Source organism: Mycolicibacterium iranicum, from assembly GCF_002101705.1.
Lineage (GTDB): Bacteria > Actinomycetota > Actinomycetes > Mycobacteriales > Mycobacteriaceae > Mycobacterium > Mycobacterium iranicum.
Map to the genome: position 1 here is coordinate 1 of NZ_LQPC01000004.1, position 47361 is coordinate 47361.

Consider the following 47361-nt stretch of genomic DNA (forward strand, 5'->3'; position numbering starts at 1 on the left):
AGCTCGCACTCCACTCGGAGGTCTTCGTCTTGTCACCTCACCACGCCGTCACCAACGTCCGTGGTCAGTACAACTAGCTGAGACCGAGGGCGGCTGCGCCGTACAGCAGGGTGGACACGTTGAGCCGCGTGGGATTGAGTTTCAGCATCTGCTCGACGAATTCATCGGCGCCGGGGTTTTCGGCCAGCAGACGGTAAGCCTGTTCGAGGTAGGCGATCGTGTCGGACAGGACACGACCATCATCGGGTGCACCCTCGCGCCGATGCGCGGCCACGACGATCTTCGGGTGCCGCGTCCGGACTTCTTCGAGGGTGCCGATCCACTGTCGCCGCTTCTTCTGATCGCTGCCCATCAGTGCGCAGTGCACGTCGTTGTAGGCGATGTCGCCGACGATGACGGCGTCGAGCTCGGGGAGATGTAGATAGGACGAATCGACGTGGTCGGATTGACCGGTCGCGACGACGAGAAGGTCGTGGCCCTCGAGTTCGATACGGTCGGCGGCGAGGATCTCCGGCACGATGACGGTCGAAACGAGTTCGTCGACGAACATCGCTGCATACGTCGCGCGCTCGTCACCGGATCTCATCTCGTGCTCGATTTGTCGCACCGTGGCCTCGGTGGCCACGAACCGTGCACTGGGGAATCTCTCGAGAAGCGTTGCCGCCCCGAGATAGTGGTCGAGATGGGCATGGGTGACGAAGATCGTGGTGAGCACGGTGTCGGTGGTTTCGATCCAGTCGGCCAGCTCATGCGAATCCACAAGGGTCGGCAGCGTGTCGACCAAGACCGCCTCGCGCTCACCGGCGATCAGTGTCACCGAGGTCGGTGGCCACGTCCACCCCTCCTCCATGGCGGCGATGTCGAGGGGTGGCTCGAGACGGCGTTGCGGCGCGGTGAACGTCCTGAGAGTCAATGCATTACCCATACGGAAACCCCTCGATGGCGCGCGTCAATTCTTGACCTATAGGTCAAGAATAGCATCGCGTGCGGCGAACGCCCTTCGGTCTGAATCAGACAAGATCGAGAGTTGCGTCGACGACCCGATGTAACCGCTCGGGACCGGAGTCGACCCGCGCCAAGACATGCAAACCGGTGGCTGTGCTCAAAAGCATGCTGGCTGCATCTGAAGCGTTGAGGTCAGGCCTGATGTCACCGTCACGCTGGCCGCGCTCGATCAGCTCGCGAAATGCTTCTTCAGTCCGACCGAACAGGTCGATGACCCGGCGGGTGACGTCCTCATCTATACGTCCGAGCTCGACTGCGCTGTTGGTCGCAAAACAGCCCCGCCGGTCCGGTCGCTCGAAGTCGGTTTCCACCAGGTACAGGAAGACCTGCCGCAGAATGTCTTTGGCGGGTCCAGGACTGTTCAACATCGCGCCCACGGACTCCACCCGCATGTCGAGGTAGCGGCGCAGCGCGAGGTCATACAGTTGGCGCTTACCTCCGAACGTGTGGTACATGCTGCCCTTCGCGATCTGCAACCGTTCGGCAAGCTGTTGCGGAGTCGTGGCGCCGTAACCCTGACCCCAGAACACATCCATCGCTCGATCGACCGCTGCGTGCGGATCGAATTCCTTGGGCCGTCCCACGACCGCAGTCTAGAGCTGTTCTTGACCCGTTGGTCGAGAACAGCGGGCTGTCAGTTGATGACGGCTGTCACTCCACAACTGCGATGGCGAAGCCGTCCCACCCCTTCGTACCCACGGTCTGGATGGCGGCGGTGTCGAGGCGCGGGTGGGCGCCCATCATGTCGAACATCGCGCGGACCGCCTGCGCCTGTGCGTCACCGGGCGCAGGGTCGAGCACCCGGCCGTTGCGGGCGATGTTGTCGACGACCACGACCGTGCCCGGCCTGCCGAGCCTGATCGCCCACTCGACGTAGGCGACGTTGTTCTCCTTGTCGGCGTCGATGAACACCAGATCGAAGGGCGCGCGATCGGCCAGCCCGGGCAGCGAGTCCAGCGCCGCTCCGACGACGATCTCGACACGGTCCGCGACACCCGCGCGGTCCAGATTCTGCTGGGCGACTTTGGCGTGGGCGGGCTCGTATTCGAGCGTCACGACGGAGCCCTCCGGCCCGACGGCCCGCGCCAGCGAGATGGTGCTGTAGCCGGCGAGCGTGCCGATCTCCAACACACGGCGCGACCCGGACATCCGCACCAAAAGCGACAGCAGTTTGGCGTGTTGGGCCGAGACCTCGATGGCGGGCATGCCAGCGGCGTCACCGGCGTCTCGGGCCGCGCGCAGTGCGTCGTCCTCGCTGTGCAGGACGCGGGTGAACAGATCGTCGAGCGCGGTCCAGTCGGGCATCTGGTCGGGCATCCAAGCAGACGATGTCACGGCGTCGACGGTACTCCCGGGCACACCAGCTGCTGGGCGTCAGCCGACGATCTTGCGCAGCCGCGTACCGCGCTGGTAGGCGAGCACCATCGGATCCCGGCCGGCTTTCGTCGGCTCTGAGGTGAGCACCACCCTGGGCTCGTCGCCGTAGGCCATGGTGTGGATGTGCTCGACCCCGGCCACCCGGAACATCTGGGGGTTCGGATCGTCGTCGCTGGTCATCAGCAACTCGTCGCCGGCCATGATGTCCTCGACCGCCACCTGCGTCGTCTCCACTACCGCACCCCTTCTTTCGCATAGACGACCCGCAGCACGTGGGCCACCTCCGCACCCATCACAGCACCGACGAGCTCGGTGTACACGGCGACGAACTCCGGCCCGTGCGGTGGATCGGCATCCGACAGGTGATGTGCGAGCTCGTGCAGAATCACCAGTTCCCTGAGTGCCCAAACACTTCGGCCCTCGGGCACCGCGATCGTCGCCGCAGCCCCGGCGCGCTCGTAGTGCGCCGCGGTGACACCGCGGCGCGACCGGACCCGCAACGGCGTCGCGGCGGGCCAACGCTCGCGGACGGCGGGGTGGGCCAACACGTCGTCGACGTAGGCCGCGACAGAGTCCACAGAACCGAACCTCGCCTCCGGCGGCAGCGTCAGCTGGGTTCCGAAGAAGTCGACTACCGGATTGGCGCGCTCGGCGGCACGGTCGAACATCGTCCGCACGAATTCCTCTGCGGCATAGACCTTTGCGCGTTGCGCGTCCCGCGTCATCGCTCCAGTGCTGACCTCGCCCCGGCCAACTCGGTGCCACCGCCCAGCCGGGCCTGCCGGCCTGCCCGGTCACCGGCGCGGCGCGCCGCCGACGAATATCCGGCGGTGGCGCTCGTCGCGCGCCACGCACCGCGAGCCTTCGACGTCTGGCGGTAGTAGTCCTTGAGCTCGAGATCTTTGTTGCGCAACGCGATCGCTGTGCCCGGGATGCTGGCGGGCCCGCTCTTGGCCTCCTGCTGCGCCTGTTCACGGGCCTCGGCCAGCCGCTGGCCCACCCGCGCTCCGAACGCCAGCTGGAAGTTGATGCGCGCCGTGATGGTCGGGGTCGGCTTGTGCGCACCGGTGGCGAGGTAATCCTTGGACGCCCGCACCATCTGCATGACCAGGCTGGTGTAGAGCGTGTGGCTGGCGTCGATGTCCTCACTGAAGCCGTAGGCGTACACGAACGTCGAATTCGACGCGATGTCGCACTTGACGTCGTTGGCGGCGGCGATGACCACGAACAACTGCACGTAAGTGCGCAGCCCGCGCGAACCGGGTTCACCGATGGTGATGGTGCGCTGCACCGGCATCTGCGCCTTGGCTCGCTTGTCGCCGTGGCTGCGCGCGACGGCGAGATCTATCGACGTCACGGTGGCCAACCGCTGCGCCGCCGCCATGAAGGCCTCGGCTTCGTGCGGGTTGTCGGTGCCCTCGGCTTGGCGCAGCAGGGCGGCGATGCGGGACAGCATCTTCTCGTCGGTACTCATGACAGTGAGGCTAAGGAATCTCTACGACGTTTCACCGGCTGCCAGTATCCCTTATCCCCACAGCGGTTTTCATCCCCAGCTCGCCGGTTTACTTCTTGACGAAACCGTCCAGCGCGGTGACCAGCTGCTCGGAGAGTGGGTCCTGCTTGGCGTAGTTGGCGATGTTGTCGCTCGGGTCGTCGCGCAGCACATGGTTGACACCCTCGAGCTTCACGAGCGTCACGTCGGTGTGCGCCAGCGCGTCGACGAGCGGCTGCACTGCCTCGCAGCGCGCCTGGCTGTCGGAATCCGAGCACGTCACCAACACCGGGGTGCCCGCAGGAATCGCAGCGGCCAGCTTGAGCGGGTCGACCTTGTCCGCCTCGATGACGGCCTTGATGTTGCCCGCGTTGACGATCGAGTTCAGCCCGTCGGGCAGTTTGTCGGGAACGGTGCCTGTGGTGCGGATCTGCTCCACCGCCGCCTGCCACGTCGCGACCGTCTCCGGCGACCCGTCGGCCTTCACCCGGTTGGTGATGATGTCGAGATAGCGCCCCGGAAGTGGCTGAAAGAGACCGAGGGAATGCACTTTCGGCGCTTGCGCCGACGAGTCGCCGGCGAGTGCCATCGCGTGGATGGTGCCCTCCCCCAGCGCGTAGACCGAGATCTTCTCGGGATCGGTGGCCGGCCGTTCGGCCAGAAACCTCACCGCGGCCTTGGCGCCGGAGGTGTAGACGGAGCTGACGACGTCGGCGGGCTTGTCCCGGAACGGTCCCAGCCCGGTGCGTCCCGTCCCCACCTTGTCGTAGCGCAGGCTTGCGATCCCGCGGTCGGACAGCAGCTCGGCGAGCATGCGCATGTTGCCGATCGGACCGGCCACGACGTTGTCGCCGTTGCGGTCGGTGCCGCCGCTCTCGGAGATCAGCAGCGCGGCAGGCGCGGGCTGTCCCTCGGCGCGGTACCGGTAGGTGCCGTGCATCGTCAGCCCGTCGGCCTCGAACGTCACCTCTTCGTCGGTCCAGTTCGACGCTCCGCCGGAGCTCTTGTCCGAGGAGCACCCCGCGACCAGCATCAGAAGCGAGAGAACAACAGCGGCAAGCGTTTTCACAGCTTCGACTCGATCCATGCGGTGACGTCGTCGAGCACCACGGCCTGCTCGGGTTCGTTGAACACCTCGTGGTACAGACCTGGATACACCTTGAGGTGCACGTCGCTGGATCCGATGCACTCGACCAGTTTCCGACTGCCTTCGACGGGGATGAGCTTGTCCTGGTCGCCGTGCACCACCAACAGCGGCGCAGTGATCGCGGCGGCGCGCTGCGGCATCGTCTCGCCGACCCCGATCAGCGCGCGTCCGACCCCGGCGGGCAGCTTCCCGTGGTGAACCAGCGGATCGTTCTCATAGGCTGCGACCACTTTCGGGTCGCGCGACACCGCATCGGCGGGCAGGTCCTCCACCGGCAGGCCCGGCGCGATCCTGCCCACGACTTTCGCGAGAAGCATCTTCAGCGGCGGCACGTCCTGATGGGCGTTGACCGCGGGGCCGCTCAGCACCATCGCGTCGTAGTCGTCGGGATGCTCGACGCCGTAGGTGAAGACGACACCGCCGCCCATGCTGTGGCCGAGCACGATCAACTTCACCCCGGGATTTTCCGAGCGGGCGATACCGGCCAGGGTGTGGAAGTCACCCGTGTACTCGGTGATGTCGCGCAGGTAGACGCGCTTGCCGCCGGAGCGGCCGTGCCCGCGGTGGTCCAGCGCGTAGGTGACAAGGCCAGCCTCGGCGAACCGCGCGACGACGTGGTCGTAGCGTCGGGCGTGTTCGGCGTAACCGTGGGCGAGGACCACCACGCCGCGTGCCTGGGGCGAGCGAAGCGACGGGGAATCAGCCTGGGGCGAGCGAAGCGACGGGGAATCAGCCTGGGGCGAGCGAAGCGACGGGGAATCAGCCTGGGTCTGCGGCGTCCACACGTCGTAGACGATCCGGACGCCGCCGATGCCGTCGAAACTGCGTTCGGTATGGGTCGCGGCCATGTCAGGGAGACTATCGGGCGGTCCTGGATCACAGCGGTCCGCGCAGGACCGGGCTTGTCACACCCGGTGCGTAGGCTGCTCTTCGTGACCGTCTTGGCCCTTGACGATGCTGACCGGGAAGGCAGTGCCGAGGACGTATTTCTGTCCGATGCGCAGAAGTACCGGCGTGAACTGCTGGCGCACTGCTACCGGATGACCGGATCGCTGCACGATGCGGAGGACCTGGTTCAGGAAACGTATTTACGGGCCTGGAAGTCGTACAACAACTTCCAGGGCAAATCATCGGTGCGCACGTGGCTGTACCGGATCGCCACCAACACCTGTCTGACGTCGTTGGAGGGCCGCAAGCGTCGCCCGCTGCCGGCGGGTCTGGGCGGGCCCGCCTCGGACCCCACCGACGACATCACCCCACGCCACGAGGTCGCGTGGCTGGAGCCGCTTCCCGACGCGCCCCATGAGGATCCGTCCGATCCGTCGGTGATCGCGGAATCCCGCGAGTCCGTGCGGCTCGCGTTCATCGCAGCGCTGCAGCATCTGTCACCGCGGCAGCGGGCTGTCCTCGTGATGCGCGAAGTGCTTCAGTGGAAAGCGGCCGAGGTCGGCGAGGCCATCGGTGCCTCGACCGCCGCCGTCAACAGCCTGCTCCAGCGGGCCCGCGCGCAGCTCGACGAAGTTCAGCCCACCCGCGACGACGAGCCCGCACCGCCCGAGTCGCCGGAGGCTGCGGATCTGCTCGCCAAGTACACCGCGGCGTTCGAGAACTACGACATGGACAAGCTCGTCGAGCTGTTCACCGCCGACGCGGTGTGGGAGATGCCGCCTTTCGACGGCTGGTACTCGGGCCCTGCCGACATCATCACGCTGTCGAAGGTCCACTGCCCGGCTCAGGGGCCGGGCGACATGCGGTTCATGACGACGACGGCCAACGGCCAGCCGGTGGCCGCGCTCTACATGCGCAATCCCGAGACGGGCGTGCACGAGTCGTTTCAGCTGCAGGTGTTGGACACCCGATCGACGGGCATCGCCCACGTGGTCGCGTTCATGGAACGCGAGCTGTTCGCAAAGTTCGGCCTTCCCGCCACCCTGTGAGGGCTAACCGCCCGCGCGCAGTCGGCTGAGTACGGCGTCGATCGCGACACCGAATGCGCGTTGCTCGGCTTTGGACATGCCGTCGAAAACCACGGTGCGGACGAGGTCCACGTGACCCGGTGCCGCCGCCTGCAGAGCGGTCAGTCCTGCATCGGTGAGAGCGACGGTCGCGCCCCGGCGATCGTCCCCGTCGCCCTCCCGCTCGACGAGCCCGCGTCCGCGCATCCTGCGCAGCTGATGCGACAACCGGCTCTGTTCCCAGCCGATGAGCTGACCGAGTTCGTTGATGCGCATCGGCCCGCGCTCCGACAGCGCGACGAGCACGTCGTAGTCCGACAGTGACAGCTCGCAGTCCTGCTGGAGCTGACGGTGCATCGCGGTATACAGCTTGCTGGTCATCGCGAGGTAATCGCGCCAGATCCGCTGCTGCTCGTCGGTGAGCCATTCCATGGGGTCCAGCCTAGCGCCGGAATACATGACACATCATGCATGTTGTCGTGTGCACAGCAGCCGCCTAGGCTGACAAAGACTCCCGAGGAGGGATCGCTACATGACCACCGCACCCAGCATCGTCGACGTCCGGCGTGCCGAAGACCGCGCCAAGACCAAGATCGCGTGGTTGGATTCCAAGCATTCCTTCTCGTTCGGCGGCCATTACGAACCCGACAACACCCACCACGGTCTGCTGCTGGTCAACAACGACGACATCGTCAAGCCAGGCACCGGTTTTGACACTCACCCGCACCGCGACATGGAGATCGTGACGTGGGTGCTGCGCGGCTCTCTTGTGCATCAGGATTCGACAGGCCACTCGGGGGTCATCTATCCCGGCCTGGCACAGCGGATGTCGGCCGGACGCGGGATTCTGCACTCGGAGAAGAACGACTCCTGGACGTTGACCGGTCAGGAAACCCACAGTGAACCAGTGCATTTCGTACAGATGTGGGTGGTGCCCGACGAGTCCGGCATCACACCCGGCTACCAGCAGCTGGAGATCGACGACGAACTCTTGCGCGGCAACCTCGTGACGATCGCGTCAGGGATGCCCGAGCACACCGATGCGGCGGCGATCACCATCCGCAACAAGTACGCGGCGTTGCACGGTGCGCGCCTGGAGCCCGGGCAGAGTGTCCAACTCCCCGAGGCGCCCTACCTCCATCTGTTCGTCCCGAGAGGCGAGGTCGTCCTCGAGGACGCCGGAGCGCTGCACGAAGGGGACGCGGTGCGGTTCACCGCTTCCGGCGGGCAGCGCGTGACCGCGACCGAACCTGCCGAGATCCTCGTTTGGGAGATGCATGCGGGACTTGCTGCGGCATAATCGAATTCCTGTTCTCGTCCTGAGTGCGACGCTGCTCGCGGGATGTACCGGCGGCGAGTCCACGCAGCCCTCACCGGCCTCTTCGGAGTCGTCATCGTCACCGACGTCGTCGGTCGCCGCGCCGCCCACCGGCTCGGCGCCCGTGACCGTCGAGGTTCCCGAAGACCTCGCGGACGCACCGTTCGACCAGCCCCGTGAGGCCGTGGTGCCGCAAGGGTGGACGCTGTCGGTGTGGGCGCGGACCTCGCGTCCGCGCCTGATGGCGTGGACTCCCGACGGAAGCCTCCTGGTGTCGGTGCCCAGCGCCGGCCAGGTGCTCAAGTTCACGCCGCGCGGCGACGGGCCGCCCGAGGAGTCCGTCCTGCTCGACGATCTCGACGAGCCGCACGGGCTGGCCTTCGCGGGCGAGACGCTGTACGTGGCGCAGAGCGATCAGATCGACGCGTACGACTATGCGGCCGGGGCGGCCACCAACTCGCGGATCGTCGCCGGCGGCCTCCCCGACGACCGCAGCCCCGATCTTCGCGGCGCGTACTCCCATGTACTCAAGAGCGTCGCCGTCGGTCCGGACGGCGCTGTCTATTTCTCCATTGGTTCCACGGGAAACATCTCCGAACAGGACCGCTCCGCGACTCCGCCGCGCGCGACGATCATGCGGGTGCCGCCCGGTGGCGGCCCGGCGGAGCCGTTCGCGACCGGCGTGCGTAACGGGACCGGGTTGGCCGTTGCCCCCGACGGTGCGATCTGGATCGCGAACAACGGACGCGACAACGTGCCGTTCCCCGAACCTGGGCCGTCCTACGGTCAGGTCATTCCCGAGTATGTCGGAGAGAATCCACCGGAGCAGATCGCGAAGCTGACGCCCGGCCGAGAATTGGGGTGGCCGTACTGCAACAACGTGGGCGGGCCCGCCGATCTGCCGTTCATCCGCGACGTGCAGACCAACCCCGACGGCGAACGGATGGACTGCTCGGCACTACCTCCGGTCGAGCAGAGCATGGGCGCGCATTCGGCGCCGCTCGGCTTGAGCTTTGTCGACGGCGAACTGCCGGAGCCGTTCGCGCGCGGCGCCCTCGTCGGAGTCCACGGGTCGTGGAATCGGCAGCCGCCGCGGGAACCCGAAGTCTCGTTCTACCCGTGGCGAGACGGCGCACTGGGCGATCAGCAGACGCTGGTGGGCAACTTCCAGGCCGCCGACGGATCACGCTGGGGCCGTCCCGTGGCCGCCGTCGTAGGATCCGACGGCGCGGTCTACATCACCGACGACGCGGCGGACGCGATCTACCGGCTGGCACCTCCGAACTGAGGGTCGGGGCGGCGAGCCCGTTGAGCACCGACGACATCTGCCTCTCGGTGTCGACGGCCAGCTTCTCGAATACGAGCTTCATCACGGGGCTGAGGAGCTTTGCAGTACCTAGCATTTCGAGATCGGTGACATAAGTGATGACCGACCCGGAATCCTGCGGGTCCACTGTGATCGTGTCGACGGTGCGGGAAGATTGATTCTCCCCGACGAACACCACCCGGTGGTCGGACAGTTCTTCGAGCGTGTAGGTCAGCTCCGTTGTCACGCCGAAGAACTTCGACACGTTGTGCCAGTAGGAGCCCTCGGTAACCGGGCCTCGGTCGATGCGCTCGCAAGATTGCGTTCCGGCATCCCATTGCGTTGCGTGCGCGAAATCCTTGAGGTACTCGACCACTCGATCCGGCGGCGGACTGACGGTGAAGGTGCGAGAAACGGTGGGCATCTGTGGTGGTTACCCGATCTCCAGCAAACTCACCCCGCGATGCAGTGACGGACGCCGGGCCGACGGCGCGGTCCTGGGCGGCCGGGGCGCATTCCTGCTGAAGAGGCACCACCTTCCAGCTCAGCAAAGGCGGCAGCGACCGCCCCGGTACCTTCCCGTGATACCGCTGTGACGAAAGTTGACAGCGGGTCTACTGGGATTACTGTTATTACGCCTGATCCGATTTTCCGATGGGAGCCGCCGGTGACGACTCCGACCGCAAACTCACGGCGCCGCGCAACGGGTAAACGGTCCGTCTTCGCGATGGCACTGTGCACGGTGCTCGCGATGGCGGCCACGGCTCCGCCGGCTCACGCGGCCAGCGCGCGCGAACTTCTCGCTGCCGCGATCGCGAACACCCGGGGCTCCTATCTCGTCTACAACTTCGGCCCGGGATTCCCCGCGCCGATGCTCAACGCAGCGGGGAATTCCTACGAGCTCGACAACGGCGGGCGGTTGATGGTCATCAAGTCCGCATCGCAGCGGCTCGCTCCCCGGCTGCTGGCCGACTCCCACATCGGATACCAGGCGCGCTGCGAGCGAGACCCACGGGCGCGAACGTCCGAAGGGTTGCTCCAGGCGTCTGAGACCTTCTCCCCGCTGCAGGCGTGGCAGGCGCTCGGCCAGCCGACGATCGCGATCAACGCCAATTTCTTCGACGTGCGCGGCCAACAGGGCGGCTCGTGGAAGACGACCGGTTGCAGCTCACCGCTGGGCGCCTACGTCGACAACACCCGCAACCTCGGCCGGACCAATGCGGCCGTGACGAGCACTCTCGCCTACGCAGGCAAGCAGGGACTCTCGGGTGGAGACGAACGCTGGATGGCGCTGTCCACCATGATCATTCCGGTTCAGGGTGCGCCGTTTGTGGTACCGCCGAGCAGTGACGAGGACTATGACGCCGCCACCCCCGTCGTCACCCGGCTGATCAACGACGGCACCCGCTTCGTCGCCGTCGCCGGCCTCGGCCTGCTGGCGCCAGGCGAGACAGGACAGCTCAACGATCCGGGCCCGAGTGCCGCGCGCACGGCGATCGCCTACGTCAAGGATCGTGACGAGATGTACGTGTTCCAGGGCGGCAGCTATACGCCCGACCAGATCCAGGATCTGTTCCGCGGCTTGGGTAGTGACACCGCGGTGCTGCTCGACGGCGGCGGATCTTCGGCTATCGTGCTGCGTCGCGACACCGGCGGCATGTGGGCCGGGGCCGGCTCACCCCGCGGATCCTGCGACACGATGGCGGTGCTGTGCGATTCGCGCGAGCGCGCACAGCCGGCGTGGCTCGCGTTCAACTAGCCTCGCACCGCGAGAGCGCGTGTCTGCACAGCGGCGCGCCGCGATCAGCCGTGCAAATGCGCACGCTCGCCGCGCATCGACCGCACACTAAAGCCGGCACCCACTGACGGCGGCGGCGCGGGTCTGTGCCCGGTAGCCGGAGCCGAACAGCACCACATGCGCCAGCAGCGGGTACAGCTGGTGGAGCCCGATGCGGTCCCGCCAGCCGTCGCGCAGCCGATGCTCGGACTGGTAGCCGTCGAGCACCGCGTCCAGATGCGGGCACCCGAACAGCGCAAGCATCGCAAGGTCGGTTTCCCGGCAGCCACCGTGGGCAGCCGGGTCGATCAGCACCACGCCGTCGGGGGTCCACATGACATTGCCGCCCCACAGGTCTCCGTGTAACCGGGCCGGCACCTCAACGTCGTCGAAATCGCCTGCTCTGCAACGTCTTATCACGGCATCAACAGCAGCGCGCGTCTCCGTGTCGAGCGACGCGCGCGCAGCCATCGGAGCGAGTCGGCACTCGGCGTAGAACGCACCCCACGACGCCTCATTCGCATACGCCATCGGTAACGGTTGGTGCAGCGGACCGAAGAACCCTGGCCCGTCCCAGCCGGACGGCGCCGCCCCGAATCCGTCCGCGCCCGCGTCATGGGTGCGCGCCAGACGCGCGCCGAAGTCGCGTGCCACGGCTGCGGTGGGCGGCGACGGCGTGAGCCGCTCCAGTGTGAGAGAAGCCTCGTCCACCGCGACGACCCGCGCGCACGGCACCCCGCCTTGAGCGTGCGCCAGCCACCGCAGACCCGCGGCCTCACAGGCGAAGAAACCGTTGGGAGCGTTGGTGTTCCGCTTGACGTAGTCCATCAAGCCTTCTCCGCGCCAGGGGTGCCGAACCAGAAGAGCGCCGCGCTGACGGTGACCACCACCGCCCCGAATGCGAGGATCGGTGCGACGGTGAACCGTGTCAGCGTCGCACCGACGAGAGCGCCGAAGCACATGGTGGCGACGACGGCGATGCGCAGCCTCTGCCGGGCGCCGCTGCCGCCTGCCAGCTTGCTGTCGACCCCGATGCCGACAATGGTCGAGGTCAGCACCGTGGTCGTCAGCTCCTGAATGCCGAATTGCCGCGCCGTCGAGTGCTGGACGCCGAAAGCCGTTGCCAGCCCGGCGATCACCACCAGCTTCGTGTCGTCGTGATAGTGCAGCACACCTGCTCCGCACAGGATCGCCAGCACGACCAGCAGTACGATCTCGACACCGAGAGCCGTTGCGATCCATACCCGCACGTTTCCGCCGAGGTGACGCACCAATCGGCCACCGACGATGGCGCCCAAGAGGAAACAGGTGAACGCCACTACCGCAGCAGTGAGATCGACGACGGTGTGCGAGGCGAACCAGAAGCCGAGAAACACCACGTTCCCGGTCATGTTCGCGACGAACACGTGGCCGAGCACGAGCACGCTGACCGCGTCGATCAGCCCTGTCGTGAATGTCAGCAGCAGAAGCGCGGCCTCCGTCTGACGTTGCGACACCGGCGAGGCGATGGCCACGGCAGGCTAGAGCTGCGGCGTCAGATCGAACGATGTGATGGTGGACATCCTGGTGATGCGCCAGTCGCCGCCGTCTCGCTGCATTGTGAGGCGGTACGACAGGTAGCGCAGTGCCGGGATGTTCTTGGTGACCGGACTCGTCGCCACCGAATTGGTGTACACCAGCGCAGTGGCTTCGGTCGGCACCGACGGTGGCGACACGGATTCGACCGCTGCGCCCATCACCTGGGTCGTGTTGGTGACCTGGGCTTGCTTGTTGGCTTCGACGATGGCGTCGATGTAGCGGCGGTACTCATCGGCGAAATCGCCGACGAGGAACACCGTGGCGCGGTCGGCCAAGGTGTTCATGTCGTCGGGGGTGTACGTCCACAGCGTCGTGATTGCTTCGGTCGCCGCGCGCGCGATGTCCAACTTGGTTGCGACCAGAGCCCGCTCGGCCAGGTAGGGCTGGACCATGGCGCCGGCGAACGCACTCGCGCCGACGAACACCACCGAGGCGACGGCCGCCGCCGCGATCAGGCCCTTACCCGCGGGGCGGTGCGGCACCATGACGACCGGCTCCTGGGGAGCCTCCTCGACTGTCTCGTCGACAGTCTCTTCGGCGGGTTCCTCCGCAGATTCGTCGGGCGACTCCGCAGATTCCTCGACAGTTTCCTCGACGGGTCCCTCGGGAGCCTCGGCACCCGCTTCCGGTTGTGCCGGTTGAGCTTTCGCGCGGGCCGCTTTGCCCATCGGGGTCTTGGGAGCGTCGTCAGCAGACTTCGCGGTTTCGTCCACAGTCGCTTCGACCGCCTCGGTGGTGGGCGCCGACGCTTCCCGCTTCGAGCGTCGACCGAAGAACCGCCGACGCGGCCGCTCGGCAGCGGAGTGCTCCTCGGTGGTCAGATCACCTGAACCAGGTTGCTGATCTTCCACTGCTGTCCTTCCTTGATAGTCGTTGCCACCCAGCGACTTCCGCTCTCCATCGTCGACTTGCCGTCGGGTGTCTTCGAGGTGACCTTCGTGGCGATCAGCACCTCGGCACTGCCGTCGTCGTTCCATCGCTGCACACCGGCCGCGAGCACTTCGCCGGTGCTCGGTTCGGATCGGGCGACCTGGACCAGGATCTCGTTGAGGCGTGCGCTGAAGTTCTTCGCGAACTCACCGGTGGCCTGCGCGGCGACGCGGTCGGTGTAGGCGTTGGCGTTGAACGGATCCAGGCTGGTGTACATCACCATGAACTCGCTCGTGTAGCCGAGCGCCGCGGCGTCGGTGACCGCCGCGCGACGGTCCTCCTCGTGCCGGACGAGCATGAACGTGCTGGCCGCGATCGCCGCCGCAATCACCAGAGCGGCGATCACGGAGACCAGCGGAAGACCCCATCGCGGCGCACGTTTGGGTGTCGACTGGAAATACCCGGGGTCGACGGCCTCGCCGTCGGCATCGGTGAAGTTGCGGCGTGGACTCATGGGCCCGCCGGATTCATCTGCGGCTTCTTCAGCACCGTCAGGTTCGCCACACGCCACTGCCCGTCGGGCGACTTGTCGAAGTGGACCAGCACCGTGGCGGTGATGAACTTGACGTCGTCCGGGTTGTTGCCGCGCTGGCCCTGCATCGCCAGCAGCATCGCGGCGTGATCCGGCGTCACCGGCGGATTGGTCAGCACCGCGCTGTTGACGGACCAGTACTCGTTCGTCGTCGGGGATCCGGCCTTCACCGCTTCCTGCTGGGCGATCAGCTGGTCCCGGTAGCCGTCGGTGGTCAGCCCCTGCGCCCGGGCGAAATCGTCGGGCAGCGTGTCGGCGCCGTAGCTCAGCATCTGCTCGACGATGCGCGGGCCCTGCTCGGCGATCTGCTGGCGTGCCGCCTCCACGCCCCGCTCATACCGGTAGAGGACGGCGTAGCCGAGCCCGGCCGCCGCGACCGAAAGAACGGTCGCCGCAACGAGTACGGCCGAAACGAGCCGCCGCATGTTCCGCTGTGGCGGGTCGACGCGCAGCACCTCGGTGCGCGTCAGCATGTCGGCGAAGGTGCGGTTCCGCTTGTCCCACAGCGGCCACAGCCATCCGATGCCCAGCGCGAGCGTGTCGAGCAGGTGCGCGAGGTCGCGCACGGTCAAGCGCAGGATGCCGACCGGCTCGCCACCCCGCAGGACCGCGATGCCGAACAGCGCCCTCCCCAGCGTCCACCCGATGGCGTTCGGCAACACCAGCCGGTTCACCGCCATCGCGAACAGCGTCAGTCCGCCCAAGGCGGTGAACACCCATCGCTCCCAGCCGTCGGACGGCGAGGCCAGCGCCAACAGCGCCATCGTGGCGATCACGCCGAGGCCGGGCACCACGTCGACCGCCAGTGCGCCCGCGCGGGACGGCCATGACGCCGGCGCACGCCCCGCGTCGGGGTCGTCGGCAGAGGTCGCCGGGGTTGTGTCGAGAACAGCCGTCACGAGTTGACCTGGTCCAGCCTGGCGATCCGGTACTGCCCCTCGTCCCAGGCCATCGTCGCCCGCAGTCGGTAGCCGACCTGCTGGTCGGCGGCTTCGGAGTTGGAGATCCTGACGCGTACCGCCACGAGCACGTTGATCGATCCGTCCTCGTTGTGCCGTTCGACAGCCGCGCGCAGGTCATCGACCGCCACGGTGGCGTTGGCCGCGGAGTACGCCTCGGCGATGACGCTGCCGAACAGGCCGGCCTGGACGCCGAAATCTCCGGTCGAGCAGTCGAGGATCTTCGACTGCGCGGCGGTCATCGCCGCGGTATCGGGAGCCTGGGTCGCCGCGACGCAGTTCTTGGCGGCCTGCAGGGCCGCCTCGTCGGTGCGCGCCACCTCGGCGGCGCGCTCGTTGGCACGCAGTGCGAGGACACCGCCGACGACAGCACCCGCGGCCAGCAGGATCAACAGGGCGCAGATGCCTGCCGCCCAGCCGTTGCCCAGCCGTGCGGGCCTGCGTGTCTCGACCGGGGTTTCGTCCGCGGGCGCCGCGTCTGGGGCGGCCGCCGACGACTCTTCCTGGACGTCCTCGGTGTGGGGGGTCAGCCGGCTGGTGCCAGCATCTCCTTCCATCCGTCGTCTCCTGGGTTACTCGAATTACCAACGTTGTATCTGACGCCGTCAGGTCCCACGACCTCGCCGCTGCTCGGGCTGTAGGCGGCGGCGCTGCCCGGGGGTCCCTGCGTCGGGGTGTAGATGCAGGGGTTCGGCTGTTGACCGCTGCAGCTGACGGTACCCGAGCCCGGCGGGCTCAACGGATCACTGATCGGTGCCAGCGACGCCGGCGGGGGCAGCTCGTCGGCAGGCAACGGATTGCGGCCGTTGTTCACCGACGGTGCCGGTACCACCTGACCTGGTGCGACGCGCTGGTCGCAACGCGCGCCGGGGGCCGGGCAGGCGACAATCTGGTTCGGGTCGCCGTACCACGGGTTCGTGCCCAGCGGGACGTACGGCTCGTCGCTGCGACATTCCTTCGGCGTCGCCGCCCGCTTGCCCGGCACATCGGCGCACGGGTAGTTGCGCGCACCGCGAACAACGTTGCCCTGGAAGTCCTTCGGGATTTTGCAGTAGGTGCCCGACGGCAGCGGGGCCATGCTCGTGTCGGCCGGCGAACGCCACTCCGACGAAGGTAAGAAGCCGGTCAGGCACGGCGGCGGCTGATTGATCGACAGGCCGAAGTGCAGTAGCCCCTGGCCTTCGAAGATGGTGGCTGTCTGAGCAATTGACGCACCCTGGGGCAGTACTACCAGTGTTTGCTCAAGGCCCTTGTTGTAGCGCTTCAGCATGTCGATCACGACGGACAGATTGGCCAGCGTCTGCGGCAACGAGTCACGTACGTCGGCGAACACGGTGTTGACCTGGTCCAGCGTGGGTCCCGCCTGCTGCAGCCCGCTGCGCAACGCAGGATCCTGCTCGGCGGTCTGCGAGGCGATGACGTTCAGATTGCGGGACCACTGCTCGATCGCGTCGCCGGACTGCACCTGGCTGTCCAGGATCGGCGCCACGTTGGTGATGATGTCGTTGACCTGGGGCAGGTTGTCGCGAAAACCCTCCGCAAGGTTGGTCGTGGAGTCGACGAGCCGCTGCAGGGACGGACCCAGCCCGCCCACCGCGGTCGACGTCTCGGTCAGCAGCGCGTCGATCTTCTCCTTCGGCAGCACGGCGAGGCCCTCGTTCGCGGCGTCGATCGCCGGACCGACCTCTTCGGGCACCGTGCTCTCGGTGATCGTCGACCCCGGGCTGAAGAACTGGTCTGTTCCCGACGGCGAGACCAGGTCGAGGTACTGCTCGCCGATCGCCGACACCGAGTGCACGTTCGCGACCGCGTCCACCGGGATCTTGTACTTCTCGTCGATGCTCATCGTCGCCCGAGCGCCGGTGGCGGTGGGTTCGACCTCGGTGACCTTGCCGATTTGCGTGCCCCGGTAGGTCACGTTACCGGTGGCATACAGACCACCGGAGCGCTCCAGGTCGGCATACAGCGTGTACTGCCCGACACCGGCCAGGCTGGGCAGGCGCAGGTAGTACAGGCCCAGCACCCCGACCGCGAGAATGGTCAGGATCGAGAAGATGATCAGCTGAATCTTGACGAACCGCGTCAGCATCGCTCACTCAGCCCTTTCCACCAGCGGTCCGCCCGCCACGGAATGGGCGTTCGGCGTGAAGCGCACATCCGGGATCATCGTGTTCGGGTCACGACCCCATGCCTGCTCCAGCGCTCTGAGCATTCCGGAAACGCCTGTGCCCGAGAGGAATCCGTTGTCGATCGCCGACAGCGTCAGATCCACCATGAGGGAGACGTTGACGTAATCACCGCGGATTGCCTTCGGCACATTCTCGATGCTGAACGGTGCGGTCAGCATCAGCTTCAGTGCGCCCAAAACGTAAGGTGCGGCCTTGCCCAGCTCCCGCAGCGGACGCTGCAAATTGGCCAGGTTGGCATTCAGGTTGTCACTTGCGGGGGCGAGTGCGTACTCGGCGGCACCGCCGATCCGGCCCAGCGCTTCGACGGCGTCGGCGAACAGATCGCGGGTCTCCGCGAAATGCTGGATCAGCGGCGGGAATTCGGTCAGCACCGCATCGAGGGTCTCGTTGCGCTGCGCGACGATCGCCAGCAACCGGTTCGTCGAATCGATGGCCCGCGTGATGTCTGCGCGCTGCTGGTTGAGCTCCGCGGTGAACGTGTCGAGACGGCCGAGGAATTCCCTGATCTCCTCACCACGACCGTCGAGCACGTTGTAGATCTCGGTCTGGATCGTCTCCAGGTTCGACACCCCGCCACCGGTCAGGATCGACGCGATGCTCGCGAGAACCCGCTCGGTCGTCGGGAACGCCGACGCGTTCTTCAGCGGGATCGTGTCGCCCGACCTCAACTTGTCCGAGGACGGATCCGGCGGCAGGTCCAGCTGGACGTGCTGCGAACCCAACAGGCTGGTCTGGCCGATCTTGGCCAGCGTGTTCTTCGGCAGCTGCACGGACTGGTCGAGGTCCAGCGTCAGCGTCGCAACCCAGTTCCGCAGTTCGATCGAACGCACCCTACCTACGTAGACGTCGGCCACCCGGACGCGGCTGTTGACGTTGAGCGCCAGCGTATCCGGCATCTGGACATAGATGGTGGTGGCGCCCGAACCGGTGCCGGGACCGCCCGGCAGCGGCACGTTCGCGATGCCCTTCCACGACCCGCAAGACGTGAGCACCACCGCGGCAGCCCCGAGCGCGATGGCGCTCCTGGCCACCTTGGTCAGCCTGTTCATCGCGTACCTCCAGCTTCGGCCGGCAGCAGCGGACCCGACGGCGCCGCGGGTGCGGGGCCGGGTGCAGGAGCTGCGGCGGGTGCGCCGAGCGGACTTCCACCGCCAGGAATCACCCCGGGGGCGGGCACCGGCGGCGGACCCGGCTGCGGGTACCACGGCGGCGGCAACGGGTTGTTCTGGTCGAACGCGTTCGGCGGTCCGGGCAGGTTGCCGTTGCGCGTCGTCCCGAATGCCGGCGGAGCGGCGGGGGGCACGATGTCGGGCCCGCCCATCAGCTCGGCCAGTGATTCCGGTGTGAGCATGTTGGCCGTGAACGGCTGCACCTCGACGCCCTGCATGCCCGGCGCGACGATCCAGCCCGGCTCATGGTTGCCGTGCGAGAACAGCGTGTCGCGGGACCAGATGCCCGGCACGGTCGTGTCCTTGTATCCCGGGGGCGGCTGCAGCCGCGGCTCGGAGTAGGCGATCTGCTTGGGCAGCGTCATCGCGGCTTGCAGCTGGTTCGCACCGAACGGCAGGTAGTTGAACTTGATCGCGTCGAGGATCGGCCCCAGGTACTGAGCGCACAGTTCCGCCGACTCCTGGTAGCCGAGACGGCTACCGGCCTGGATGGAGCTGCAGATGAACTCCATCGGGTTGGCGAAGTTCGAGATAACCGGCATGTTGACGATGCCGCCGGCGTTTGGCGACGAGATGTTGACGATATTCGAACCCAGGTTCGGGAGCACATGCAGACCCGTTTCCAGGCCGTCGCGCGGCTCCGGCTGCAGGATCGCGTTGGTTACGTCAGCGAGGTTGTTCACATCGTGCGCCAGCACTTCACCGTTCTCCTCGATGAAGCTGCGCGTCGTCGAGAGCAGCTCGTTGAGATCTTCGAGCGCGTTCGCCACCTCGCGGTCGGTGTTGGTGAACGCGTTGGTGAACTGCGCGAGGTTGTTGTTCAGCGAGACGAACTGCTCGTCGCTCTCGTGTAGCGCGTTGACGAAGAGGGCCAGGCTCTTGATGACGCTGAACAGGTCGCCACGGCCCTGATTCAGCGCGAACAGCGCCTCGGAAAGTCCGTTGAGCGTCCTGTTGAGCTGTTCGCCCTTGCCGGCGAAACCGTCGGCCGCGGACTCGATGATGTCGCCGAACGGACCCTTCGGCTGCTCCGGTGTGGGACCGAGGTCCCGCAGCAGTCGGCTCACCGAATCCCGCAGATCGTCGTACTCGACCGGCACCTGGGTGCGGTCAACGTCGAGCACCGCGCCGTCGGGCAGCGTGTTGCCGCCGGTGTAGGCCGGCGACAACTGAATGGTGCGCGATGCGACCAGGCTCGGGTTCAGGATCGAGGCGCTGGCGTTCTCGGGAACCTTGTACTTGTTCTCGTAGTGGAAGGTGACCTTCATCTTGTCGCCCGCGGGTTCGATCTTGTCGATCGTGCCGACCCGGACGCCCATGATCTGCACCTTGTCGCCGGGGTAGAGCGCCAGCGTCTGGGTGAAGTACGCGACGACGGTGTTGGTCGTCGCCTTCTTGTAGAAGTGCCAGCCGAGGAACGCACCCGCGACGGCGACGATCAGCACGAGGGTGCCGATGACCAGGGCGGTGCGCGAGACACCCGGCAACTTCATGTTCCGGACATTGAAGATGGTCGACATGGTCTCCTACCCCCTATCCCTGTGATCCCGGCGGAAGAAACGGTGGGTTGCCCGGCAGGGGCGGCTGCCCGGCCGGAGCCAACTGCTGCCCCGGACCCGGCACCGCCGGCGCGGGAAGCGTGGGCGGCAACGGTGCGATACCCGGGGTGAAGTCCGGCGGCTGCGGCTGCGGGGCCAGCGGCACGGTGCGGGCACCGGGCGGCGCGGGCGGCAGCGGCGGGTTGGCGCCCGGAACGACAGGCGACAGCTGACCGGGGATGGCCGCGGCGGGGACACCCGGACGCGGTTGCGGCCCATGGACATTCGGCGCCGAGGTGACGACGTTCGGCGGCGGGTAGCCACCCGGGACGGGTCCGTACGGACCCTGCGTCAGATCTGCGCAGGGCAGCGGGTCGCCGGGGCTCGGGATGCCGTCGGCCGGCGGCGTGTACGAACACGGCGAGCCGGGCGGGACGGCGGGACCGGGGTTGGTCGGGGTGCCCTCGATCGGCGTCGGTGCCGGTGGAGGCGCGCCATTTTCGAAGCCGACGCCGTTCGGGTCGGGGAAACGGAACGACGGCAGGCCAGCGTTGCGCCAGAACTCCTCGGGGTCGATGCCGCGCTTCTTGAACGCGGCGTCGACGAACGGCTGCAGGATCCAGTACGGAGCGAGGTTGACGAGCATGACCTTGAAATAGGGGCCCGACGCGAGCGCTTCGCCGAGGGACCCAGTAAACTTCGACAGCGAAGCCAGCACGTCGACGAGGTCGAACTTGCGCTCCCGCAGCACATCGCTGACGACGCGGAGCTGCTCGAGAACCTTGTTCAGGTTCGGGTTGTCGTCGATGACGCCGCGGACCTGGGTCGAGAACTTGTCGACGCGTTCGAGCAGCTGACTGACGGCGTAGTTGCGCTCGTTGACCGCGGCCAGCAACGTCTGCGCGTTGACGAACAGCTGGTTGATCTGTTCGCTGCGGTTGCCCAGGACGCCCGCGACCTTGTTGGCGTTGGCGAGCAACTGCGTGATCTGGTCGTCGCGCTTACCGATCGTGTCCGAGAACCGAGCGACACCGTCGAGGGCGGCGCTCAGGTGCGGATAGGTCTGATCGATGGTCTCGGACAACACGTTCAGCGAATCGCGGACGGTCTTGGTGTCCCAGTTCGCGGCGGAATTGCTCACGTCGAAGAACGCGTCGTAGATCTGGTACGGGGTTGTGGTCTGCCCCAGCGGCAGCACTTCGTTGGCCTGCAGCGGCTCGTCGCCACGCGGTTCGATCTCGATGTTGCGCCGGCCCAGGATGGTGTCGGTGCGGATCGCGGCGCGGCTGTCGGTGCCGATCTCGGTGCCGTCCAGCGAGTAGCCGATGACGACACGGTCGCCGTCGATGTCCGTCGACTTGACCACGCCGACGTCGACGCCCGCGATGCGGACCTTGTCACCGACATTGATGCCGCCGGTGTCGGCGAACTGCGCGTAGTACGTCGGCTTCGCGAACAGCATGGGCACGCTGGCGAAGCTCTGGCCGACGCCGATCACCACGACCAGGATGATGATGCCCATCAGCCCGTTGCGGACGCGGTTGGATCCTTCGAGGACTCTCATTTCGGCGTGCACCTACCCGACGGCTGGCTCCAGACCTTCACGGTGCGGACTGGGCCACCCGGCTGTAAACCGTTGAGCATCAACGAGACGTCGCAGGCATAGAAGTTGAAGAAGTCACCGTAGACGCCACCGGAGCGACCGATGATCTTCAAGGCTTCGGGCAGCCTTATAAGCTGGTCATTGAGCTGGTCCCTCTGATCGACCAGCGGCTGCTGGATGGTCTCCAACCGGCCGATGGTGCTCTGCAGCAGCGGACGATTGTCAGCCAGCAGATCGGCGACCGTTCCGGCAGCATCGCTGATGTCGCCGACCGAGTCGGCGAGCGGATCGGCACGGTTCTTCAAGCCGGTGATCAGCACCTCGAAGTTCTTGACGGTGTCGTCGAACTGCTGCTGATGCTTGACCGTGGTGTCGAGCACCGTGTTCAAGTTGGTGATCACCTCGCCGATGGCCTGGTCCCGGTCGGCCAGCGCCGAGGTCAGCGACGCGGTCTGGTCGAGGATGTCGTTGATAGTGCCGCCCTGCCCCTGGAACACCGTGATGATCGACTGCGCGATGGTGTTGACCTTCTCGGGCTCCAGCGCCTGGAACACCGGACGGAAGCCGCCGATGAGTGCGTCGAGGTCCAGCGCCGGTTCGGTGCGCTCGATCGGGATCGTCGATCCCGCAGCCATTCTCGTGTTGCTCTCACCGCGCTTGAGTTCCAGGTAGCGATCGCCGATGAGGTTCAGGTACCGAACCGATGCGGTGCTCTCGTCGAAGAGTTCGAGCGAGCGGTCGACGTTGAAGTCGACCCTGACCTGTGAGCCGCCGTCGATCAGAGTGACGTTCTCGACCTTGCCGACCTCGACGCCGGAGGCGCGGACGAACTGTCCGGACCGCAGACCACTGGCATTGCTGAAGATCGCCGAGAAGTTGTTGGTGCGGTCGAATCGCATCTGACCGAACACCACGATGATGATGCCGGTGAACAGCAGCAGCACCAGGGAGAAGGCGCCGAGCTTGATGGCGGTTCCGGTGATTTTCATGGGTTGATCGTGTGCTCCCCGACTTGGCGGCCCCAGACGTACTCAGTGAGCAGCGGCTGGCCGAGTTCAAGGTGGTTGTACGGCGCGATCGAGGCTCCGGTGTCCAGGACCAGGTACGGCGCGGGCCACAGATCCCGGGTGATCGGCTGCCAGCAGCCGGGCCGCCCGCCCGGTCCGCCCTTGGCGTTCACGCGGGGCAGGTTGTCAGGATACACATAGGCGTTGCCGGCACCCAGTCCGAGGACCTCCGAGCGAGTCCGCAGCGAATAGCCATTACCGCCTAGCGCCGCCGCGAGTTTGGGCTGAACGTCGTGGTAGTTGCGGATCGTGCAGAACAGCGACGGGCTGTACTCGTCGAGAAGCTCCGACGTCGGGATCAGGTCTTCGGCGCCGCGGACGAGGTACGGACCGCTGCGCTCGAAGATCTCGCCGCCGGTGTTGCCGAAGCCGACGGCCGCCATGAGGGCCTGGTCGACGTTGCCCTGCTGTTCGTTGAGCGTGCGGGCGGTCGTCACGGCGTTCTGGAGGCCGTCGAACAGATCCGGGGCCGCATCGGCGTAGACCTCACCGAGGTCGGCGAGGAGCTGGTTGTCCCTGCGTAACTGGGGCAGCTGCGGGTTGATCTCGGTGAGGATCTGATTGCCGTTCTCGATCGACTCACCGAACCGGTCGCCGAGTCCGTCGAGCGCCTGCGCGGTCGCGGTCAGCGTCTGGTTCAGCTTGATCGGATCGACCTGGGCGGCGATGTCGACGACCGTCTCGAACAGCGTGTTGAACTCCGTCGTGACCGAGGTGACGTCGATGACGTCAGAGGCCGAGATGCGCTGCTGCGACGGATCCGACGGGGAGCGGAACGACACGTACTTGTTGCCGAACACCGTGGTGGCGCTGATGTCGGCCTCGACGTTGCGCGGGATCAGGTCGAGGTACTTGGGGTCGACCTCGAGAATGATCTTGGCCCGCGGCTCCCCGTCGACGTTGGTCTCTTCGACCTCGCCGACTCGGCCGATCTCGACGCCGTTGTAGGTGACCTTCGCGCCGGGGTCCATCGACAGGCCCGACCGCGCCGAGATCATTGTGAGCTCGGTGCGGGGCAGGAAGTCGCCGCGGAACTGCAGGTACACCAGGACCAGCGCGACGATCGTGACCAGGGCGAGGAACAGGCCCGCGATCTTGTACGGGGGCTGCCGCTTGGAATTGATGGGTGCTGTCATCGCCGCTACACCGTCAGGTTGAAGTTCGGGTCGACGCCGTAGAGCGCCAACGAAGCGAAGAGCACCACGCACACGATCGCCACCAGCGAGGCGCGCATCGAGCGGCCCACCGCCTCGCCGACGCCGACTGGGCCGCCGCTGGCGTAGAAGCCGTAGTAGCAGTGGTTGAGCATGACGATCACCGAGATGAGGACGGCTTGGACGAAGGACCAGAACACGTCGTCGGGACGCAGGAATGTCCGGAAGTAGTGCTCATAGGTGCCGGTCGACTGGCCGTAGAAGATCGTCGTGGTCGCCTGCGCCGACAGGAACGACATGATGATCGCCATCGCGTAGAGCGGGATGATCACGACGAAGCCGGCCATGATGCGGGTCGACACCAGGTAAGAGATCGACTTGATGCCCATCACTTCGAGGGCGTCGATCTCCTCGCTGATGCGCATGGCGCCGAGCTCGGCCGTCGCGCCCGCGCCGACGGTGGCTGCCAGCGCCTGCCCCGCGACCACGGGTGCGGCGATGCGCACGTTGATCAGCGCGGCGAAGAATCCGGTGAACGCCTCCACACCGATGTTGCCCAGCGAGGCGAAGCCCTGGATCGCGACGAGCGACGAGCCTGAGAGCGTGACGAAGCCGACGATGGCGACGGTGCCGCCGATCACGGCCATGGCGCCGGTGCCCATGCCGATCTCGGCGATGAGCCGCAGCGTCTCCTTGCGGTAGTAGCGGAGTGCGTGCCCGATCGAACCGACCGCGGTGACGACGAACCACGCGACGTGGCCGACGCTGTCGAGGCCGCGCGACGGTGCGCCGACGATCTTCTCCGCGCGGGCCACGCCGCGGGGGAAGCGCTGCCGGATTACCGATGCCGTCTCGGATCTCACAGCCATGTCAGCTCCCCGTTCCGAATCGGACGCCGATGGTGGTCAGCACGACGTTGACCGCGAACAGCGCGATGACGCACAACACGAGGGTCTCGTTGACGGCCGTGCCGACGCCTTTGGCGCCGCCGGCGACCGTGAGGCCGCGGTAGCAGCCGACGAGCCCGGCGATCAGGCCGAAGGTGAGGGCCTTGATGAGGGAGATCAACACCTCGGGCAGTCCGGTGACCAGTGTGAGCGTCGAGACGTAGGCGCCCGCGGAGACATTCTGGAGGTACACGCCGAAGATGAAGCCGCCGACCAGGCCGATGGTGATGACCGCGCCGTTGAGCAGCATGGCGACAAAGGTGGAGGCGACGACGCGGGGAACGACGAGCCGGTGGATCGGGTCGATGCCGAGCACCTCGAGCGCGTCGATCTCCTCGCGAATGGTGCGCGCGCCGAGGTCGGCGCAGATGGCGGTCGATCCGGCGCCGGCGACCACCAGCACGGTGACCAGGGGACCCAGCTGGGTGACCGCGCCGAGTGCGGCGCCCGCACCGGAGATGTCGGCGGCGCCGAACTCGGTGAGAAGGATGTTGAGCGTGAAGATCAGCAGCACGGTCAGCGGGATCGACACCGCGACCGTGGGCAGGAAGGCCACGCGAAGCAGGAACCAGGCCTGCAGGATGAATTCGCGCCACTGGAATGGTGGGCGGAACAACGCCTTGAATACAAGGACGCACATCCGCACGAAGCCGCCGACGGCCACCAGACCCGGCCGAATCTGCTCGCGGACGTAACCCGTGAGACCCGAATTCGTCGTCACAGGACCACTCCTACGAGCGCCTGACGACTGGTATCGCAACAAGCAGAGCGCACCGGCAGCACCTGTCGCACGCTCCCTTCCAGCCCCGACCCCGATCGTGTGAGCACGGTCTCCCTACCTGTCAGTAGTAAGACAGACCACCGGACTGTACCCGATGCTGTAGTCCTCGCGTACCGCATCCGCGGGATTGAGCACCCAACCGTTAGCAAATGGTTCTCCCTGCCCCTAATCCCGTTGTGCCGCAGCTGAAACCGTTGGCGGAGTAGAACTTTCGCGAGCGTCAATGGAATCGGCGGCGCCGAAAAGCGTTCTCAGTTCCGTCTTGAGAACCTTCCCGGCGGGGTTGCGCGGCAGCGCGTCGACGATTTCGAGCGCTTTCGGATGCTTGTAGCGAGCGATCCGGTCGCCGAGGAATCGTTGGAGGTCGGCCAACTCCAGGCCCCGCCCGGCGGTTGCTCCCAGCGAACTCCGCACCACCGCCACAGCAACCGGAACCTCTCCCCACTTCTCGTGCGCACGGCCGATCACCGCGACCTCGACGATGTCCGGGTGGGCGGCGAGGACGTTCTCGACTTCGGCGCAGTAGATGTTCTCGCCGCCGGAGATGATCATGTCCTTCTTACGGTCGACGACCCAGATGTAACCCTCGTCGTCCTGGCGAACCAGGTCACCGGAGTGGAACCAACCACCGGCGAACGCATCAGCTGTCGCTTTCGGGTTGTTCCAATAGCCCTCCATCAGGGTGGGGGCGCGGTAGACGATCTCGCCGACCTGCCCGATCGGAACATCGTTCATCTCTTCGTCGACGATGCGCGCGGATACCGTCGGGATCACCTTGCCGACCGAACCGAGTTTGCGGATCGCGTCGTCGCCCAACAACATGCAGGTGACCGGCGACATCTCCGTCTGCCCGAACGCCGCGAGGATCTGGGCGCCGGGGAAGGTCTCCGACATCTGCCTGAGCAGGGTGTCCGACGCGGGTGCGGCACCCCACGACAGGAACCTGAGCTTGAGTTCGCGCGGGTTGGCCTGCTGCGCCGCGCACACGGCCTGCCATTGCGCGGGGACGAGGAAGATGCCGGTGACCTTCTCGACCTGCAGGACGTCGAGCAGTTCGTTCGGGTCGAACGCGCCCAGCGGGTAGAGCACCGTCGGCCGCCCGAGCAGCAGTCCCGAGACGATGCTGCCGATGCCGGCGATGTGGAAAAAGGGCACGCCGATGAAACCGATGTCGTTGTTGATGTCCGCGCCGTTGGTGAACAGCAGGGTCATCACCTGCCCCGCCAGGTTGCTGTGCGTGAGCACCGCGCCCTTGGGCTTACCGGTTGTCCCGGAGGTGTACATGATCAGCGCCGGTGAGTCGTTGGGAATGTCGACGGCGATGTCTTGGGGGGACACCGCGCCTCCCTCGTTCAGCGCCTCCTCGTAGTCGAGCACGTCGTCTTCGGAGGAGCCGCCCGCGACGATGACCGTCGCCAATCGGGGGTCGATGTCGCGCACCGCGGTCGCCACCTTCGCCAGTACCGACTCGGTGACGATGACCTCGGCGGCGCAGTCGGCGACGAGGAACGCGATCTCGGCCGGGGTCATGCGGAAATTGACCGGGACAGCGATGGCTCCGAGTTTGTTGGTTGCCAGGACGGCTTCGAGGAACTCGGTCCGGTTCAGCATCAGGATCAGCACGCGATCCCCGAATCTGACGCCGCGCTCGTGCAGGAAGCCGGCGAGCGCGGTGACTCGTCGATCGAGCTCGGCCCAGGTCGTGGTGCGGCCGAGGAATCGCAGCGCCGTCTCCTCGGGCTGCATCAGGGCGTGCCGGGCGAGCTGATTGGTCCAGTTGTGACGGCGCGCGAGATAGGGCTGTTCGGTCGCTGTGCCGGGTTCGGTCAACGTCTTCTGCTCCAACGGGGTGGCTTGCGCACTGTTGATATTTGATCAAACATGTTGTTGCCTCGGTCACACTATGGTCCTGGCGCCGACGGGACAAGACCCCCTCACGTCGCGGGAAAGGCGGGACAGCCGATGAACGCCCCCGCCAGTACGCCGACGACGACAGGCAGGGTGCGTCGCGAGCAGCTCTCCGATGAAGTCGCGGCCCGTCTGCGCGTGGAGATCATGACGGGAGCAGTGCGCCCGAACACCTTCATCCGGCTCGACGAGACGGCCGCGCGACTGGGCGTCAGCATCACCCCGGTGCGCGAGGCATTGCGCACCTTGCGCGGTGAGGGAATGGTCGAGCTGGAACCGCACCGCGGCCATCGCGTGGTGCCGTTGTCGCGCAGCGACATCGAGGACATCTTCTGGCTGCAGTCGACCATCGCCCAGGAACTGGCCGCGTCCACCACGCATCGGATCACCGACGAACAGATCGACGACCTCGCCCGGCTGAACGCCGCGCTGGCGGATGCGCTCGAACGTCGCGACCCGGGTCCGATTGCCCAGGCGGAGTTCGACTTTCACCGTGCCTTCAACCGGGCCGGCGGCCGGATCAAGCTGGCGTGGTTCCTGTTGCACGCCACGCGGTATCTACCGCCGCAGCTGTTCGCCTCGGACGAAGCCTGGGGAGCGGGGGCGGTGGCCAGCCATCTCGAGATCATCGAGGCGCTCCGCCGACGCGACGTGGACCGGGTGGTGGAGCTGACGCGAGGTCAGTTCGCCGACGGCCTCACGCTGATGATGGCCTACCTGGACCAGGTCGGGCTCTGGGCTTGACCCGGCGCTACGACGACGCGAGCTGTTCGGCGCGCGCCTTCAGGTTGTCGGCGAGGTAGTCCAGCGTGTCCCCGACGACCTTCTTCACCATGGCGGCCGGGACGGGCATGCTGACTTCGACGTCGAGATCGACGGTCAACAGCGACGTCGGCCCCATCGCGACCACCGCGAATCGCTGCTCCTGCTTGGTGAAGTGGTCGCCCTGCTGCAGCACCGTGAAGATCTGATTCTCGCCGGGGTAGTACACCGCGTTGATGAACGTGCCGGCCTGCCCCTGCACGACGACGTCGAGCCGAAGCTGACTCGGCCGCCCGTCGTCGTACCGGGCCAGAATCCAGCAGCCCTTGATCTCGGTGTTCCACTCCGGATACTTCTCGAAGTCGGCGACGATCTCCATGATCGTCTCCGCGGAGGCCGAGACCTCGACCGTCTTACTCACCAAAGGCATTGGCCGAGCATATCGACCGCCGGCTCCGGCTCATGTGGCCACTGGACGCCGGCTAGTTGGATTCCTCGAAAGTCCTCGCCGCAGCGTCGAGTTCGACTCCCAGCGGTGACACCTCACGAACGCCTTCGTCGCGGATGAGCCCCCGCAGCAGAGCCGTGCTGAACTCCACGGCGATCTCCTGGGCGCTTCGCCGGCCGTGGGGCCGCAGCCACCGGTAGGAACCCAGTGTCATACCGATGTAGCCGAGCGCGAGCACGTGGGAGTCGCAGTCGTAGAACTCGCCGCTGGCGATGCCGCGGTCGATGACGTCGCGCACGTGCTCGTAGACCTGGGCTTCCTTCTCGCGGATGTAGGCCACCTGCTCCTCGGTGAACCACTCCGTGATGTAAGGCCCCTCCTGGAAGTACACGGCGGCGCGCTCGATGTTGCCGGCGATGCCGACCAGCAGCCGCCGGGTGAAGTGGTAGATCGTCTCGCGCGCCGTCGCCGTCGGATCGTCGTGCAGCGCGTCGACGGTGAAGTCGGCGGCGCCCTTGTAGATGTCGTAGAGGATCAGCGACTTGCTGGCGTAATAGTGATAGACGGTGGCCTTGTTCAGGCCAACAGCATCGGCGACGTCATCCATCCGGGTGCCGTGATAGCCGCGCGCGGCGAACAGCTTGGTGGCGACCGCCAACAACTCCTCGCGGCGGGACATCCCGTTGCTCGTGACGGATTCAGACATGGCGACTCACTATAGGCATCGGCAGGCATTGAGAATGCCTGGACCTACTAACTGGTTGGTTCAGTCTAGGCCGATGCGGTGTTCTTGCGGGCAAAGCAGGTCTAGACTCGTCCCATTGCCGCCGTCGTGTGGCCAGAGGTAACGGAGAGGTGCGCAGTGGACCCGAACCCTGATTACGACGCAAGCGATGAGCTCGAGTACGGCATCAACTGGTTCGCGTGGATCCTGCGCGGGGTTTATCCGCCTCCCGCGTACCCGCCGGTCTGATCCAGCATCCGCGCCGCACGGCGCTCGTTGAGCCATGCCCTGGTGAGCTCGTATGCGCTTTGGACGTGCTTGCCCAGGGCGTCCACCTCGGACTTGCTGCGCTGAGCAACCACGGTCAGTTTCTCTCGCGCTTCGTTGACCCAATCGCGAGACGGCTCCGGTTCCCAATCGGGCGGCCAGCGTAGCGACTCGACCACCACTGCTGGCAGGTTCGCCACCGGCCGACTGTCCTCGCGGTAGCACTCCCCGCACCTGCGGCAGCGCACCTCGTAACGCAATCCGTTCGGTGGCCGCTGCGACGTCTCCACGAAGACGTAGTCGGCTACCGCGACACATCGCGGGCATCGGGCCAGCCCGCGTTCGACAACCATGCTCACGCCGATATCGTGCGGCCCGCGGACCCTCCCACGCGATGGGTATGTGAGGTCGATGCGTGATCGGTGCCGTTTCGAGATATTCGCTTGGACGGGTTCAGGCGGCGCTGCGGGCGGTCTCGCGCAACGCCGTCCGCAATCCGCGGCGCTGTCCGTTGGCCGACCGACCGATCTTGGGGAAGCGCCGCTCCGAGTTGGTTTCCGGGGCGTTGTCGCTGTCGGCACGCAGGTACTGATCCGGCAGCGCGAGCTTGAGGATCGTCCAGAACGACTGCCAGTACTGGCGATAGAGCGGACCGGTGGTGTACGGCAGGTCGTACTTCTCGCACAGCTCACGGATTCGCACGCTCATCTCGGCGTACCGATTGCTCGGCAGATCAGGGAACAGGTGGTGTTCGATCTGGTAGCAGAGGTTCCCGCTCATGAACGCCATGATCGGTCCGGCGTGAAAGTTGGCCGACCCCAGCATCTGTCGCAGATACCATTCACCACGGGTCTCGTTCTCGAACTCCTCGAAGGTGAATTTCTCTGCGCCGTCAGGGAAGTGGCCGCAGAAGATCACCATGTAGGCCCAGTAGTTGCGGATCAGGTTGGCCACCGCATTGCACTTGAGCGTGTGCTTCCAGTTGGTTCCGGTCAACGCCGGGAAGATGAGGTAGTCCTTGCCGACCTGCTTGGCGATCTTGCGGCCCATCACGCGCATGTCCTTGCGCGCCTCGGCCCAGGTCTTCTCCTTCTTGCGGATCTTGTCGACCTCGATGTGGTGGGCCGCCACCCCCCACTCGAACAAGGTGCCGAGCAGCAGGTTGTAGATCGGGTTGCCGATCATCCACCGCTCCCACGGTTCGTCGCGGGTCACCCGCATAATGCCGTAACCGACGTCGCTGTCGAGTCCGACGACGTTGGTGTACTTGTGGTGCACGAAGTTGTGGGAGTGCTTCCATTGCGACGCCGGACAGGTGGTGTCCCACTCCCATTCCGTCGAGTGGACCTCGGGGTCGTTCATCCAGTCCCACTGGCCGTGAATGACGTTGTGGCCCAGCTCCATATTCTCGATGATCTTGGCCGCGGCGAGCATCGCCGTGCCCCCGATGCGGGCGATGCGGCTGCTGCTCGCGAACAGCGCGATCCGCCCGCCGGCGGCGAGCGCACGCTGCAGCTGGATCGTGCGGCGCACGTAGCGCGCGTCGCGCTCACCCCTGGACTCCTCGATGTCGGCGCGAAGCTGGTCGAGTTCTTGCGCAAGCGCCTCGACATCCGCTTCGGTCAGGTGTGCATATGCCTTGATGTCCGTGATCGCCATGGCGAAGTCTCCTCAAACGTGGATGGTGCAGTTGCCCGAAGCGGTGGAAATGCAGGTCTGAATGCGGTCGCCGGCACCGTGTTCGGTACCCGACCGGATATCTCGGACGTGCCCGTCCTCGAGCGGGAGCACGCACGTCTGGCAGATGCCCATGCGGCAGCCGAACGGCATCTGGATGCCGACTTTCTCGCCCGCCTCGAGAATCGAAGTGGCGCCGTCGATTTCGACCGACTTGTCCGAATGCGCGAAGGTCACCACCCCGCCTTCGCCGCCTTTGTCGGTCGCCGCGATGGTGAACCGCTCCATGTGCAGCTGGTCCTCGAGACCCTCTGCGGTGAAGAGGCCTTCGACGGTGTCGAGCATTTCTGAGGGGCCGCAGATCCACGCCGAACGATCGCGCCAGTCGGGTACCAGCTCGTCGAACCGGTCGAAGTCGACCTTGCCCTGTTCTCTGGTGAGGTGCAGATGCAGGCGGTAGCCGTCCTGAGCGTGCTCGAGTTCGCGAAGTTCGTCGCAGAAGATCACGGCGTCCTCGGTCGGCGCCGAGTGAACGTGCACGATGTCGGGTCGCTGTCCCCGAGCGCGCAGGGAACGCAGCATGGCCATGATCGGGGTGATACCGCTGCCCGCGGTGATGAACAGAAGCCGTGCGGGCGGCGGATCGGGCAGCGTGAATTCGCCCTTGGGTGCCGCGAGCCGGATGATCGTGCCGGGCTCGACACCCTCGACCAGGTGGGTCGACAGGAATCCTTCGGGGGTCGCTTTCACGGTGATCGAGATCTGGTTGTCGGACTGCTCCGGCACCGAGGTCAGCGAATACGACCGCCAGTGCCAGCGCCCGTCGACCCGCAGCCCGATCCCGACGTATTGACCGGCGGCGTAGTCGGCGGAGAACCCCCAGCCGGGCCGGATGATGACGGTCGCCGAATCCTCGGTCTCCGGCTTCACCGCGACGATCTCGCCGCGCAGTTCGCGCGCCGACCACAGCGGATTCAGCAACGACAGGTAGTCGTCGGGCAGCAGCGGAGTGGTGGCTCGGGCGGCCAGCCCCCGCACCATGTTGACCCAGCCGCCCGACGGCGCATCCACGTCGCGGGCGGGTGCCTTGCTCCAGCGCGCCACCGTTTTCACCAGTCCGGCCACAAACCCGCCCTTCCTCACTGCGTAACGCCTGTGACCGCTGTCACATCGTCGCAGCCAGGTGTAGCCCTACCGCTGGGTAACTAAACCCGGTACGCCGCGCCGTCAGACTGTTGCCAGCCCACTGCCAGCGTCGGTGCGGAACAACCGCGGACCTCACACCTGTGGGCAACCGATGATGCCCGCGGGCGGATCAGCAAACGCGGCTACGCCGCCCCGGCCCCATTCGCGGCTACGCCGCCCCGGCCCCATTCGCGGCTACGCCGCCCCGGCCCAATTCGCGGCTACGCCGCCCCGGCCCCATTCGCGGCTACGCCGCGGCGCGCTTGACGGCCTGCCCCACTTCCGCGCGCAGTTCCGCGTACTCAGGCGAGCGGCGCAGCTCGTCGGGATCCACCCCCGTGCGGGGCAGGTCGACGGGGATGTCGAGGGCGACCTGCCCGGGACGACGGGTCAGCACGACGATGCGGGAGCCCAGGAACGCGGCCTCGTCGGCACTGTGCGTGACGAACACCGTGGTGCGCCCAGACTCGGCGCTGACCCGCCGCACATCCTCCTGCAGCCGCTCACGGGTCAAGGCATCGAGCGCCGCGAACGGTTCGTCGAGCAGGAACAGCGGAGTCTCGGCCGCCAGTGCCCGCGCGATGGCGACCCGCTGTTGCTGACCGCCGCTGATTTCCCAGATCCGCCGCTTCGCCGTGCCTGTGAGACCGACGCGGTCGAGCAACTCGTCACGACGCTCGATCCGCCTCTCCCGCGGCACTCTTGCGTACTTGAGTGCCAGCTCGACGTTCCCGCCGACCGTTCGCCACGGAAACAGCCTCGGCTGCTGAAACACCACCCCCGCGGTCACCCCGGGTGTCGGCGCCGCACCGGCGATCTGCACCGAACCCTGGCTGGGGGACTCGAATCCGGCGAGCAGACGCAGCAGCGTGCTCTTGCCGCATCCCGAGGCACCGACGAGAACCAGGAAAGAGCCGGGATCGACGGTCAGGTCGACCGGCCCCAAGGCGGTGACCTCCTCGTCGCCCTTGCCGTAGCGGTGCGACACCGACTTGAGCTGAATCACGCCGCTATTGATTGAGGACACCCGGAAGACCCTTGGTGTAGACGGCGTCCTGGAAGGTTTTCAGCGGTGCTGGGGCGGGAATCTGCTTCTGCTCCGCCAAGAACTGCGATGCGCTCTCCAGGTTGGCGGCGATGTTGCCCGGATTATCCTCGGAGCCAAGCCATTCGGCGGAGGCGACCTCCTGTGGTGTCAGGTACACGCCCTGCTTGATCTGCCCTGCCGTCTCTTCGGGCGTCAGTCCGATCTCGGCGGAGATGGCCTTGGCCGCGGCGTCGGGGTCGTCCTCGATCAGATCGAGGGCCCGGGCTTCCTGCTGACGCCAGATGTCGACGACCTCGGGATGAGCCTCGGCGAACTCCGTGGACACCACACCGAGATCGAGTGTCGGCTTGCCGTCCTCGGCGAGTTGGCGGCTGGTGATCAGATCCTTGCCGGTGGCGCGCAGCTGGTCGAGCGTCGGCAGCCAGGTGTAGGCGGCGTCGATGTCACCACGCTCCCACGCGGCGAGGATCGCCTGAGGCTGAAGGTCGACCAGCGCAACGTCCCCGGGTGACAGGCCATTCTGGTTCAGCGCGGCGAGCAGGCTGTAGTGGGCGGTGGAGGCGAACGGCGTGCCGACGCGCTTGCCCTTGAGGTCGGCGACCGTGGCGATGTTCGAGCCGTCGCGCGCGACCAGAGCCTCGTTGTCGCCGGCGACGTCGAGCACGAAGGCCACCTGGTAGGGGATGCTCAGCGGCTCGGAGAGCCCACGCGCGACCGGGCTGGAACCCAGGGCGCCGAAGTCAAGCTCCCTGGCGATGAAGGCGGTGTTCACGTCTGCGCCCGAGTCGAACTTCGTCCACTTGATGTTGTAGTCGGGCAGTGCTTCTTCGAGCCACCTGCTGTTCTTGACGATCAGGTCGCCGCTGGGAAACGTCTGATAGCCGATCCGGATCGTGGGCTTGTCGGCCGACTGCCCGGCGTTGTCCACCGAGCAACCCGCCACAGCCAGTACGGCCGCAAGGAGGGCTACGAGAACCGCTTTCAGTTTCATGATCTTGCTAGACCTTTCCTCTCCAGGGAACAGCGCGGCGTTCGATCGAACGCAGCAGTGAGTCGATGACCAGACCCGAGAAGCCGATCGCGAAGATGCCGACCAGCACGACAGGGGTGTTGTTGTAATTGCTTGCGTCCTTGACCAATCCGCCGATACCGGGGATGCCGTTGAACAGCTCGGCGGCGACGACCGACGAGTACGCCATGCCCACGGCGAGCCGGATTCCGGTGAACGTCTCGGGCAGCGAGGACGGGATGACGACGTCGCGGATGACGTGGCGCTGGGAGGCGCCGAGCGCCCGCGCCGCCTCCTGCAACCCGACCGGTGCGGCCGCGACCGCGGCGGTGGTCGCGACGGCGGCGGGGGGCAGCGCGGCGAGCGCGAGCAGCGTGATCTTGGGTGCCTCATCGATGCCCAGCCAGATGACGAGAAGGAAGAAGTAGGCCAGCGGGGGCAGGGCCCGCAGGAACGTCAGCCAGGGTTCGAGCACGCCGCGCACCCAGCTCACCGAACCCATGACCAGTCCGAGCAGCACCCCGAGCACGACGCCGATGACGACACCGGTGACCACCCGGCGAAGCGTCATATAGAGGTGCTCCCACAGCAGGTATCCGGCGTAGCCGCGAACACCGTCGTGCGTGGTCGAGACGTCGATGAACGCGTTCCACACCGTCGCCGGATAGGGCACGAACGTCTGGTTCCAGATCCCGCTGGCCGCGGCCACCTGCCAGACGATCCCGAAGGCGATCACAGACAGCAGCGGCAGGGCCGCCTTGGTCAGCAGACCACGCCAACGGCGCCGTGCTGAGCGGTCGTCAGAGGCGGGCTGACGGGGGCTACTCGCGCTGGCTTCGGGTTCGACGTCGACGAAAACGGACACCGGCAGACATTGACGGATGCGTCATGCTCGGGGAATAGCTGCGATCAGCGCGAACAAAAGTCGGTCACCACGTCAGCACCGGCTTGACGACTTCACCGGTGTGCTGTGCGGCCAGGGCGGTGTTGACGTCGCCGTGCGCGAACGACGTGACGAGTCGGTCGACGGGAAAGCGACCGGCGGCATGGAGGGCCAACAGCTGCGGGATGAAAATGGAAGGGACGGAGTCGCCTTCCAGGCAGCCGTGCACACTCTTGCCGCGCATGACGAGGTCGCGCAGATCGATGGAGGGCACTCCAGCGCCCAGGCCGACAGCCACTGCGGCACCGCCGACGGCGAGCGCCTTCACCGCGTCGGCGAGTACGTTCGGGCTCCCTGTGGTGTCCAGCGCGTAATCCACTCCGCCGCCGGTGATCTCGCGGATAGCGCTAATCGGATCGTCGGAGGGGTCGAAAGCAGCACTCGCACCGAGGCTTTCGGCCAGCGTACGCCGCTGCGCTGCCGGTTCCACGACGATGACCGTCTCCACATCAACTGCGAGTGCGGCCAGCACACCGGCCAAACCCACCGCCCCCGCGCCGAATACGGCCAGCGTACTGCCGGCACGTGGTTTCAGCAGATTCAGAATCGCACCGGCCCCGGTCTGGAACCCGCAACCCAATGGCGCCGCGATCACCGGATCAATGTCAGGCCCGACAATCACGGTGTTGTCCTGACTCGCCAGTGCGTATCCGGCCAGACTGGACTGGCCGAAGAACCCGTCGAGCACGGGCCTGCCGTCGGCCGTTACCCGCGGTGTGCTGTCGCCGCGTACGCCGAAGTGATTGAGGCGGGCCGCATCTCGGCAGTAGGCCGGACGCTGCGCCGCACAGTTGACGCACGCGCCGCAAGAACGGAACGACAGCACCACGCGGTCCCCGGGCTTCACGCTGCGCACATGCGAGCCGACCGACTCGACCGTCCCTGCCCCCTCGTGCCCCAGGAGCACCGGCCGATCTTGGTTTCCCGCAACACGATTGACCAAATCAGTGTGACAGACTCCGGCCGCTTCGATGCGCACCAGGATCTCGTCGTCGCGCGGCTCATCCACCCGGACATCGGCCACGACGAACGGATCTTTTGGCGCGTACGACAACACCGCGGTGGTTTCGGGCATGCGCTACCGTAACGCCGGCTTGACGCCCGTCAACTGGCGACTCGACCCGCTCGCCGCCGGTTTACAGTCCGATGCCCAATCGTCACGCTATTTGCCTAGCCGTGCTAGAGAACGCGACCGTCGGTAGCAGGAACTCTTACACTGACCTTTTCCACGCGCCGTGAGCGACACTTAGATCGGACTGACATCGATGATCATCGGGATACCGAGAGAGTCCCTACCTGGGGAGACGCGGGTCGCTGCGACTCCGCAGACGGTCGGCCAGCTCATCAAACTCGGCTACCAGGTAGTGGTGGAATCCGGCGCGGGCGCCGCGTCGAGCTTCTCCGACAACGCCTATGCCGAGGCGGGTGCCACCGTCGGTGCCGCCGAGGAGGCGCTGGGCGCTGACGTCGTCCTGAAGGTGAACGCACCCGACGACGCCGAGATCGCGCAGTTGAAGGACGGTGCCACGCTGGTCAGCGTCATCTCCCCCGCGCTGCGGCCCGAGCTGGTCGAGAAGCTGGCGGCACGTCCGATCACGGTGCTGGCGATGGATGCAGTACCGCGCATCTCGCGCGCCCAGTCGCTCGACGTGCTGTCGTCGATGGCCAACATCGCCGGCTACCGCGCCGTCGTCGAGGCCGCCCACGAGTTCGGCCGGTTCTTCACCGGGCAGGTGACTGCGGCCGGCAAGGTGCCGCCGGCCAAGGTGCTGGTGGTGGGCGCCGGCGTCGCGGGTCTGGCAGCGATCGGTGCGGCGGGGAGTCTGGGTGCGATCGTGAAGGCCACCGACCCTCGGCCCGAGGTCGCCGATCAGGTCCGCTCGCTGGGGGGCGAGTACGTGTCGGTCGATCCGAATGCCGGCGAGGTCTCGGCCACCGGCTACGCCAAGGAGATGGGCGAGGACTACAAGGCCCGCGAGGCGGCGCTGTACGCCGAGCTGGCCGAGGACGTCGACATCATCATCACCACCGCGCTGATCCCGGGTAAGCCGGCGCCGCGCATCATCACCGCCGACATGGTGGCTTCGATGAAGCCGGGCAGCGTGCTCGTGGACATGGCCGCAGCCAACGGCGGCAACATCGAGGGCACGGTCAAGGATCAGAAGGTCGTCACCGACCACGGTGTGACCATCATCGGCTACACCGATCTGGCCGGCCGCCTGCCGGCCACCGCCTCGCAGCTATACGGCACCAACCTGGTGAACCTGCTCAAGCTGCTGACCCCCGAGAAGGACGGTCAGCTGACCCTGGATTTTGAAGACGTGGTTCAGCGGTCGGTGACGGTGGTGCGTGACGGCGCGCTCACCTGGCCGCCGCCGCCGGTCCAGGTGTCGGCCGCGCCCGCGGCGAAAGCCGCCGCACCGGTGGAGAAGAAGGAGCCGAAGACTCCCATGCCCATGGGACGTCGGCTGGGCATCACCTTCGCCGTCGCAGCGGCGTTGTTCGCTTTGATTGCCCTCTCGCCGGCCGCTCTTCAGGTGCACCTGACGGTGTTCGCACTGGCGATCGTGATCGGCTACTACGTGATCGGCAACGTCCACCACGCGTTGCACACCCCGCTGATGTCGGTGACCAACGCGATCTCGGGCATCATCGTCGTCGGTGCCCTGCTTCAGATCGGACACGGCGACATTGTCGTCACGTCGCTGGCGTTCGCGGCGATCCTGCTGGCCAGTATCAACGTCTTCGGCGGCTTCGCGGTCACGCGGCGCATGCTCGCGATGTTCTCGAGGAGCTAACTGATGTTCACCCTGGAAACCGCCGCCACCGCGGCCTATGTCGTCGCCGCGCTGCTGTTCATCCTGGCCTTGGCCGGATTGTCCAAGCACGAAACCTCGCGCGCGGGAAACAGTTTCGGGATCGCCGGAATGGCTGTGGCGCTGGTCGCGACGATCGCGCTGGCGCTGGCCCGCCACATCGAACCCCTCGGCCTGGCACTCCTGATCGTCGCGATGGTCATCGGCGCGGCGATCGGGTTGTGGCGCGCCAAGATCGTCGAGATGACGGGCATGCCCGAGCTGATCGCCTTGCTGCACAGCTTCGTCGGCCTGGCCGCGGTGCTGGTCGGCTGGAATGGATACCTGCACGTGGAGGGCGACGCGACAGGCGCTGAAGCCGCGCAGCTGGCCAGCGAGGGCATGCTGGGCATCCACTCGGCCGAGGTCGTCATCGGCGTCTTCATCGGTGCGGTCACCTTCACCGGCTCCATCGTGGCCAACCTGAAACTCTCGGCCAGAATGAAGTCCGCGCCGATGATGTTGCCCGGCAAGAACATCCTCAACGTGGGTGCGCTGGTCGTCTTCGCCGCGCTGACGGTGTGGTTCGTCATCGATCCGCAGCTGTGGCTGCTCATCGTCGTCACCGTGCTCGCGCTGCTGCTGGGCTGGCACCTGGTGGCCTCGATCGGCGGCGGCGACATGCCCGTTGTGGTGTCGATGCTCAACAGCTACTCCGGTTGGGCCGCAGCGGCTTCGGGCTTCCTGCTGGGCAACGACCTGCTCATCATCACCGGCGCACTGGTGGGCTCCTCGGGTGCCTACCTGTCCTACATCATGTGCAAGGCGATGAACCGCTCCTTCATCTCCGTCATCGCCGGAGGCTTCGGGATAGAGGCCGGCCCCGCAGAGGACAAGGATTACGGCGAGCACCGCGAGATCACCGCCGAGGGCGCGGCCGAACTGCTCGCGAACGCCACCTCGGTGATCATCACACCCGGCTACGGCATGGCCGTGGCCCAGGCGCAGTACGGCGTCGCCGACCTGACCCGCAAGCTGCGCGAGCGCGGCGTCGAGGTCCGCTTCGGCATCCATCCCGTCGCGGGCCGCCTGCCCGGGCACATGAACGTTCTGCTCGCCGAGGCCAAGGTGCCCTACGACATCGTGCTCGAAATGGACGAGATCAACGACGACTTCGACGGCACCTCCGTGGTGCTCGTCATCGGCGCCAACGACACCGTCAACCCCGCGGCCTCAGAGGATCCCGGCAGCCCGATCGCCGGCATGCCGGTGCTCACGGTGTGGAACGCCGACAACGTGATCGTCTTCAAACGGTCCATGGCATCCGGCTACGCCGGAGTGCAGAACCCGCTGTTCTTCCGCGAGAACACCCAGATGCTGTTCGGCGACGCCAAGGACCGGGTGGATGCGATCAACGCCGCGCTGTCGGTCGGCGAACACGTCTAGACCGGTTCGGGCGGCGATGTCGCCTTGACGGTGGTGCCGCGTTCGTCGTCAGAGTCGATGCGCATCGAACCGCCCATCGCGTCGAACCGGGCGAGCAGCGAGCCCAGGCCGATATGTCCTGCGGACAACGCCTTTCCGACGGTGTCGGGGTCGAATCCGCAGCCGTCGTCCCGCACGGTCAGGATCACACGGTCGTCCTGACGGGCCAGCTCGACCCACACCGTCGTCGCGTCGGCATGCTTGCCGACGTTGGTCAGCAGTTCTCGCGCGGCCCGGTACAGCAGCGCCTGCGACGAGGGCTTGCCGACCTCTCCGAGCTCGGCGATCACGTCGATCGCATGGCGGGTTTGGAACTGCCGCAGTAGTTCTCGCAGGCCCGCGGTGAGTCCCAGTTGGGCGAGCACCTGCGGATGCAGCTCGGTGACGGTCGATCGCAGACCTTTCGCCGTATCGTGCAGCGCGGCGTAGACGGCGTCGAGCGCCGGGTCGGGGTGGCGTTCGCGAACGTCGTCGAGTTCCAGACGCGCTGCCAGGAGTGTCTGCAGCGGCCCGTCGTGGAGATGTTCGGCAACCTCGCGGTTGTGTTGCTCGTCGGACTGCATGACCTCCGAAACCAATTGGCGCCGGACCTTGTGCAGGGCAGCGAGATGCGCTGCGCGTCGGGCGAGCACGAAGCTCAGCGCCGTCGTCGCGACGGCCAGCCACACCATGAACCCGAAGTGGGTGTACACGATGTTGGGCAGGCCGACACTGTCATCTCGTTTGGAGTAGAAAATCCACACCGTGAGGTAGCCGAGCGCTGTGACGGCTCCGACGAACGCGGTCAGTCGCGGTTGATCCTGGAAGGCCACCGAGATCGGTAGGAGGAAGAAGACCGGGAGCAGCGCCGCGGTGGCGCCGCCCGACACGATGCACAGCGCGATGACGACCGAGAGGTCCACCGCCGTCGACGCCCAGTCGGCCCAGCGCGGAACCGGGCCGCGGACGACGGCCACCAGCCACACCACCGCGGCGACGGCATAACTGCCGAGGATTGCCGCGTAAAGCTGCGGCAGCCAGTGGTTCACCTCCCAGATCCACACGAGAACGCCGATGAGCGCGATGAGGGGCAGCCGCAGGACCGCCGAGACCCGGACCGGTTCGCTGGTCAGGTAGTCGCGAAATGCACTCAGCGGCAGCAGGATTCCGTTCACGCTAGTCCAGAATTTTGCGCCGCATCGCCTCGGCGACGGCGGCGGCCCTGTCGCTCACGCCGAGTTTTTCGTAGAGGCGCTGGACATGGGTCTTGACGGTGGACGGTGCGAGGAAAAGCTCCTTGGCCATCGCCGGGATACTCCGGCCCGCGGCGATGAGCGCCAGCACCTCACGTTCGCGGGGGCTCAACGCGGGCCCGTCGGGCTCGGCGCGTCTACGGATCTCGCCGGCCAGGCCGGCGGCCAGGCTGGGCGCCACGACATCGCGGCCCTTCGCGCAGTCGAGCACCGCGCTGACCAGCCCACTGCGGGTGGACTCCTTCGGAAGAAATCCGGTGGCCCCGTCCTGCAACGCACGGTAGACGATGGCGGATTCGTCGTGCGCGGAGATCAGTAGCACCCGGGTGGGAAGCGCGTCCCGAAGCACAGCCGCGGCGACCTCGGCTCCGTCCATGCCAGGCATGCGGTAGTCCAACAGCGCCACGTCGGGGCGGTGCGCACGGATCGCCGCCAGCGCCGACGTCCCGTCGTCGGCCTCGGCGACGACGGCGATCGAGTCGCTGGACTGCAATGCCCGCACCACTCCGTCACGGAACATGGGGTGGTCGTCACCGACCACCACACGCACCTTTTCGCTGCTCACCGCCTCACCATGCGCTCAGCTTCCCACAGCAGGGGCCGCGCGGGCCGTGATCCAGAGACGGGGAGCCCGGGCGCCGGTTGCCCACCCCGGTATCGTGGACAGTTCAGGGGTGAAGCCAGCGCCCCTCCACCGCGAACACAGCGGGTATGCGCATGCAATCGTCCCCGTCGGCCTCATCTGCAGGCGACACCATCCATTTCGAAAGCACCGACCTCGCCGCCACCGAGGACTTCCTGGTGCGCACCTACACGAAGATGACCATCGGTGCGGGCGAAGGCGAAAGTCCCGCGGCACGCATCGATCGCCGTTGGCTCGGGTCGGTCAGCTTCGACGAACTCGAGCTCGACTTCCACATGTCCTACGACGCCGCCCCGCTCGGACGGGTCTGCCTGTGCCGAGTACACACCGGCCGGATCGAGGAGAACTTCGTCGGCGAGGACCAGGACATCTTCGCTCCCGGCGATGTGACGCTGCTGTCGCAGCCAGACCTGCCCTACTCGGGTCGCGTCTGCGAGTCCAGCTATGACCTCACGATGTTCGACGCCGCGCTGCTCGACAGGGTGGCAAGTCCGGACGAGGGCCGTACCGAGAGCACCGTGCGTCTGCTCGGTCACCGTCCGGTGTCAGAGCAGGCGAAACGACAGCTGAGCGCCACCATCGACTATGTGCGCAGCGTCGTCTCCGCCGAGGGGGCGCAGCCGACACCACTTGTCGCGTCGACCACCGCATCCATGCTCGCCGCCGTCGTCATCGCGACCCTACCGACCAACGTTTCGACCGAGCCCACCGCGCGTGACCGGCTCGACAGCGGGCCGCCTCTGCTGCGCCGCGCCATCGCCTACATCGAAAGCAACGTCGAGGAGGACATCGCGCTCGCCGACATCGCGGCGAGTGTGCATGTGACCCCCCGCGCGCTGCAATACATGTTCCGCAGGCATCTGGACATCACGCCGATGGAATACTTGCGCCGGGTACGGCTCGACCACGCCCACCGGGAGCTGCTCGCGTCGGACCCCTCCACGACGACAATCGGAATTGTCTCGGCACGTTGGGGTTTCGCGCACACCGGGCGGTTCGCGTCGATGTATCGCCAGGCCTACGGCCGCAACCCCTCGGACTCGCTGAGGAGTTGAGTCAGCGCAGTCCCCGGGTGGCCGGTCCTTCCAGGAGCGCGCCGTCGGGCGCGAAGCGGGAACCATGCAGCGGGCATTCCCACGCCTGGTCGGCGTCGTTCCAATTGACGATGCCACCCAGGTGCGGGCACACCGGCGATACGGTGCGCTCCACGCCGTCGACGACGCTGGTCGCCTGCAGCCGCCAGGGCGGTCCACTGACGCGGCCCTGACCTTCCTCCGGTGTCTGCGATGGCGTCGTCACCGGGGCGGCCCAGCCCTTGGCCAAATACAGCCCGACCTCGAAGTTCGTCTGAAGGGCGGTTGGTATTCCCTTGAGCTCATGCGGGCTCCAGCTGGCGAAGGCCTGCGCCCAGTCCATTCGGCCGCCGAGCATTCGCGACGACAGTGCCAGCGCCGCCGCCACCCCGTTGGTCATTCCCCACTTGTCGAAACCCGTTGCCACCATGATGTTTTCGAACTTGGGTAGCAGCGGACCCACGTACGGCAATTCATCTGCCGGGTGGTAGTCCTGGGCAGACCAGAAGTGCGTCTGCACCGCACCCGGATAGTGCAGCGTCGCCCATCGCGCCAACTCGTCGACCGCGGCCTTGGGATGGGCCGACCTGCCGACGGAATGTCCTGCCCCTCCGACGATGAGCTTGTCCCCTGACGGTGTGGGGGCATACCGCACCGACCGCGAGGGTGAGTCGACGGAGATGTACATCGACCGGGTGATGTCGCCCGGGACGTCGAAAGCCATGCAGTACGAACGCATCGGCTCCGCTCTGGCGAAGAAGAACCCGCGGTCGAGAAGCGGAATCCCGGTCGCCAGCACGCACTGCTGCGCGGTGATCGTGAACTGCTGATCTCGGGTGTCCTGGGGCTCGGTGGTCATCCTCAGCGTGAGGTTGACCGGCCCCGACCCGGACACCGCCGTCGCGCGCACTCCCTGCAGCAGCGTTCCGCCGTGCCGTTCGAACTCGGTCACCACACTCGACAGGTATGGCATCGGGTCGATCTGCGCCTGGTCGCGCAGGCGCACCCCGCCGGCGAATGGGAACGGCACGTCGGCCTCGTCGACCCAGAGGGCATCGAGGTCGGCCTCCCTGCACGCCGCAAGAATCTGTTGTGCCGAGCTGATGCCTTTGCCGGTCTGCGCATAGGCGTGGTCGTCCTCGCGCTGGACACTCACCCCGTGCTCGTCGCAGTAGCGGAGCAACCAGTCGCGGCCCTCGGTGTTTCCGGTGACGTAGGCGCGCAACGTCGACGTGTCGTGCTTGGCGGCGATGTTCGACAGCTTGCTGCCCTGCAGCACGCTCACCTTGCCCGTCGTGTTGCCCGTCGCGCACGCACCGACGTGACGCGCCTCGACGACCACCACCTTCTTGCCGGCACGGGCAAGCAGCAGAGCGGTGGTGAGACCGGTGATGCCAGCCCCGACCACCACGACATCCGCGCTTCGCACGTTCGCCACCTCGTCTGGGCGCGAGGGGGTTTCGGTACGACCGTCGGTCCACAGGGAAGCCATGGCGCGCCGTTTACCCGGTGCCGGAGGTGCCAAACGCCAGGGTTTGCCCGGGGTGCGACCAGCCGTTCGACCCGACGGTGCGCAGCGGGACGCACGTGACGCTGCTACCTGGGTGGCTGACAGCCCTGCGTCACGCTGCCTACCGCAACAGTCGCCAGGGGCGCGGCGCGGAGTCCTGAACAGGCAAAGCACCTCCGGGAAGCTCACTTGTTTAGACATGTCATATCGTGGCGGTCATGGACTTCGCGATGTCGGACAAGGGCCAGGACTACTACGACCGGCTGACCGATTTCATGGTCGAGCACGTCTTCCCCGCCGAGGCGTCCTACGACGCCTACCGCGAGGAGAAGGGGCCGAAGGACCACACGGTGCCGCCGGTGGTCGAGGAGCTCAAGAAGCTGGCCAAAGAACGGGGACTGTGGAACCTGTTCCTGCCGTCGGTCTCGGGGCTGACCAATCTGGAGTACGCGCCGCTGGCCGAGCTCACCGGCTGGAGCATGGAGATCGCCCCCGAGGCGACCAACTGCGCGGCCCCCGACACGGGGAACATGGAGACGCTGCACCTGTTCGCCACACCAGAACAACGAGAGCAATGGCTCGAACCGCTGCTGGCCGGTGAGATCCGCTCCGCATTCGCGATGACGGAGCCCGCCGTTGCCTCGTCGGACGCGCGCAACATCCAGACGACCATGCTGCGCGACGGAGACGACTACGTCATCAACGGCCGCAAGTGGTGGATCTCCGGCGCCGCCGATCCGCGCTGCAAGATCCTGATCGTGATGGGCCGCACGAATCCCGATGCCGCCAGCCATCAGCAGCAGTCGATGATCCTGGTGCCCACCGATACGCCGGGGGTGTCGATCGAGCGGTCGCTGCCGGTGTTCGGCTGGCAGGACCAGCACGGACACTGCGAGATCAGCTTCGACGACGTGCGGGTGCCGGTGAAGAACCTGTTGCACGAGGAAGGCAGCGGATTCGCGATCGCGCAGGCCCGGTTGGGACCGGGTCGCATCCATCACTGCATGCGCGCCATCGGGGTCGCCGAGCGGGCGCTGGCGTTGATGGTCGACCGGGTCAACAACCGCATCGCGTTCGGCAAGCCGCTCGCCGAGCAGGGTGTGGTGCAACAGCAGGTTGCGCTGTCGCGCAACGAGATCGACCAGGCGCGGTTGTTGTGTCACAAGGCGGCGTGGGTCATCGACAAGAAGGGCAACAAAGAGGCCCGCAACGAGGTGGCGATGATCAAGGCCGTCGCCCCGCAGATGGCCTGCAACGTGCTCGACCGGGCCATCCAGGTGCACGGCGCGGCCGGCGTCAGTGACGACACCGTGCTGGCACGGCTGTACGGCTGGCACCGCGCGATGCGACTCTTCGACGGCCCCGACGAGGTGCACATGCGCAGCATCGCCCGCGCCGAACTAGGGCGCGAGAAATCCGCGCTGGCGGCGGCGGTGAACCGCCAATCGGCTAGAGCGGTGACGGGCTAGTGGCGTTCACAGGCCGAGAGCTGTCGGGAGCGTGGAACTTTCGCGACGTCTCCGAACACACGGGTATCGCGCCCGGGCGCTTCTTCCGGGCCAGCGAGCTCTCCAAGCTCGACGACGACGGACGTGCGGCGATGAGCGGGTACGGCATCACCGATGTCGCGGATCTTCGCTCGCTGCCCGAATTGGAGAAGCACGGCCGGGGCCTCGTCCCGGCCGGCGTCGACATTCATCACCTGCCGTTCGTGGAGACCATAGCCACCGACGACGAGGCGCCGCACGAGCACGCGTTCCAGCGGATGATGACCGAGAAGCCGGCCGACGAAGCGGTCGCGGACGCCGCCGCGCGGTACATGACCGAGGAGTACGGGCGTATCGCCTCGGCGCCGTTGGCGCAGAAGGCGGTTCGCCAGGTGGTGACGTTGCTCGGCTCGGACCGGCGGGTGTTGGCGCATTGCTTCGCCGGCAAGGACCGCACCGGCTTCACCATCGCCGTGGTGCTGGAGGCCGCCGGTGTCTCCCGCGACGCGATCATGGCCGACTACCTGCGCAGCAATGTCGCGGTGCCGCAGCTTCGCGAAAGCATCCTCGTCAACGTGCGGGCCAGGGCAGCCGACGCTCCGGAGATCATGGAGCTGGCCGAGGCACGCCTTACGGATGCGGTGCTCGGCGTGCGCGAGGAGTACCTCGACACGGCGCGACGCACGCTGGACTCCGAGTTCGGTTCTCTGAACGGCTATCTCGAAGCGGCGGGCCTCACCGACGATGACCTCGCCCGCCTGCGCAAATCGCTCAACGGCTAGTTGCGTAACGCCCCGCCGCCACCCGTTGCGTAACGCCACGGCGATTCTCGGGCCCGTTTTCCGCCACAGCGTCACGCAACTCCCGCGCTGCCACCCGTTGCGTAACGCCACGGCGATTTTTGGGCCCGTTTTCCGCCACAGCGTCACGCAAGTTCGGTTGTCGGTGGTGACGCGCACACTGCTGCCATGGAAGAGCCCTTCATCGGGAGCGCCGCATTGGCCACCGGCGAGCTCACGCGCCACGCACTGCGGTCGATGTACACCACGATTCACCGCGATGTGTACCTGTCCAACGATGTCGAGCTGACTGCCGTGATCCGCGCCAAAGCCTGTTGGTTGCGGTCTCGCGGCCGCGGCGTCCTGGCAGGATTCTCGGCCGCGGCGGTGCACGGGGCCAAGTGGATCGACCCCGGCCTGCCCGCCACAGTGATCGCCGACAATCGTCGACGTACAACCGGAATCATCACGTGGGCAAGCGCTTTTGTCAGCAGTCACGTAATTCCCCAGGTATGAGGGGTTGTCCGTCACGTAATTCCTCACCCGCCGTCACGTAATTCCC

48 protein-coding genes and 1 pseudogene are annotated in these 47361 nt (G+C 66.5%); 12 read left to right on the forward strand and 37 right to left on the reverse strand.

The genetic code is table 11. The annotated features are described in order from the left end of the window. Positions 1–73: 73 nt before the first annotated feature. From AWC12_RS00930 to AWC12_RS00965, 8 genes are all read right to left on the reverse strand, one after another. Positions 74–925 (reverse strand): MBL fold metallo-hydrolase, encoded by an 852-nt coding sequence (locus tag AWC12_RS00930; protein ID WP_085171765.1) that lies wholly within the window; start codon positions 923–925, stop codon positions 74–76. An 85-nt stretch (positions 926–1010) separates the two neighbouring features. Beyond that, the gene (locus AWC12_RS00935) at positions 1011–1589 is read right to left on the reverse strand and encodes a TetR/AcrR family transcriptional regulator (protein ID WP_085171767.1); all 579 of its coding nucleotides are present in this window, start codon (positions 1587–1589) and stop codon (positions 1011–1013) included. 67 nt (positions 1590–1656) lie between these two features. Then, positions 1657–2310 carry an O-methyltransferase gene (locus tag AWC12_RS00940; protein WP_110808536.1) on the reverse strand — a complete coding sequence of 218 codons (654 nt, stop codon included), beginning with the start codon at positions 2308–2310 and terminating at the stop codon, positions 1657–1659. A gap of 69 nt (positions 2311–2379) precedes the next feature. Next, the gene (locus tag AWC12_RS00945) at positions 2380–2616 is read right to left on the reverse strand and encodes a hypothetical protein (protein WP_036465348.1); all 237 of its coding nucleotides are present in this window, start codon (positions 2614–2616) and stop codon (positions 2380–2382) included. Continuing rightward, entirely contained in the window at positions 2616–3107 is a 492-nt protein-coding gene (locus AWC12_RS00950) for a TIGR04338 family metallohydrolase (RefSeq protein ID WP_024447506.1), read from the reverse strand. The genes AWC12_RS00945 and AWC12_RS00950 overlap by 1 nt, the downstream gene beginning before the upstream one ends. After that, positions 3104–3856 (reverse strand): DUF2786 domain-containing protein, encoded by a 753-nt coding sequence (locus tag AWC12_RS00955; RefSeq protein ID WP_085171771.1) that lies wholly within the window; start codon positions 3854–3856, stop codon positions 3104–3106. The genes AWC12_RS00950 and AWC12_RS00955 overlap by 4 nt, the downstream gene beginning before the upstream one ends. 88 nt (positions 3857–3944) lie before the next feature. Then, positions 3945–4943, reverse strand: a complete 999-nt coding sequence (locus tag AWC12_RS00960) for an alpha/beta hydrolase family protein (protein WP_085171773.1) — start codon at positions 4941–4943, stop codon at positions 3945–3947. Then, positions 4940–5869 carry an alpha/beta hydrolase gene (locus AWC12_RS00965; protein ID WP_085171775.1) on the reverse strand — a complete coding sequence of 310 codons (930 nt, stop codon included), beginning with the start codon at positions 5867–5869 and terminating at the stop codon, positions 4940–4942. The genes AWC12_RS00960 and AWC12_RS00965 overlap by 4 nt, the downstream gene beginning before the upstream one ends. Before the next feature lie 54 nt (positions 5870–5923). On the opposite strand from AWC12_RS00965, the gene AWC12_RS00970 reads away from it, so the two are divergent. Beyond that, positions 5924–6958 carry a sigma-70 family RNA polymerase sigma factor gene (locus AWC12_RS00970; protein WP_085171777.1) on the forward strand — a complete coding sequence of 345 codons (1035 nt, stop codon included), beginning with the start codon at positions 5924–5926 and terminating at the stop codon, positions 6956–6958. A 3-nt stretch (positions 6959–6961) separates the two neighbouring features. Here AWC12_RS00970 and AWC12_RS00975 read toward each other — a convergent pair whose 3' ends face one another. After that, the gene (locus AWC12_RS00975; RefSeq protein ID WP_024447501.1) at positions 6962–7408 is read right to left on the reverse strand and encodes a MarR family winged helix-turn-helix transcriptional regulator; all 447 of its coding nucleotides are present in this window, start codon (positions 7406–7408) and stop codon (positions 6962–6964) included. A 100-nt stretch (positions 7409–7508) separates the two neighbouring features. Between AWC12_RS00975 and AWC12_RS00980 the strand changes: the two genes are divergently transcribed. Both AWC12_RS00980 and AWC12_RS00985 read left to right on the forward strand, forming a co-directional pair. After that, complete coding sequence (locus AWC12_RS00980; protein WP_085171779.1) at positions 7509–8276, forward strand: pirin family protein; 768 nt, start codon at positions 7509–7511, stop codon at positions 8274–8276. Beyond that, positions 8254–9582, forward strand: a complete 1329-nt coding sequence (locus AWC12_RS00985; RefSeq protein ID WP_085171781.1) for a PQQ-dependent sugar dehydrogenase — start codon at positions 8254–8256, stop codon at positions 9580–9582. The genes AWC12_RS00980 and AWC12_RS00985 overlap by 23 nt, the downstream gene beginning before the upstream one ends. On the opposite strand, the gene AWC12_RS00990 is transcribed toward AWC12_RS00985, so the two are convergent. Further along, positions 9533–10024 carry an SRPBCC family protein gene (locus AWC12_RS00990; RefSeq protein ID WP_024447498.1) on the reverse strand — a complete coding sequence of 164 codons (492 nt, stop codon included), beginning with the start codon at positions 10022–10024 and terminating at the stop codon, positions 9533–9535. The genes AWC12_RS00985 and AWC12_RS00990 overlap by 50 nt on opposite strands. Before the next feature lie 243 nt (positions 10025–10267). On the opposite strand from AWC12_RS00990, the gene AWC12_RS00995 reads away from it, so the two are divergent. After that, positions 10268–11359 carry a phosphodiester glycosidase family protein gene (locus AWC12_RS00995; protein WP_024447497.1) on the forward strand — a complete coding sequence of 364 codons (1092 nt, stop codon included), beginning with the start codon at positions 10268–10270 and terminating at the stop codon, positions 11357–11359. 87 nt (positions 11360–11446) lie between these two features. Here AWC12_RS00995 and AWC12_RS01000 read toward each other — a convergent pair whose 3' ends face one another. The 15 genes from AWC12_RS01000 to fadD5 form a co-directional block, all read right to left on the reverse strand. After that, the gene (locus AWC12_RS01000) at positions 11447–12208 is read right to left on the reverse strand and encodes a fructosamine kinase family protein (RefSeq protein ID WP_085171783.1); all 762 of its coding nucleotides are present in this window, start codon (positions 12206–12208) and stop codon (positions 11447–11449) included. Then, a complete protein-coding gene (locus AWC12_RS01005; protein WP_085171784.1) occupies positions 12205–12891 on the reverse strand; it encodes a YoaK family protein in 687 nt (228 codons plus the stop codon). The genes AWC12_RS01000 and AWC12_RS01005 overlap by 4 nt, the downstream gene beginning before the upstream one ends. A gap of 6 nt (positions 12892–12897) precedes the next feature. Beyond that, positions 12898–13806: a mammalian cell entry protein gene (locus tag AWC12_RS01010; protein WP_085171786.1), complete on the reverse strand. Its 909-nt coding sequence runs from the start codon at positions 13804–13806 to the stop codon at positions 12898–12900. Beyond that, positions 13773–14339 carry an Rv1363c family protein gene (locus tag AWC12_RS01015; protein ID WP_024447493.1) on the reverse strand — a complete coding sequence of 189 codons (567 nt, stop codon included), beginning with the start codon at positions 14337–14339 and terminating at the stop codon, positions 13773–13775. Before AWC12_RS01015 ends, AWC12_RS01010 begins: the two co-directional genes overlap by 34 nt. After that, positions 14336–15316, reverse strand: coding sequence for an RDD family protein (locus AWC12_RS01020; protein ID WP_085171788.1), 981 nt, complete (start codon positions 15314–15316; stop codon positions 14336–14338). The genes AWC12_RS01015 and AWC12_RS01020 overlap by 4 nt, the downstream gene beginning before the upstream one ends. Next, positions 15313–15933, reverse strand: a complete 621-nt coding sequence (locus tag AWC12_RS01025) for an Rv1363c family protein (protein WP_085171790.1) — start codon at positions 15931–15933, stop codon at positions 15313–15315. Before AWC12_RS01025 ends, AWC12_RS01020 begins: the two co-directional genes overlap by 4 nt. Further along, positions 15903–17465: an MCE family protein gene (locus AWC12_RS01030; RefSeq protein ID WP_024447490.1), complete on the reverse strand. Its 1563-nt coding sequence runs from the start codon at positions 17463–17465 to the stop codon at positions 15903–15905. Before AWC12_RS01030 ends, AWC12_RS01025 begins: the two co-directional genes overlap by 31 nt. Positions 17466–17468: 3 nt before the next feature. Further along, entirely contained in the window at positions 17469–18614 is a 1146-nt protein-coding gene (locus tag AWC12_RS01035; protein ID WP_024447489.1) for a virulence factor Mce family protein, read from the reverse strand. Then, positions 18611–20254 (reverse strand): virulence factor Mce family protein, encoded by a 1644-nt coding sequence (locus AWC12_RS01040; RefSeq protein ID WP_085171792.1) that lies wholly within the window; start codon positions 20252–20254, stop codon positions 18611–18613. Before AWC12_RS01040 ends, AWC12_RS01035 begins: the two co-directional genes overlap by 4 nt. A gap of 13 nt (positions 20255–20267) precedes the next feature. Then, positions 20268–21836 carry an MCE family protein gene (locus tag AWC12_RS01045; RefSeq protein ID WP_024447487.1) on the reverse strand — a complete coding sequence of 523 codons (1569 nt, stop codon included), beginning with the start codon at positions 21834–21836 and terminating at the stop codon, positions 20268–20270. Next, positions 21833–22864 carry an MCE family protein gene (locus tag AWC12_RS01050; RefSeq protein ID WP_024447486.1) on the reverse strand — a complete coding sequence of 344 codons (1032 nt, stop codon included), beginning with the start codon at positions 22862–22864 and terminating at the stop codon, positions 21833–21835. Before AWC12_RS01050 ends, AWC12_RS01045 begins: the two co-directional genes overlap by 4 nt. Beyond that, entirely contained in the window at positions 22861–24078 is a 1218-nt protein-coding gene (locus AWC12_RS01055; protein ID WP_024447485.1) for an MCE family protein, read from the reverse strand. The genes AWC12_RS01050 and AWC12_RS01055 overlap by 4 nt, the downstream gene beginning before the upstream one ends. 5 nt (positions 24079–24083) lie before the next feature. Next, entirely contained in the window at positions 24084–24965 is an 882-nt protein-coding gene (locus tag AWC12_RS01060) for an MlaE family ABC transporter permease (RefSeq protein ID WP_085171794.1), read from the reverse strand. Between the two features lies 1 nt (position 24966). Next, positions 24967–25764 (reverse strand): MlaE family ABC transporter permease, encoded by a 798-nt coding sequence (locus AWC12_RS01065; RefSeq protein WP_024447483.1) that lies wholly within the window; start codon positions 25762–25764, stop codon positions 24967–24969. A 225-nt stretch (positions 25765–25989) separates the two neighbouring features. Continuing rightward, positions 25990–27654, reverse strand: coding sequence for a fatty-acid--CoA ligase FadD5 (gene fadD5 / locus AWC12_RS01070; protein ID WP_081660060.1), 1665 nt, complete (start codon positions 27652–27654; stop codon positions 25990–25992). Positions 27655–27786: 132 nt separating this feature from the next. On the opposite strand from fadD5, the gene AWC12_RS01075 reads away from it, so the two are divergent. Beyond that, complete coding sequence (locus tag AWC12_RS01075; protein ID WP_024447481.1) at positions 27787–28476, forward strand: GntR family transcriptional regulator; 690 nt, start codon at positions 27787–27789, stop codon at positions 28474–28476. 7 nt (positions 28477–28483) lie between these two features. Here AWC12_RS01075 and AWC12_RS01080 read toward each other — a convergent pair whose 3' ends face one another. Both AWC12_RS01080 and AWC12_RS01085 read right to left on the reverse strand, forming a co-directional pair. Continuing rightward, the gene (locus AWC12_RS01080) at positions 28484–28924 is read right to left on the reverse strand and encodes an SRPBCC family protein (RefSeq protein WP_024447480.1); all 441 of its coding nucleotides are present in this window, start codon (positions 28922–28924) and stop codon (positions 28484–28486) included. Positions 28925–28976: 52 nt separating this feature from the next. Then, the gene (locus AWC12_RS01085; protein ID WP_024447479.1) at positions 28977–29648 is read right to left on the reverse strand and encodes a TetR/AcrR family transcriptional regulator; all 672 of its coding nucleotides are present in this window, start codon (positions 29646–29648) and stop codon (positions 28977–28979) included. A 159-nt stretch (positions 29649–29807) separates the two neighbouring features. Here AWC12_RS01085 and AWC12_RS31295 point away from each other — a divergent pair. Further along, positions 29808–29915: pseudogene (locus AWC12_RS31295) on the forward strand (CAP domain-containing protein); the annotation flags it as partial. Here the strand turns inward: AWC12_RS31295 and AWC12_RS01090 are convergent. The 7 genes from AWC12_RS01090 to AWC12_RS01120 all read right to left on the reverse strand — a co-directional run bounded on the left by AWC12_RS01090 (position 29885) and on the right by AWC12_RS01120 (position 36870). Beyond that, positions 29885–30286, reverse strand: a complete 402-nt coding sequence (locus AWC12_RS01090) for a hypothetical protein (RefSeq protein WP_085171795.1) — start codon at positions 30284–30286, stop codon at positions 29885–29887. The pseudogene AWC12_RS31295 and the gene AWC12_RS01090 overlap by 31 nt on opposite strands. 100 nt (positions 30287–30386) lie before the next feature. Beyond that, positions 30387–31592, reverse strand: coding sequence for a fatty acid desaturase family protein (locus AWC12_RS01095; protein WP_085171797.1), 1206 nt, complete (start codon positions 31590–31592; stop codon positions 30387–30389). Between the two features lie 12 nt (positions 31593–31604). After that, positions 31605–32735: a ferredoxin reductase gene (locus AWC12_RS01100; RefSeq protein WP_234813787.1), complete on the reverse strand. Its 1131-nt coding sequence runs from the start codon at positions 32733–32735 to the stop codon at positions 31605–31607. 307 nt (positions 32736–33042) lie between these two features. Next, entirely contained in the window at positions 33043–33822 is a 780-nt protein-coding gene (locus AWC12_RS01105) for an ABC transporter ATP-binding protein (protein ID WP_085171799.1), read from the reverse strand. Then, positions 33806–34834, reverse strand: coding sequence for a taurine ABC transporter substrate-binding protein (locus AWC12_RS01110; RefSeq protein WP_085171801.1), 1029 nt, complete (start codon positions 34832–34834; stop codon positions 33806–33808). Before AWC12_RS01110 ends, AWC12_RS01105 begins: the two co-directional genes overlap by 17 nt. A 7-nt stretch (positions 34835–34841) precedes the next feature. Further along, complete coding sequence (locus tag AWC12_RS01115) at positions 34842–35717, reverse strand: ABC transporter permease (RefSeq protein WP_085171803.1); 876 nt, start codon at positions 35715–35717, stop codon at positions 34842–34844. Between the two features lie 64 nt (positions 35718–35781). Then, positions 35782–36870, reverse strand: a complete 1089-nt coding sequence (locus AWC12_RS01120; RefSeq protein ID WP_085171806.1) for an NAD(P)-dependent alcohol dehydrogenase — start codon at positions 36868–36870, stop codon at positions 35782–35784. A 190-nt stretch (positions 36871–37060) separates the two neighbouring features. Between AWC12_RS01120 and AWC12_RS01125 the strand changes: the two genes are divergently transcribed. Both AWC12_RS01125 and pntB read left to right on the forward strand, forming a co-directional pair. Further along, positions 37061–38593, forward strand: coding sequence for a Re/Si-specific NAD(P)(+) transhydrogenase subunit alpha (locus AWC12_RS01125; RefSeq protein WP_085171809.1), 1533 nt, complete (start codon positions 37061–37063; stop codon positions 38591–38593). Between the two features lie 3 nt (positions 38594–38596). Continuing rightward, positions 38597–40036, forward strand: a complete 1440-nt coding sequence (gene pntB, locus AWC12_RS01130; protein WP_024447471.1) for a Re/Si-specific NAD(P)(+) transhydrogenase subunit beta — start codon at positions 38597–38599, stop codon at positions 40034–40036. On the opposite strand, the gene AWC12_RS01135 is transcribed toward pntB, so the two are convergent. Beyond that, entirely contained in the window at positions 40033–41229 is a 1197-nt protein-coding gene (locus AWC12_RS01135; RefSeq protein ID WP_234813788.1) for a sensor histidine kinase, read from the reverse strand. The two genes, pntB and AWC12_RS01135, sit on opposite strands and share 4 nt — an antisense overlap. Before the next feature lies 1 nt (position 41230). Further along, positions 41231–41872 carry a response regulator gene (locus AWC12_RS01140; RefSeq protein ID WP_085171811.1) on the reverse strand — a complete coding sequence of 214 codons (642 nt, stop codon included), beginning with the start codon at positions 41870–41872 and terminating at the stop codon, positions 41231–41233. Positions 41873–42024: 152 nt separating this feature from the next. Here AWC12_RS01140 and AWC12_RS01145 point away from each other — a divergent pair, with 152 nt between their 5' ends. Beyond that, a complete protein-coding gene (locus AWC12_RS01145; protein ID WP_085171820.1) occupies positions 42025–43005 on the forward strand; it encodes an AraC family transcriptional regulator in 981 nt (326 codons plus the stop codon). Position 43006: 1 nt separating this feature from the next. Here AWC12_RS01145 and AWC12_RS01150 read toward each other — a convergent pair whose 3' ends face one another. Then, the gene (locus AWC12_RS01150; protein WP_085171813.1) at positions 43007–44515 is read right to left on the reverse strand and encodes an FAD-dependent oxidoreductase; all 1509 of its coding nucleotides are present in this window, start codon (positions 44513–44515) and stop codon (positions 43007–43009) included. 236 nt (positions 44516–44751) lie between these two features. Between AWC12_RS01150 and AWC12_RS01160 the strand changes: the two genes are divergently transcribed. The 3 genes from AWC12_RS01160 to AWC12_RS01170 all read left to right on the forward strand — a co-directional run bounded on the left by AWC12_RS01160 (position 44752) and on the right by AWC12_RS01170 (position 47315). Continuing rightward, positions 44752–46002 carry an acyl-CoA dehydrogenase family protein gene (locus AWC12_RS01160; protein WP_024447466.1) on the forward strand — a complete coding sequence of 417 codons (1251 nt, stop codon included), beginning with the start codon at positions 44752–44754 and terminating at the stop codon, positions 46000–46002. Continuing rightward, a complete protein-coding gene (locus tag AWC12_RS01165) occupies positions 46002–46802 on the forward strand; it encodes a tyrosine-protein phosphatase (protein ID WP_024447465.1) in 801 nt (266 codons plus the stop codon). The genes AWC12_RS01160 and AWC12_RS01165 overlap by 1 nt, the downstream gene beginning before the upstream one ends. A gap of 186 nt (positions 46803–46988) precedes the next feature. Then, positions 46989–47315 (forward strand): hypothetical protein, encoded by a 327-nt coding sequence (locus tag AWC12_RS01170; RefSeq protein ID WP_207576356.1) that lies wholly within the window; start codon positions 46989–46991, stop codon positions 47313–47315. The last annotated feature ends 46 nt before the right edge of the window (positions 47316–47361 follow it).

Excerpts from the sequence above, each read along its gene's own strand:
- AWC12_RS00930 (WP_085171765.1), bottom strand. The coding sequence starts at position 925 with ATGGGTAATGCATTGACTCTCAGGACGTTCACCGCGCCGCAACGCCGT.
- AWC12_RS00940 (WP_110808536.1), bottom strand. The coding sequence starts at position 2,310 with ATGCCCGACTGGACCGCGCTCGACGATCTGTTCACCCGCGTCCTGCAC.
- AWC12_RS00950 (WP_024447506.1), bottom strand. The coding sequence starts at position 3,107 with ATGACGCGGGACGCGCAACGCGCAAAGGTCTATGCCGCAGAGGAATTC.
- AWC12_RS00955 (WP_085171771.1), bottom strand. The coding sequence starts at position 3,856 with ATGAGTACCGACGAGAAGATGCTGTCCCGCATCGCCGCCCTGCTGCGC.
- AWC12_RS00965 (WP_085171775.1), bottom strand. The coding sequence starts at position 5,869 with ATGGCCGCGACCCATACCGAACGCAGTTTCGACGGCATCGGCGGCGTC.
- AWC12_RS00975 (WP_024447501.1), bottom strand. The coding sequence starts at position 7,408 with ATGGAATGGCTCACCGACGAGCAGCAGCGGATCTGGCGCGATTACCTC.
- AWC12_RS00980 (WP_085171779.1), top strand. The coding sequence starts at position 7,509 with ATGACCACCGCACCCAGCATCGTCGACGTCCGGCGTGCCGAAGACCGC.
- AWC12_RS00985 (WP_085171781.1), top strand. The coding sequence starts at position 8,254 with ATGCGGGACTTGCTGCGGCATAATCGAATTCCTGTTCTCGTCCTGAGT.
- AWC12_RS00990 (WP_024447498.1), bottom strand. The coding sequence starts at position 10,024 with ATGCCCACCGTTTCTCGCACCTTCACCGTCAGTCCGCCGCCGGATCGA.
- AWC12_RS01015 (WP_024447493.1), bottom strand. The coding sequence starts at position 14,339 with ATGAGTCCACGCCGCAACTTCACCGATGCCGACGGCGAGGCCGTCGAC.
- AWC12_RS01025 (WP_085171790.1), bottom strand. The coding sequence starts at position 15,933 with ATGGAAGGAGATGCTGGCACCAGCCGGCTGACCCCCCACACCGAGGAC.
- AWC12_RS01030 (WP_024447490.1), bottom strand. The coding sequence starts at position 17,465 with ATGCTGACGCGGTTCGTCAAGATTCAGCTGATCATCTTCTCGATCCTG.
- AWC12_RS01035 (WP_024447489.1), bottom strand. The coding sequence starts at position 18,614 with ATGAACAGGCTGACCAAGGTGGCCAGGAGCGCCATCGCGCTCGGGGCT.
- AWC12_RS01040 (WP_085171792.1), bottom strand. The coding sequence starts at position 20,254 with ATGTCGACCATCTTCAATGTCCGGAACATGAAGTTGCCGGGTGTCTCG.
- AWC12_RS01045 (WP_024447487.1), bottom strand. The coding sequence starts at position 21,836 with ATGAGAGTCCTCGAAGGATCCAACCGCGTCCGCAACGGGCTGATGGGC.
- AWC12_RS01050 (WP_024447486.1), bottom strand. The coding sequence starts at position 22,864 with ATGAAAATCACCGGAACCGCCATCAAGCTCGGCGCCTTCTCCCTGGTG.
- AWC12_RS01055 (WP_024447485.1), bottom strand. The coding sequence starts at position 24,078 with ATGACAGCACCCATCAATTCCAAGCGGCAGCCCCCGTACAAGATCGCG.
- AWC12_RS01060 (WP_085171794.1), bottom strand. The coding sequence starts at position 24,965 with ATGGCTGTGAGATCCGAGACGGCATCGGTAATCCGGCAGCGCTTCCCC.
- AWC12_RS01075 (WP_024447481.1), top strand. The coding sequence starts at position 27,787 with ATGAACGCCCCCGCCAGTACGCCGACGACGACAGGCAGGGTGCGTCGC.
- AWC12_RS01080 (WP_024447480.1), bottom strand. The coding sequence starts at position 28,924 with ATGCCTTTGGTGAGTAAGACGGTCGAGGTCTCGGCCTCCGCGGAGACG.
- AWC12_RS01085 (WP_024447479.1), bottom strand. The coding sequence starts at position 29,648 with ATGTCTGAATCCGTCACGAGCAACGGGATGTCCCGCCGCGAGGAGTTG.
- AWC12_RS01090 (WP_085171795.1), bottom strand. The coding sequence starts at position 30,286 with ATGGTTGTCGAACGCGGGCTGGCCCGATGCCCGCGATGTGTCGCGGTA.
- AWC12_RS01095 (WP_085171797.1), bottom strand. The coding sequence starts at position 31,592 with ATGGCGATCACGGACATCAAGGCATATGCACACCTGACCGAAGCGGAT.
- AWC12_RS01110 (WP_085171801.1), bottom strand. The coding sequence starts at position 34,834 with ATGAAACTGAAAGCGGTTCTCGTAGCCCTCCTTGCGGCCGTACTGGCT.
- AWC12_RS01120 (WP_085171806.1), bottom strand. The coding sequence starts at position 36,870 with ATGCCCGAAACCACCGCGGTGTTGTCGTACGCGCCAAAAGATCCGTTC.
- AWC12_RS01125 (WP_085171809.1), top strand. The coding sequence starts at position 37,061 with ATGATCATCGGGATACCGAGAGAGTCCCTACCTGGGGAGACGCGGGTC.
- pntB (WP_024447471.1), top strand. The coding sequence starts at position 38,597 with ATGTTCACCCTGGAAACCGCCGCCACCGCGGCCTATGTCGTCGCCGCG.
- AWC12_RS01145 (WP_085171820.1), top strand. The coding sequence starts at position 42,025 with ATGCAATCGTCCCCGTCGGCCTCATCTGCAGGCGACACCATCCATTTC.
- AWC12_RS01150 (WP_085171813.1), bottom strand. The coding sequence starts at position 44,515 with ATGGCTTCCCTGTGGACCGACGGTCGTACCGAAACCCCCTCGCGCCCA.
- AWC12_RS01160 (WP_024447466.1), top strand. The coding sequence starts at position 44,752 with ATGGACTTCGCGATGTCGGACAAGGGCCAGGACTACTACGACCGGCTG.
- AWC12_RS01170 (WP_207576356.1), top strand. The coding sequence starts at position 46,989 with ATGGAAGAGCCCTTCATCGGGAGCGCCGCATTGGCCACCGGCGAGCTC.